Genomic DNA, 57,671 nt, shown 5'->3' on the forward strand with positions numbered 1-57,671 from the left:
ACAAATCCCCTTTAAATTTGGAATTTAAAAGGAAAAATCGTGAAAAATCTTTCAGAATTAAAAGACAGAGACTGTATCCATTGGAACCAGCCTCTGATAAAGGCATTATATCACTCACTTGAAATAAAGTCTTTAAAATCCCCAAAATGGTTATGCAGGAAATCAAAGGCAAGATTAGGAGCTAATCCAAATAGGATCGTGCCGCCTATACAAACCATTATAACGATGGACAAACCCGAACGCACCTTTATTAACTTACCGGAATGGTCCGGCCGGAAAAAGACTTGGACCAATAATCCAAAGTAATAGACATAGGACACGATTGTTGCCGCAATCATGATCCCTGCAAGGACATAATGTCCCGGTTCCGTAATGAAGGCGCCGAGAAAGATATTCAGTTTGCCAATAAAGCCTGCCGTTCCCGGGATGCCTGCCAACGAGAGGATAAACACGGTAAAGGCTATGGCCAGATATGGTGACTTCTTCCCTAGCCCCGCAAGGATACTGATGTCCTCTGAACCGCTTCGGATTGAGAGCACTTGAATAATTGCAAAAGCACCAATGTTCATCAGTGTATAAGCAAGTAAGTAAAACCAGACTGTATCCAACAAGAAGTACCCGCCGCCCAATGTGGTTACGGCTACAAGAAGGTATCCTGCATGGGCGATACTCGAATAAGCGAATAACCGTTTTAAATTTTGCTGTCTTAATGCAATCACATTCCCTACGATCATCGTCACCGCTGACACTAAAGCGATATATCCACTGTTTTTCTCGAAAAAGTCGAATGCCCCGAGAGTATCCCCAGGTGCAGTCAGGAATAAGGAGAGAAAAATACGCAGAAGGATTACAAATCCAGCTGTTTTCGAGATGACGCTTAAAAAGGCAGTGACGGGCGTAGGTGCCCCTTCGTAAACATCCGGAGCCCACATGTGAAAGGGGGTAGCGGCAATTTTAAAAGATAAACCGATGAAAACCATGAAGAAAGCGAGCCCCGTAATGTAGAGCAGTTGACCATCTGTCATGCCTGCCATCGTTCGGCTCATTTCCCCCAGATTCACCGATCCCGTCACACCATACAAATAACTCATGCCAAACAGAGTGATGGCTGTAGAGATTCCTCCATTAATTACGTATTTCATGGCCGCTTCATTGGACTTCGTATTTTGTTTACGTATGCCCGATAATATATAGGAAGAAAGTGATAGCAACTCCAGCCCAATAAATAAGGTGATCAAGTCCCCACTTGATGTCATGATCATTGCTCCAAGCAACGCCGCCAGGAACAGATAATAAAATTCCCCGCGATGCTCCTTCAACCCTTCCTTGGGCTCATAGCTCTCTGCAAGCAGGATGATTAACCCCGCTCCTAACAGTAAGATTAGCTTAAACGCTTTTGCAAAAGAATCTAACCGAAAAGTATCGGATAAGATACTTACCGTTTCAAAAGAAAACAAACTTATCAAGGAAAAAAAGGCCAGTATGATACCGGTAAGGGCCAACCAGGCCAGCTTTCTCCGATTAAAATGCTTTGGCCAGAATAAGTCCAATATGGAAAGGGCCATCGCCGTTCCAAGGATGACGAATTCCGGCATCATCGCTCCCCAATGATATGAAAGCATCGTATTCCAATCCATCTTCATCGCCCCCCTACGGCTAGCATGATTGCGTCAATCGTTCCTTGAAGAGGCCTGCCGAGTAGATTCGGATATACACCGATCGCTATAATTAAGCCGAGAAGCACTGCCGTCGGTACCATTTCCTTACCCTTAAGATCATATATCTCTTTCTCTATTAAGCTATTATCCTTGCCGAATGTCATCGTCAGGACAGCCCTCAAGACGTAGATAGCTGTTAAGATGAGACCGATGGCGCCAATTGCAGCAAGCACCGGCTGGCTCTTAAATAGGCCAAGGAAGACCATGAATTCACTGATGAACCCTGACATGCCCGGCAAACCAAGAGAAGCCATCCCCCCGGCCAGCAGAAATCCGGAAAAGAGCGGCATCGACTTGGCTAGGCCTCCAAGCCGGTTAAGCAACGTCGTACCTGTCCGTTCATACAACACAGCAACCAAAAAGAATAGGAAAGCGGCAATCAACCCGTGTGATACCACTTGAAAAATAGCCCCCTGCAAACCCGCTTCATTCAAGGCACCAAGCCCCATCATCACGATTCCCATATGTGAAACGGACGAATAGGCTAAAACAAGCTTGAAATCTGTCTGCACTAACGCTAAGAAGGCACCATACAACAAGCTGATGACCCCAAAGAGAACAATGATGGAGGCAAGCGTTTGATATTGGTCTGGAAAGATTCCCATTCCAAACCGGATGATTCCGTAAGCGCCTATCTTCAAGAGAATCCCTGCATGGATCATGACAATCGATGGTGGCGCCTCGGCATGAACCCGCACCATCCATGTATGGAAGGGAAACATGGGCAGTTTAATGGCAAAAGCAATCAGGAGGGCCAAGCATAGTCCATATTTCATCGAGCCGGAAACCGGTGCAAATAGAGATACACCACCCATTGTCATCATCTGTGTCAAAGCCGCGATATTCGTCGTACCTGTCCGGGCGAACAATATCAGAATCACCACCAATAAAATGGCCGATCCTATTCCGTTATAGATCAAAAACTGATAAGAAGCTTTTTCTTTCTCAAGATATCCCCACTTGCCAATCAAGAAGAACGTCGGGACCAAGGTCATTTCAAAGAAGATGAAAAACAAGATGAGGTTTTCCGCCGTAAAGACGCCAAGCATCCCAATCTCTAAAAGTAAAAATAATAGGTAATACCCTTTCCACTCCCTCTTTATGTAAAAGGATGCCAGGGCCGCCAAAGAGGAAATGATTGTCGTCAACAATAGAAAGACAAGGGTTAAACCATCCAGACCCAATTCAAAATTCACCGCGAATAAATTTGGGTCATACATCGAAAGATTCCCAAATCGAATCCAGTTCACCTTGATGTCAAGAGAAGAGAGTGCTATCCCCGAATAGTACTGTACAAGTAAAAATAACGTCAGTATAAGGGGCGGCAGTGTCCCAAAGAAACCAAATTGCTTAATGGTCCTTTCCTCGGTTCTAGGCATGAGGGCCACCATCACCATACCAAGCAGCGGGGAAAACACCAACAATGTGAGTAAGTATACGTTCATCTTAAATACCCCCCAGTGAACGCAAAGATGACCATCAGAACCGCAAGTCCGAGAAAGGCTATAACGCCATATTGCTGTACCTGTCCCGTTTGAAGTTTAGCCCCCATTTTCCCTAAACCTTCTATGGAGTTACTCACTGTGGACACCAATCCTCCGATAATGAACTTTTCCATATAAGATAGAAACAAGCTAAGGCCTCTGGTAAGATAGCCTACGGTAAAGTAGTACATCTCATCTATGAAGTACTTATTATCTAAAACTCTATATATCATGGAGTCCTCTCCCACCAGCCAACTCCGTGATAGCGCCCTTTTTACGTAGATGAGATACGCCAGGAATATACCAGCAAGTGAAAAGAGAATGGCTAACAACATGATCCAAACCGGTCCCTCATGATGACTGACGCCTAACAGCGATTCATTTCCATCGATGAGCCAGTCTCCAAGAAAGGCCCCAAACCATGGAGTTTGTATATATCCGCTGAGCACGGCAAGCACCGCAAGGACCATCATTGGAACCAACATGAAAGAAGAAGGATCTTCGACTTGATTGGCAGGACCTCTTGATTCTCCGGCGAAAATCATGAAAAACAAACGGAACATATAAAAGGCCGTCAAAAAGGAGGTAATCAAAGCGAGCGTGAATAGTAAGTAGCTCCCATTCCCCCAGGCCGACATCAAGATTTCATCCTTACTGAAAAATCCTGATAAAAGGGGAAACCCCGATATCGAGAGCGTGCCAATTAGGAACAACGGACCCGTCAGCTTCAACTTCTTCCATATCCCACCCATTTTTTCTGCATCCTGTGTATGTAAAGCATGAATAACACTACCTGCTGCCAAGAACAGCAAAGCTTTAAAGAAAGCATGGGTCATTAAATGAAACACCCCTGCGACATACCCCGCCGTGCCCAACGCCAGCATCATGAATCCAAGCTGGCTGATGGTTGAGTAGGCCAGCACTCGCTTCACGTCTTTTTGGACGAGAGCAATGCTAGCGGCGAAGATCGCGGTAAAGCCACCCGTCACGGCTACGACCTGCATAGCTGCCGAACTTGCAAGAAACAGAGGAAACATCGTGGCTACCAAGTAAACGCCTGCCGCTACCATAGTTGCCGCGTGGATCAAAGCGGAGACCGGTGTGGGCCCTTCCATCGCGTCAGGAAGCCATGTGTGAAGTGGAAACTGTCCGGATTTTCCGACAGCCCCGATGAAAATCAGAATGGCGATTAGCGTCAACCTTCCCATCGAGATATCCCCCGTTTGAACAGCTGAGAAAATATCCCCATATTCGAAGCTTCCAGTTTCCCAGAATAATAGAATAATTCCAATGAGAAGTCCCACATCGCCAATCCTGGTCATGATAAATGCCTTTTTCGCAGCGAGCTTCGCTTCCTGTTTATGAAAATAAAAACCGATTAATAGGAATGAGCCAACTCCAACAAGCTCCCAGAAGATATATAGCTGAAGTAAATTCGGTGCTATGACAAGCCCAAGCATGGAAAAGGTAAAGAAACCAAGGTAAGCATAGAAAGTGGAAAACCGCTCTTCCCCTTTCATGTATTCCACCGAATAAATTTGAACAAGCAGACTCACCAGAGATACGACCACAAGCATCAAGGCATTCAGCTGATTGATTTCAAATCCTGCCGTGAGTTGCGTCCCACTGATAGAAAGCCAATCCATCGCCATCTTATAAGTAGGTCCCTGCAGCCGTTCCACCAAAACGATTACAGATAAAATGAACGATGTGAGTGTGAACAGTATTCCAATATAGGCGCCTTTTTCCCGCCACCGTCTACCGTATAAAAGCAGTAACACGAACGAGACGAGTGGAAGGATCGGTATGACCCAAGCATTCTCCATCATCGTATCAAATCCCCTTCTTCATACCTTCATTTGTATGAACCGTCAATGCTTCATCGTATCCATTTCATCCACATTGACTGTTTTTCGATTTCGGTACAGAGCCATTAAAATGGCTAGCCCCACAGCCGCTTCGGCTGCAGCGATTGTAATCGTAAATAATGAAAACACCTGACCCGTAATAGACGGAGTTACCCCAAATTTACTGAAGGCAACCAGATTGACATTCGCGGCATTCAGCATCAGTTCAATCGATATCAAAACAATAACTGCATTTCTTTTCGTCAAGGCACCGTATAGCCCGATGCAAAATAAAACGAGTGCCAAGACGAGGTAAGCAGACAAGGGAACACCTGTCATAACTTTCCTCCCCCCTCTTCCTCATCATCTTTTTTTGCCAAGACTATGGCACCGACCAAAGCGACGAGCAGGAGCACGGAAAGCACTTCAAATGGAATCACATACTTTGAGAACAGCTCGATTCCGATTTGTTTCGTATTTTCCTCATGCAGGGTCGATGGCTGAACCGGTATATCCAGGTTGTAAATGCCTAGATAAACCACTAAGGCAAAGCCGGCAACCCCTAAGATCAAAAAGAACTTTCGCCAACCGTCCTTTGCCGGTTCCTCCTTTTCATGATGGCGCGTCAGCATGATTCCAAACAGCATCACGATCGTAATCGCCCCGGAATAGATGAGGATTTGTACGACAGCGACAAATTCCGCCGATAAAAGCAAGTAAATGCCTGCAATGCTTAGGAATGTAAAGACCAGTGCAACCACCATGTGCACCACTTTCGTTAACGTAATCAGCAGTACCCCGCCCACTATCGCGACGGTTGCCAAGCCGATAAAAGCAAGTAATTCACCAGACACACTCATACCTTATTCACCTTTCGAATATTCTCATCATTCTCATCCAACCACTCCAGATTTTTAAATAACTGATCCCGGCTATACTCAGCCAGTTCAAATTCGTTCGTCATCACGATTGCTTCGGTGGGACAAACCTCCGTGCATAAATCGCATAAAATGCATATTTCAAAATTGATGTCATAGGTATCGATGATTTTTCCTTTTTTCGTAGGATCTGGATGTCTTTTTCCCGTTAACTGAATGCAATCCGTCGGACAAATCGTCACGCACTGATTACAAACAATACACTTTTCAGGATAGAATTTTTGAATTCCCCGGAACCGATCAGGGAGTGGCAGTGGCTCATTCGGATAGTCATACGTCACCTTTTTCCGGGTCAGGTTCTTCAGCGTGTACGTTAGACCTTTTGCTAACCCCAGCATATGGATCCCCCACTTTCTGAAAATCTTTAACGTCTAAAATAGTTTGAATAGTTCTTTGAAAAGCGCAGTCAAAAATATATTGGCTAACGCTACGGGCAACAAGACCTTCCAACCAAACTCCATCAATTGGTCCACTCTTATACGTGGAAACGTAACGCGAATCCAAACCAATACGTAAAAGACTAAACTAAACTTCAAGCCAAACCAGATGGCTCCCGGAATAAAATCCAGAAACGGCATAGAATTCCATCCACCTAAAAATAATACAGTGGTTAACGTAGCCATTGCAAACATATAGACATATTCCGATAACATAAAGAAGGCCCAACGAAAGCCGGAATACTCGACATGGTAGCCTGAAACGAGCTCTGATTCCGCTTCTGGAAGATCGAAAGGTACCCGATTCAACTCGGCCACCGATGCGATAAAGAATACGAAGAATGCAATGGGCTGAAGGAAAATGAACCAAACTTTATCCTGAGCAGCAACTATTTCGTTCAGGTTCAGGCTCCCCGTCAAAAGGACGATTCCCACTACTGACATGACAAGCGGGATTTCATATGAAATCATTTGTGCCGCCGCACGCATCCCGCCAATCAAAGAATACTTATTGTTGGATGCCCATCCAGCGGTCACGATGCCAATCGTCGTTATGCCCGATACCGCCACATAATAAAGGAGGCCGACACCTATATCCGCAAATTGAAAAGCTTCTGTGAAAGGCAAGGTGGCCAGGACCATGAAAGCCGGAGCAAAGGCGATCACGGGAGCTAATATATACAGCGGTTTATCCGCTTTTTTCGGTATGGTGTCTTCCTTAATCAAAAGCTTTAAAACATCGGCAACGGTCTGTAAAAGCCCCCATTTACCCCCAAGTTGATTCGGACCCACCCGCATCTGCATGAACCCCATGATCTTCCGTTCCGAGAGGATGCCATAGGTGACAAACCCTAACACTACGAATAGGAGCAGGACCGCCAAGCCAAAGAAGATGCCAAAGTTGAGAAGGCTAGGAGCTGATTGAAGTAGATTGTGGATCATCTAGCCATCCACCTCCCCTAAAACGATGTCAATCGCCCCAAGTATCGTTATCAGATTCGCCATATTTTCCCCTTCAAGCAATTTGGGCAGGATTTGCAGATTATAAAAGGATGGTCGCCGGAATTTCAAACGGTACGGCTCCTTTTTCCCTTCACTCGCAATATAGCAGCCTATTTCCCCTCTTGGCGATTCGATTCGGACGAACGCCTCCCCTTTTGGGACCTTGATGATTTTCGGGACCTTGGCAAGGATCGGCCCCTCAGCAGGAAATTGCTTTACGGCCTGTTCCAGGATTTTCAAGGACTCTTCTATTTCTTCCATCCTGCAATGATAACGGGAAAAGGCATCACCTTCTTCACGGGTGGGTACATCGAATTGGAACCGGTCATAAATGGAGTAAGGCTCATCTTTTCTTAAATCAAATTTCACACCCGTACACCTTAAATTAGCGCCGCTCAATGAATAGGAAAGTGCATCTTCCTTTGAATAAACGCCCACACCCCTGACCCGGTTCATAAAAATCTCATTGCCTGTAACCAGTTGGTGGTACCCAGCCAGTTGCTCCCTCATGTAGGGGACAAACTCTGCCACCTTTTCTATCCAATCCTCCGGAGCGTCCCACTTCACGCCTCCAACCCTCATGTAATTAAACGTCAGCCGTGCCCCCGACAATTCGGTCAATAAATTGATGATCATTTCCCGTTCACGAAAGGCGTATAAAAAGGGACTTGTCGCTCCAATATCAAGTAAGTACGTTCCCCACCACACAAGGTGGCTGGCCACACGGCCCAACTCCATCGCGATAACACGCAAATATTCCGCGCGGTCAGGTACCTCCACCCCCATCATGGTTTCAACTGCATGGCAAAGTACATAATTATTAGTCATCGCCGCTAAGTAATCCAACCGATCGGTATAGGGGATGATCTGTGTATAGTGCAGATTTTCAGCCAGCTTTTCCGTTCCCCGATGAAGGTACCCAATGACTGGGGTGGCCTCTTTAATGATTTCACCGTCGATTTTGATGATAAGCCGGAACACGCCATGCGTACTGGGATGCTGTGGCCCGACATTAAGCAACATCTCTTCCGTCCGTAACATTGAGCTACACCTCCACGTCATAGGGCTGATAATCTTTACGAAGCGGATATCCAATCCAATCTTCTCCAAGCAAGATCCGCTTTAAATCCGGATGCCCTTGGAATACGATGCCGAGTAAGTCGTATGCCTCACACTCCGGCCAATTTGCTCCCGGCCATAAGGGCACCAACGACGGGACAGAAGGAGTATTCCTATCAAGTTTCACCTTCAGTGCAACTGAATGATTTATTAGAAAGGAGTACAGCTGTACATACATTTCCATATGGGTCTCAAAGTCGGTGCCATGCAACTCTGATAAGTACTGAAAACTTAACGTTTTATCATGGCGTAGAAAGTCTGCAATTTGGAAATATGTATCAGGTTTAGCTACCAAGGTGGGAATATCTTTGGAAAGGGTATTAATATAGTAATCTACTAGGACATCTTCTCCCAAATGCCGTTCAATGGCCTGAATAAGTTGATCGAGGATAGGTTGGTTGGGTGAAGGTGCTTCTGGGGTCGCTTCGGGACTTTCTTTTACAGTATTCTTTGCCTTTGCGGCCGCCGCTGCCTTTGCTTTTGCTGCAGCGATGGCTTTAGCCTTCGCCTTTTCGGGATCTTCTTCTTTATTGGTCGCTCCTTTCTTTTTGGCTAGTGCAGCAGCCTTGGCCTTCGCTACGGCGGCTGCCTTCTGCTTCGCTATATCTAAGTTGTCTCCTCCCCCTTCTGTTCCGCTCCCTTTTGCCTGTTTTCGTGCCAGGGCTGCTGCTTTTGCCTTTGCTGCGGCAGCTGCCTTCTGTTTCGCTATATCTAGGTTGTCTTCTTCTCTTCCTTCTGTTCCGCTCTCTTTTGCCTGTTTTCGTGCCAGGGCTGCTGCTCTCGCTTTTGCCGCGGCGGCTGCCTTCTGCTTCGCTATATCTAGGTTGTCCTCTTCTGCTTCTGATTTACTCTCTTTTGCCTGCTTTCGGGCCAGGGCTGCTGCTTTTGCTTTTGCTGCGGCCTCCTTTTTCTGCTGAGCTAAGTCTTGCTCATCACTCATTTAAATCACCCGCTTTCCGGTTTTGGCTTCATATCTGATTTTTTCTTTCAATTTATTGATTCCGTAAATCAGTGCTGCCGGATTAGGAGGGCACCCAGGAATATAAACATCAACAGGCACAATCTGGTCTACCCCTTTAACCACTGAATAGGAATGGACATACGGGCCTCCAGCCGTTGCACAGGATCCCATTGCAATCACCCATTTCGGTTCTGGCATTTGGTCATATAGGCGCCTTAAAATAGGGGCCATTTTTTTCGTCACTGTGCCAGAAACGATCATGACATCCGATTGTCTCGGTGAAGTACGAAAAAAGGAACCAAATCGATCCAAATCATAATGGGAGGATCCCACCCCCATCATTTCAATAGCACAACATGCGAGCCCGAAAGTCATTGGCCATAATGAATTGCTTCTAGCCCACGCCTTTACTTGCTCAAGCGTGGATAAAAAGACACTTTGACGCATTTCTTCCATTTCTTCACGGGTGAGGTTATCTAATTTCAATTCCACTTTAACACCTTCTTTTTCCAAGCATAAATTAGGCCTAACAATAGGATAAGGACAAAAAATAGCATCTCAATCAGAGCAAACAATCCCAATTCATCATATGCAACCGCCCAAGGATAAAGAAAAACGGTTTCTACATCAAAGATGACGAACATCAATCCAAATAAATAATACCTGACATTGAACTGAACCCTGGAGTCCTGAAAAGGTTCCACTCCACTTTCGTAGGTCGTATATTTCATCTCATTCGGTTTATTTGGTCTAAGAAGCTTTCCAAGAAATAGTGCCACTAGTGGAAGTAAGATTCCTAAGCTGAGGAAAACGAATACAATTAAATAATTATTTTGGTAAATATGCAGCTGTCCCATGTCCATCACCCTTTATAGAAGAATCATGTTTAAATGGTACACTTGTCTTCATTTTAGGTAAGTAACCCCGTTTTAAAAAAGTATGCGGGTACACCTTTTTTTAGAAGCAATCTGATATTCCGAGACTACATCCAATAAATGTAAGCGTAAACATTATAACATTCCGTAAAACGCAGTGTCATGGCTCAGCGAATCAAATAGGGAAATACTTTTCCTCCAAATCCGATAATTTTTTATAATTGTCAACATCGTACTACATGATGTGACAACCGATTAATTCAATGTGGCCTTTTGCTAAAATATAAAAAAGCACCCCACTTTCCAAGTGGAAAGTGAGGTGCTTTTTCTTTGAAATTTATCGCATTTCTGCAATTTGAATCCGGTTTACAGCCCGTTTAAGTGCTAAATTAGCTCTTTTCGAGTCATTAGATCCATCATTGTTCTGCAATCTTTGTTCTGCACGTGTTTTTGCTGCTTGAGCACGTGCAAGATCGATAGTTTCAGCTCTTTCAGCAGATTGAGCTAAAATGGTTACCACATCAGGGCGAACTTCTAGGAAGCCACCATTTACAGCTACATAGTCTGTGTTGTTTCCATTTTTAAGACGAACAGCACCGATAGTAAGGGGAGCTACGGTTGGAACGTGTCCAGCCATAATTCCCAGCTCACCACTTTTAGCTTTCGTGCTTACCATTTCAACTTCTGCTTCATATACTGGGCCATCGGGAGTAACAACATTGACTTTAATGGTCTTCATTTCATTACCTCCTAGTTCCCTTAATTAAGCCATTTCTTTTGCTTTAGCAATAACTTCTTCGATACGGCCAACTAAACGGAATGCATCTTCAGGAAGCTCATCATATTTTCCAGCTAGGATATCTTTGAATCCTTGAACTGTTTCTTTTACTGGTACGTAAGAACCTTTTTGACCAGTAAATTGTTCAGCCACGTGGAAGTTTTGTGACAAGAAGTTTTGGATTCTACGAGCACGAGCAACGATTACTTTCTCGTCTTCGCTTAATTCATCCATACCCAAGATTGCGATGATATCTTGAAGTTCTTTATATTTCTGTAATGTTGATTGTACTTGACGAGCAACATTATAGTGCTCTGCTCCAACAACCTCTGGGCTAAGCGCACGAGAAGAAGAAGCCAATGGATCAACCGCAGGGTAGATACCCATTTCAGAAAGTTTACGTTCAAGGTTAGTCGTTGCATCTAAGTGAGCGAAAGTTGTAGCTGGAGCCGGATCCGTATAGTCATCGGCAGGTACATAAATTGCTTGGATAGATGTAACAGAACCTTTATTAGTTGAAGTGATACGCTCTTGTAATTGACCCATTTCTGTAGCAAGGGTAGGTTGGTAACCAACCGCTGAAGGCATACGTCCTAGTAGGGCAGAAACCTCAGAACCTGCTTGAGTGAAACGGAAGATGTTATCGATGAAGAAAAGAACGTCTTGTCCTTGTTCGTCACGGAAATATTCAGCCATTGTCAAACCACTAAGAGCTACACGCATACGTGCACCTGGTGGCTCGTTCATTTGTCCGAATACCATCGCTGTTTTCTTAATAACACCAGAGTCAGTCATCTCGTAGAAAAGGTCATTCCCTTCACGAGTACGCTCACCTACACCAGCGAATACGGAAATACCACCGTGTTCTTGGGCGATGTTGTTAATAAGTTCTTGGATAAGTACAGTTTTACCAACACCGGCTCCACCGAAGAGACCGATTTTACCACCTTTGATGTAAGGTGCAAGTAAATCTACTACTTTGATACCAGTTTCAAGAATTTCAACTTGTGTTGAAAGTTCCTCAAAAGTTGGTGCTTGTCTGTGAATTGGATCACGACGTACATCTGCTGTAAGTGGATCAAATAGATCGATATTTTCCCCTAATACGTTGAAAACGCGACCTAGAGTTACATCACCTACAGGAACGGAAATCGGTGCTCCTGTATCAAGTGCTTCTGCACCACGAGTTAAACCGTCCGTGGAAGACATTGCAACAGTACGAACTGTATTATCACCTAGTTGAAGGGCTACTTCGAGAGTTAGTCCTGTACCAGACGCTTTATTTTCGATTCTTAACGCGTTATAGATCTTAGGAAGTTGTCCGTCTTCGAATTTCACGTCAACAACCGGACCCATAACTTGAGTAACGCGTCCTATATTCATCGTTTTCCCTCCTTACGTTGCTTATAACGACTATCATATTTATGGAACGGCCAAGCATCGTCCGCCGGACCGCCCCCATCATTACATCTATTCTAAAGCAGCTGCGCCACCGACAATTTCGGTAATTTCTTGAGTGATTGCGGCTTGACGTGCACGGTTATATTGCAATGAAAGTGAATCGATCAATTCTTTCGCATTGTCGGTTGCATTTTTCATTGCTGTCATACGTGCAGAGTGCTCACTTGCTTTACCATCTAACAATGCACCATAAATTAAACTTTCAGCGTACTGAGGAAGTAAAACCTCAAGAATTTCTTCCGCATTCGGTTCAAATTCATAGGATGTCAATTGAGCATTGGAAGTATCAAAGTCCGATAACGGAAGGACTTGCTTTTCCGTTACGTCCTGTTGGATTGGGCTGACATAATGGTTATAGTACATATAAAGCTCATCACACAGTTCATTTAGATACAAATTCACTGTCGATTTAGCAAGTGTGTTGATGTCAGCGAAAGACGGCTGATCAGGAACACCGATTACTTCAAGCTCTACATGCATGCCACGGCTGACAAAGAAATCACGGCCAACCCTTCCGATTGCGATAATGACAAACTCATCATTGGATTTATGGCGTTCAAGAATTGTTTTATGAACTTGACGAAGGACGCTACTGTTGTATGCCCCTGCCAAACCACGGTCCGATGTGATCACCAGGTAACCGGTTTTCTTCACTGGACGCTTGGCAAGCATTGGATGAGATGCATCCGCGCTTCCGTTCGCAATACTAGATACTACTTCTTGAATTTTTTCCATATATGGAACATATGCTTTAGCATTAGCTTCCGCACGGTTCATTTTTGAAGCGGATACCATTTGCATCGCTTTTGTAATTTGACTCGTCTTTTTCGTTGAAGTTATCCGAGACTTAATATCGCGTAAAGAGGCCATTCATTCTCACCACCCTTTAAAAATTATTTAGACCTTATTATTCAGAAATAACGAAGTTCTTTTTGAATTCGTTAATAGCAGCAACCATAGCAGCGTCTTCAGGAAGACCTTTTGTTGTGCGAATGTGATCTAATAATTCTGGATGAGAACGATCTAGGAACACATAGTATTCTTCTTCGAAACGAAGGATATCCGAAACCGGAATATCATCTAGGAAGCCTTTTGTTAATGCGTAGAAAATCATAACTTGTTTTTCTACTTTAATTGGTTTATTCAAATCTTGTTTAAGAACTTCAACTGTACGAGCACCACGGTTAAGTTTAGCTTGAGTAGCAGCATCAAGGTCAGATCCGAATTGAGAGAATGCTTCTAATTCGCGATAAGAAGCCAAGTCAAGACGTAATGTACCGGCAACTTTTTTCATCGCTTTAATTTGCGCAGATCCACCAACACGTGATACGGAAAGACCAGCGTTAATCGCAGGACGTACACCTGAGAAGAACAAATCAGATTGTAAGAAGATTTGTCCATCAGTGATGGAAATAACGTTTGTTGGAATGTATGCAGAAATGTCGCCTGCTTGTGTTTCAACAAATGGTAGTGCAGTGATTGAACCAGCACCTAAAGTGTCGTTCAATTTAGCAGCACGCTCAAGTAAACGTGAATGCAAGTAGAATACATCCCCTGGGAATGCTTCACGACCTGGAGGACGGCGAAGCAGCAAGGAAAGTTCGCGGTATGCAGATGCTTGTTTAGAAAGATCATCGTAAACCACTAGAACGTGCTTGCCTGAGAACATGAATTCTTCAGCCATAGTTACACCAGCATAAGGAGCTAGGTATAATAGTGGAGCTGGTTGAGAAGCTGATGCAGATACAACGATTGTGTAATCTAGAGCACCATTCTTACGTAGTGTTTCAACTGTTCCACGAACTGTTGATTCTTTTTGACCGATAGCTACGTAGATACAGATCATATCTTGGTCAGCTTGGTTCAATATTGTATCGATTGCAACTGATGTTTTACCAGTTTGACGGTCACCGATGATTAACTCACGTTGTCCACGTCCGATTGGAACAAGAGCATCGATTGCTTTAATACCTGTTTGTAGTGGTTCATGAACGGATTTACGGTCCATAACACCTGTAGCAGGACTTTCGATTGGGCGAGTTTTTGTAGTAGCGATTGGACCAAGACCATCAATAGGTTGTCCAAGCGGGTTTACAACACGTCCGATTAATTCTTCTCCAACTGGTACTTCCATGATTCTGCCCGTACGGCGTACTTCACTGCCTTCTTGAATATCTCTGAAAGGTCCAAGAATAACAACACCTACGTTATTTTGCTCAAGGTTTTGTGCTAATCCCATTGAACCATTAGAAAATTCTAAGAGCTCCCCAGCCATTGCATTATCTAAACCATGAACGCGAGCGATACCATCACCAACAGTGATAACTGTACCTACATCGCTTACTTTAATTTCCGACTGATAGTTTTCAATCTGCTTTTTAATCAGCGCACTGATTTCTTCAGCTTTGATGCTCATGAATTTCACCCCTATCTGTGAATATTAACCTAATAGTTGTTTGCTTAGGCGATCAAGCTTACCGCTAATCGTTCCGTCATAAATACGGTTACCGATTTGAAGTTTGATGCCGCCAAGAATATTGCTATCCGTAACATTAGTGATGCGTAAATGTTTTTTGCCGATTTTTGCAGCAAAAGATGAAGACACAGCTTCCATTTCGTTTTCAGTTAATGGACGTACTGTATAGACTGTAGCGTCTGCCACTGAATTTTCTTCATTCGCAAGTTCTATAAACTCTTGTGCCATGGCAGGTACTTCATCTGTACGATGACGTTCTACCATTAACAGTACAGTGTTTAGAATGGAAGGAGAAATGCTTGTAAAAGCATTGATAAGTACAGTACGCTTAGCATCTTTAGTCATTTTAGGATGAGCTAAAAAGCTTAATAGCTCATTATCGTTTGTAAAAACTTCATTCACTACGCGAAGTTCAGCTTCAAGTTGGTTAATGAGATTTTGCTCTTTCGCAATTTGGAAAAGGGCAACGGCATAACGTTTTGCTACTGTTATATCGCTCATTTACCTTCTCCTGCCTCTTGAATGTATTCATTAATCAATTGCTCTTGATCAGCTTCAGATAGTTCTTTTTCAATTACTTTAGAAGCAATAAGAACGGATAAAGATGCCACTTGCTCGCGTAATGCATTGATGGCTTTTTCTTTTTCCTGTACGATTTCACGCTTCGCTGATTCTTTCACACGATCAGCCTCAAGACGTGCTTGTTTCACGATATCTTCACGCTGCGCTTCACCTTGAAGTTTTGCATTTTCGATAAGTTGTCCAGCTTCAGTGCGAGATTGCTTAACGATCTCACGTTGTTCTTCTAAATATTTAAGTGCTTCTTGTCTGCTAGCTTCAGCTGCTTGAATTTCATTTGCAACGTGTTCTTCACGTTGAGTCATGATGCCCATTAGAGGACCCCATGCAAATTTCTTCAGCAACGCTAACAAAATAATAAACATAACTAATTGGAAAATCATATCTCCGCCATTGAAGCCGGCAGTTGATGACCCAAGTACAAAGCTGCTTGTTAACACGCTTGGTTCACTCCCTTCACGAGTTTCACTTCTTAAGCGTTCATTTATAAATGAACTTTTAGAAAACTGTGCTCTTAAAATGTATTAAAACAGGATTGTGGACATAAAGGAAAGGCGAAGGTTCACATGGAACGAACTTCGCCATTTTTGAACTTTTTAAAGGTTCTATTAACTACCGTATACCATGAATGCGATAACTACTGCGATGATAGGCATCGCCTCAACTAAACCTACCCCGATGAACATTGTAGTTTGAAGCATACCGCGAGCTTCTGGTTGACGAGCGATACCTTCTACTGTTCTTGAAACGATAAGACCATTACCAATACCAGCACCTAGTGCTGCTAAACCAATTGCGATTGCTGCTGCAAGAAGACCTACTGAACCTGTCATTATAAATATCCTCCTTAAAATTGTATCAAAATTTTATTATTTCAGTTCAAAATGAACTTATAATTAATGGTCGTCACTGACTTTATGAGACAGATAAACCATTGTTAACGTAACAAAGATAAATGCTTGGATACTGCCGACGAAAATACTATAGCCTTGCCATACTAAAGTAGGAACGATCGCTCCGACAAAACCTAGAGCTCCACTCATAGCTAAAGAACCAGCTAATAGACTTAATAAAACCTCACCAGCATAAATATTACCATACAGACGCAGACCAAGTGTCAAGGAATTGGTAAATTCCTCTACGAAAGTCATTGGGTTTTTATAAGCTTTGAAATAACCCTTCGCGCCTTTCATTTTTATAGCATAATAATGCGTTAAACCTAGGACCATGACTGCAAGAGTCAATGTGATAACTGGGTCGGCTGTTGGTGATTTCCACCAAAGGACACCATCGTAACTAATTGCAAATGGAAGACCGAGCATATTGGACACAAAAATGTACATCAGCAAAGTCATACCAAGCAGTTGAAACTGACCACCTGTTCTCCAGTCCATGTTACTATTGATAATACCCTTAACGAAATCCATAATCCATTCCATGAAATTCTGCATGCCAGTTGGCTTCATCGCAAGTTTGCGTGTGCTAATTACTGCAAGGATAAATACAACCAGGCTTGCTATCGTTATCATTAGGACATTACTTAAGTTAAAGGTTAGACCCATAAATTCATGTAAGGGTGCTTCATGATTCAACTATATTCACCTCTCTTCCCCGCTATCGACGTATTAATTGGATGAAAAAATCTATAAAAATGACAATATAAGCTGTCATTAATCCCCATACAACACTAATCAGATGAAAATGCTCCGGATATTCCAATGCAACGAGTACCGCAAAACCTGCGGATGCCATTCGTGTCAATGTACCAAGAGATTTGACTTTTTTGCCCTCATCAAGCGCTCGACTGAATTTCTTGATTTTTTGATTGATCAGCCATAAATTATATAAACTCAAAATCGTACCCAGTATAAGCCCCGCAAACACGGCTTGGTAACTCGTAAGTCCCCATCCAACAACATAAACCGCCAGAAGATAAACTATATATTTACTCTGCCTGTTGAACATGATTTTTATTTCTGGCATTTTACATTTAATCTCCTGAGAAATATTTTCGTACTGAATGGAGCATTGCTTGTAAACTAACTGACGCAAGTTCACAAAGAAGGCCAATTATTATAATTGCAGCGGTTCGAATCATAGTTCGTCCATTCATTTCCCTTAGAAGGTGAAATGGATTGACAAAAGATCCGACTAGTTGAGAAAGAATCGCTGACATCAAAACAACAGCCCCTGCCATAAAGGAAGGCAATTCTTTTGATGCAAAGTTGCATCCTCGCGGTTGAATTTGGTGGAGGATAGAAAAAAAATCCATGCTGTAAAATTCTGCATGTCGGGCATTTGAAAACCCTCTCATTTTACATCCTTAGTTAGCATACAATAGGCTAGAATCAATGTCAATGTGTCGTTAGTGAAATTTGTCACAGGTTTGTAAATATTACTGAATTGTTCACAGAATATCTTTTTTTGACTATTGACATCAGTTTTATTTTACACATCTGTCATGTTCACTCAATAAGTAACGTCTTTTCTATCCGATCTTCCCTTCCACCCCTCCTCGCAAAGATAATCGCTTTATATACTCCATTGGGTGGTAAATCCTTTTTGAAAATGGTTTTTTTCGTCATACCGGATGAAGCTGGTCTGGACCAATCCATGAACCCCGCAAATCTCAGACTATCTGCCTCATAGAGTGCAATCCCGAATTCCTCTGCTCCACGAGGGAGATACATTTCATAACGGTACGTACTGGCTTGATCTCCTTTTCCGAATTCAAATCCCATCACCCTTGGGTAATCGGGCTCTTCTTTTACATATAAATAAGGGAGCGATATTTTCTTATTACCTTCCATTATCAAGAGATAGCCATCATACACACCCTTACTAAGTTTCTCTGGACTTACTTGAAGCCCCAATTGCACTTCCTTCTTTTCCCCAGGGTTTAAAGTAAGGGATTGTGGCAAATCCCAATTCAGCCCTTTTTCTTGTAAAGGAACGATCATCGTGTACCTTTTTTTATTCTTTCCTGTATTTTCAAGAATCAATGCTTGTTGGTGCTCCTCGATACCATCCCTTTTAGTGTACATTCCAAATGATAAGGAACTCGGGTATAAGAGTGTATCCGCTTTTATCGCTTCATCAATTTGGATTCGCCCTGCCCCTTGCTCATAGGTATGGTACAAATGCTGAACGGATTTACTTAATGGCTTGGACGTGCTCATCAATGCAGACTTCACTTGTTCGGGTGTCCAGTTCGGGTGCTTTTGCAAGATAAGTGCACATGCTCCGGCTACATGCGGAGCGGACATGCTCGTTCCCGCTAGAGCCATGTACCCTTTTGGAATTGTGCTCGTGATTTCCACTCCTGGGGCAAGCACATCTGGTTTAATATCCCATGAAACCGTCACAGGACCTCTTGAGCTAAAATCAGCCAGCCTATCTTGTTCCTTCTTGTTTACAAAGTGAACTTTTCCATGTGCTTGACCTTCCAAATCCTTTTTAAGGCGTAACCCATGTTTTCTTTTAATAGAAGCAACTGGTATTCTCATCTCTTTCTCCAGGCTACCTGTGAACATACCATTTGTATTATTAAAGATGATGACGCCCTTGGCCCCAGCCTTCTCAGCATTGGTCGCTTTTTCTTGAAAAGTGAGTACTCCGCGCTCCATTAAAACAATCTTATCCTTCGCCCTCTTTAGGTCACTTTCCTCCCCAATACCCCCATACATGATATCTTCCGAAAAGGTCAGATTCCATTTTTTCGACCCTTGCAACAAGGTTAAATCTGATTGATAGTGGTTTGAACCAAGCCCGTATTCCATAACAGGCACTTTCAAAGGAGGAGTCGAGGCCCCGACGGATATCGCTTTCTCCGCCGTTCCGGGTGATCCGACCGTCCATACGGCCGGACCTGAATTACCATTGGATGTGACAGCAACAATTCCGGATTCCACCGCCTTATTTAGTGCAAGTGAAATCGGTAAATCAGGTCCGTTAATATCATTCCCAAGAGAAAGATTCAAAACATCGACTTTATCCTTGATGGCCGACTCGACGGCCGCCAAAACTTGCTCAGTATCTCCTGCCCCGCCAGGTCCTAATGCACGGTAAGCATAGATTTCAGCTTCCGGAGCCACTCCCCTCATCTTGCCATTTGCGGCAATGATGCCAGCCACATGAGTTCCATGAATCGTGTTCATTTCCCCCTGATTCGTTGTCTCCATCGGGTCAGAATCGTCATCCACTAAGTCCTTTCCGCCTCTGTACGCATGCTGTAAATCCGGATGGGTATAATCCATTCCCGTATCGATAATACCGACCTTCACTCCTTTTCCAGTTATACGACGATGTTTCTGATCGAAAAAGCTCCTTACCCGATCGCCGCCAATATATGGGACGCTTTCATCAAGCGCCGGATGATATTTTGACACTTCCGAAACAGCTTGAATATGATCCTCCTTCCAAAGCCGCTTAACCTCCTCCCTGTTCCCCTGTACGGAAAATCCGTCAAGGGCGACCGTAAAAACATTGCGCAGATTCAATGATGGATATTTAGAAAGTACCTTTATAATCTCCCTATTGCTTAGCGGTCGATCCGTCGTGACAACAGCCCTAACTTTTTTGGATTCAGCCGTTTTGGGTAGGGGGGGCAGTATGACAGACGCCACTCCCCTTTCAATCGGAAGGGGGAATGTGGATAAAAAAATAAATATACCTATAATGATTGCTCTCATTTTTGTGCACCCTCCTTCCCCATTATCTTCTTCTCAACGATTGAGGAGTATACAATAAAAAAAGGAAAAGCCCTTGGATATTGGCTTTTCCTTTTTTATTATTCAAATCTTGTTGGTGGTTCACTTATTTGCTTGAAATAGTATCGGACCGCTTCAGCAATCCGGGCTGATGCGTTGCCGTCACCATATGGATTTGAGGCCTTTGACATTCTTTCGTGCTCTTCGGGATCGTTCAGCAATTCATGCGCCATTTGTACAATTGTCCGCTCGTCCGTTCCTGCCAGCTTCAAGGTACCCGCGTTGATTCCTTCAGGACGTTCAGTCGTATCCCGCAATACAAGGACAGGGACCCCTAGTGAAGGGGCCTCTTCTTGAATCCCCCCGGAATCCGTCAGAATCAAATACGCTCTGGAAGCAAAGTTATGAAAATCCAAAACATCCAGCGGTTCAATTAAATGGACACGGGGATGATCGCCGAGAATCTCATTGGCAAGTTCTTGTACAGCAGGATTCAAGTGTACTGGATAAACCACTTGAACATCTTCATGGTCCGCCACGATTCTTTTAACGGCCCTGAAGATATTGCGCATCGGCTCTCCTAGATTTTCCCTACGATGGGCCGTCAGTAAAACGAGCCTGTCTTTGCCCAACCCAGTTAAAACCGGATGGGAATACGTGGAGCGAACCGTCGTTTTCAAAGCATCCGTTGCCGTATTACCGGTCACGAAGATATTGCCTCTCTTGTTTTCATTCAACAAGTTCTCTTCCGCTTTGGCAGTCGGTGCGAAATGAAGGTCAGCCATCGTGCCCGTTAATTGGCGGTTCATCTCTTCAGGGTAAGGGGAATATTTATTCCACGTACGCAACCCCGCTTCCACATGTCCAATGACGATTTGATTATAAAAGGCGGCTAAGCTCGCAACAAAAGTTGTGGTGGTATCACCGTGTACCAGAACAATATCGGGTTTGGCTTCTTTCATTACGGAATCAAGCCCACTTAAAGCCCTGGTTGTAATATCCGCTAACGTTTGCCTTTCCTTCATTATATTCAAGTCATAATCGGGAACGATGGAAAACAAGTCCAAAACTTGATCTAGCATTTGTCGATGCTGTGCCGTTACAGCAACTATAGGTTCGAAAAATTCTGGGTGCTTTTGAAATTCGAGTACTAAGGGAGCCATTTTGACAGCTTCCGGCCTCGTTCCGAAAATCGTCATGACCTTGATCGGTTGTTTCATTCGTGACACCTCAGTTTCTTTCTATTTTGTGCCGAATAAACGATCTCCTGCGTCACCTAGACCTGGAACGATATATCCGTGTTCATCCAACTTCTCATCAAGTCCTGCAATGTAAATATCAACATCCGGATGTGCTTCTTTTAATGCTTCCACTCCCTCTGGAGCTGCAATGAGACACATGAACTTGATATTGATTGCCCCACGGTTCTTAATCGAATTGATCGCTTCAATAGCAGAACCGCCCGTAGCTAACATTGGGTCAACAACAATACATTCTCTTTCAGCCAAATCGCTTGGCATTTTCACATAGTATTCAACAGGTTTTAATGTTTCAGGGTCACGGTATAGACCCACATGTCCTACTTTTGCAGCTGGGATCAACTTAATGATTCCGTCAACCATCCCTATTCCCGCACGTAGGATCGGAACGATGCCCACTTTCTTACCGGCAAGCATTTTCACCTTCGCCTTGCTTACAGGTGTTTGGATTTCAACTTCTTCAAGTTGCATGTCTCTAGTGATTTCAAATGCCATCAATGATGCCACTTCATCCACTAGTTCACGGAATTCCTTTGTTCCTGTATTTATATCGCGTATATAAGCTAATTTGTGTTGAATTAACGGGTGGTCAAAAACAAAAACTTTTCCCATTTTTCATCTCTCCCATTCCAGTGCCTGATTTTGTTTATATTTCATACTTGCCATAGTCATCTAAAGTCTTTTTATGCCCTTTAAATTTCACTTCTACTCATTTTACAGAAAAAAGATTCAATCTTCAATAAGCCTTTAGATGTCAGACCTATTTTTAGTATTTAGATTTTTCGGAACACGATGACTTATATATCTTTTTTCCATCACGTGCACTACGTAAAAAAACCACTTCCCCAGAAAGGAAGCGGCTCTACATATTAGAATGAAGGATACAAATCAAATTTACTTGTCAAAGCTTCAACGCGTTGTTTCGCTTCTTCAAGTTTCGCTTCATCTTCATTATTTTTCAAAACAAGACCAATGAGTGACGCAATTTCATCCATGTCTTCTAACCCGAAGCCACGAGAAGTCACGGCCGCCGTTCCGATACGGATACCACTTGTAACGAATGGTTTTTCCGGATCATAAGGAATTGCGTTTTTATTGACGGTGATTCCGATTTCATCCAATGCTTTTTCTGCAATCTTTCCTGTAAGTCCTGTTGAACGAACATCAAGTAAGATTAAATGATTATCCGTACCGTCAGATACAAGTGTGAATCCTTCTTTCTTAAGACCTTCACCCAAGCGTTTAGCATTATCGATGATTTGTTGAGCATATCCTTTAAAATCATCTTGAAGCGCTTCACCGAATGCCACTGCCTTAGCCGCAATAACATGCATTAACGGGCCGCCTTGAATACCAGGGAAGATAGATTTATCGATTTTCTTGCCGAACTCTTCTTTACAAATAATCATTCCGCCACGTGGTCCGCGAAGTGTTTTATGGGTTGTTGTCGTTACGAAATCAGCATATGGAACTGGGCTTGGATGCAAACCTGCAGCCACTAAACCGGCGATATGTGCCATGTCCACCATTAAATATGCTCCAACTTCATCGGCAATTTCACGGAAGCGTTTAAAGTCAATTTCACGTGGATATGCGCTAGCACCCGCTACGATCAATTTCGGTTTATGCTGACGGGCTTTTTCCAATACATCATTATAATCGATACGGTGATCTTTTTCGTCCACACCATATTCAACGAAGTTATAGTTCACTCCACTGAAGTTAACAGGACTGCCGTGCGTTAAGTGGCCACCATGGGAAAGGTTCATCCCAAGCACTGTGTCACCTGTTTGAAGAACAGTAAAGTAAACGGCCATATTCGCTTGGGCACCAGAGTGAGGTTGTACATTTACATACTCGCCACCAAATATTTCCTTTGCGCGATCGCGTGCCAAGTCTTCTACGATGTCGACATATTCACATCCACCATAGTAACGTTTCCCAGGATACCCTTCAGCATATTTATTCGTTAGAACAGATCCTTGAGCCTCCATGACAGCTTCACTAACGAAGTTCTCAGATGCAATAAGCTCAATCTTGCTTCTTTGTCGCCCTAATTCCAGTTGGATTGCGTTAAATACTTGTTCATCTTGTTTTGCCAAACGATTCATTCCGTAACTCCTCCTCAAATTGTGCGGGATTATTCGCTTTTTCCATTATGTACAACATGCCCTCAAAAGGACATGAAAAAGCCTCAGCTATAATTGTTTGAAAATTCTACTCTATTTTAACATGTCTATTTTAGAAGTGGTAGTTTATTTTTATCGAATATTCCTTCTATAATATTAAAATATTGTTCGTATTTTATAGAGTTTTCCCGAAAAAACCCTTAGTGTACTTAGATTTAATCAGCAAAAAAAACATTTTCCATACAATCAATTTGCGATTATTTAAGATTGTTCCTCTGTTATTTGAAAACAGCATCCCCTCATTAAAGGAATGCTGTTTGCCTTTTTAATTATCATGTACAACTCTTATTTATAGAAGCAGCTTGATAAACGGCCCGTTCCCCACCAATTAGTTTAGGACGGGTTCTAGCCATTGTCACATGGGCATGGCCTATTTCCTTAATGGATGTTCTAACTGGAACAGCTACATGTTTCAAATGCATGCCGATAAACGTATCGCCAATATCAATCCCTGCATCCGCCTTGATGTGCTCGACAACTACAGCATCATCCCATTGCTGATAAGCGTGGGTGGCCATTGACCCTCCAGCTGTGCGCACGGGTACAACCGCAACTTCTTCATAGCCTCGTGAATCCGCCGACTCCCTTGGGAGGACGAGCGCCCTATTCAAGTGTTCACAACACTGATAGGCAACCTGCACTCCGGTTTCTTCTTGAAATTCCTTCACTACAGAAAAAAGCATGCCCGCCACATCAACCGATCCTTCGGTACCAATCCGTTTCCCGGCCACTTCACTTGTAGAGCAACCAATTACAAGTAGCTGGCGCTTCCCTAAAGCGGCGGTTTCCTGGAACTCCTGTAACAGTTTTTGAAACTGGTTTTTCCATATCTCAAGCTCTTCTGATAATAAAGCATCACTTGTCATGAAAAACGCATCCTTTCATTGTGGATACCTCGCATTAGCATTACGGATGATGAATGACTTAGTTACTTTTGTCCTCATACTCTGCAATCTTGCCAATCCGATTTTGGTGACGACCGCCCTCAAATTCATAAGTCAACCATGTTTGGGCTATCTCCCTTGCAAGACCAGGCCCAATGACACGTTCCCCCATCGCTAACACATTGCTGTCATTATGCTGACGGGTCAATTTTGCACTATACACATCATGAACCAGCGCACAACGTATCCCTTTGACTTTATTGGCAGCAATGCTCATTCCGATGCCTGTACCACAGATTAGGATGCCTCGATCAAATTCGCCTTTCGCCACTTTTTCAGCAACCGGCAGGGCAAAGTCGGGATAATCCACGGATGTACTGCATTCACAGCCGAAATCCTCATATGGAATATTCAACTCATTCATCAAGTTCTTTATTTCTTCACGGATTTGAATTCCTCCATGGTCTGAAGCAATTGCAACTTTCATAATAAAGTCCTCCTAGATGTTCTCATTTATTTTTATTGTGTCACAAAGTTATGAAAAGATAAAGGGAAGCAGGTCCCCTCTATACAAAAGCAGGAAATCAGCGACTGATTTCCTGCAAGGAAGCGGTTTACGTATGAAAACGGGTGATGGTCTGCTTAAGTTTGTCGGCTTGATCCTTAAGTTCCATGGCCAACTTATCTACATTTTCCATAACGGAAGCCTGTTCATGGGTTGCAGCCGTGACTTCTTCTGCACCAGCGGATGTCTCTTCAGCAATGGCAGCGACTTCCTGTGACTGCCTGGATGTTTCCTCCACACTTTCCATCTGACGATCAACAAGCTCGGTAATATCCTTGACCGCTACGACAACGTTATGTACCGTTTTTGTCATGCCTTCGATCGCTATGTCTGTATCGGTTCCTTTTTGCGCTTCTTTATTCGCCGATACCACCTGCTCACTGATTTGTTTGACGACCGCCTGAACTTCAACTTGAATGTTTTGGATAAGACTTGAAATGCCCTGAACAGCTTTCGCGCTCTCATCCGCCAAGAGACGGACTTCCTCTGCTACAACGGCAAATCCTTTACCGTGTTCTCCGGCTCGGGCTGCTTCAATCGAGGCATTCAAGGCCAAAAGATTGGTCTGAGCTGCGATATCACCGACGAGTTCAATGATTTGTTCTACCTTTTTCGCATTTTCCTCCAAGCGCTTCACCGTTTTGAGTGACTCTTGGTTTTCTTGAGCCAATTGTTTAATACCGGAAACCAAGGAATTGACGACTTCCTTACTCTGAAACAGTTCTTCCGCCATTTCACTTGACAGTCCAACTGATGCCTTCGCCTTGCTTTGAACCTGCTGCGCAATCATGATGACATCATCGATGGATTCAGCCGTATTCATGATGGAGACTGCCGAGTTGTCGGCACCTTTGGATATTTCCTCAATGGTCCTTGCTATGTTCTCAGCCTGGTCCGAAGCTCTCGAAGACTCTTGGGAGATATGAATGACTTTATTATTGGTCTCTTGAAAGTTCTCTTCAATGCTCTGTACCATTTCCCGGAGGTTAAACAGCATCAAGTTAAAAGCCATGCCGAGTGAACGTATCTCATCATCCGCCTTCGATAGGACCACTTCTTCGTTAATGCTTCCTTGTGCTGCACTTAGAGCAACTTTTTCTAACCTTTGTAGTGGTTTAGTAATGACACCGGCTGCAAAAAAGGCGAGAAGGCCCGACCACATTATGCCTAGTAACAACGTAGCAATGCTAAAACTTATCGAACTGATATTTTCAAAAAACATTGGGTGTACAACGAAAATGAAAAATGCCGAGGTTGAATACGTGATTAAAGCAAGGACTGTAATGAAGACAACCAATTTCTTTCGTAAACCAAACTTATAATGTGCTCTTTCTGCCATTCTCTTTCCCCCTGTAGACTTACTCTTTGAGCCTTTTAACCAATTCTACAATTAAACCATGAAGCTCCTTGAACGTTTCCCGATACAGGTTTTCCGAACCGCCAAACGGATCTAGTATGTCTTTATCATATTTATCGTCCTGAATGAATTCTTTTAAAGTGAAAGTTTTGTGATCTATGGTTGGGAATGTATTCAGAATGACCGATTTATGTCCTTCCGTCATCGTAAAAATATGTGTGGCCCAGTCTAAATCCTGCTGGGATAATAGTGTGGAGCGATGGTGATTCCACATATCATTTTCGTCCAATACTCTTTTGGCATATTCTGATGCGTCCTGACCAGGTGTAGCATATACGCCTGCGGACCTCACTTCGATGCCCGATATGTTCTTACTTTTTAAAATTGCTTCAGCCATGGGGCTCCTGCACGTGTTACCGGTGCATACAAACAATACTCGGATCATATGTAACGCCTCCTTTTTTATTCATTATAAGGCATAGATCCGATTTGAATAGTCCATCTAAAAGCCTACTCTTAATTAAAATAACATAAAAAACATCGATAATTTGAATAAAATAAGGCGATTTCATAAACCTTTTTACCTAGTCCTAATAAAAATAAAAACCGCTCCGGCATTCGGAACAGTTTGATGATGAAAAGATAGGATATGAATATGTCTAAAAAGAGAATAATAGCTTTAAGCCGAATGCACATAGAATACTTCCACCAAGGATCTCACTGTATACTCCCAAGAGTCCCTGCATCTTTCTCCCAAGCAGAAGTCCCGCCCACGTTAAAAGAGTGGCGGCAAGGCCAAAGCATAAAATGGTCACGAGCGTTTTCGCCCCATAGATTCCGAGAGTCAAACCCACTGAAAAACTATCCAGGCTCACCCCAAGCGCAAATATGAGCAACCCTTTTCCCACCGGGGCAAGTAGTTTTTGATCTCTGCTCCCTGATTCATTCACCTTCCCGGGTAGGAACATCTGGATGCCAAGAAAAATCAACAAGAGGCCGCCCGCATATGTTGCAAAAGTTCCGAATTTATCAGAGATAAAACGCCCCGCCCCCATTCCAAGCAACGGCATCCATACATGAAAAAAACCGACTGTCAGCCCGATGAAGAAAATCTGCCTGAGCCTTAGCTTGAACATGCCCATTCCCAATCCCACAGAAAAGGCGTCCATGCCTAACGCAAAAGCCATGATCAATAAGGTGATGATTTCCCCAGAAACCGTATTCATTCCAACCCCCCTCGGACGTGCCTACTACATGTTATGCATGTCCGAAAAGAAATAGAAGGAAAAATCCTGTGTTTTAGCTGTGATTATCTATCCCTCGATAGTTTGGTGACCGGCAGCTTTAACGAGCCTGTTCATGATGGCAACGCCAATTCCGGACTCCGGAAACATTTCGCTAAAGATGATATCCGTATCAAGGGCATCAAATTGTCTTAACGTATCGTACAACCCGGCTGCAACCGTATGCAAGTCTGCCAATGATCCAGGCGCTATGACATAATCCGCTTTATATTCAGGTTGATGCTCAGTAGAACATATGACGCCAACTTTCAACCCATCTTTTCTTTTTTCATCCACAAGTCTTTGAAGAAAAGCTTGATTGCCCTTCACTAAAAAAAGTGGCGCTTTCGGTGCATAATGTGTATATTTCATTCCCGGTGCTTTTGGGGCCGCATCTTTACTTTTCAAAGCGACATCATGCCTTACCGTACCGATGACCGCTTCGATTTGTTCGAGTGTAATCCCACCGGGTCTTAATATAACCGGGGTTTCTACGGTACAATCAAGCACTGTGGACTCAACGCCTACCCCTGTTGCCCCGCCATCGACGATACCTGCAATTCGACCTACCAAATCATCTTCGACATGCTTAGCGGTAGTCGGGCTCGGTTTCCCCGAAGTATTTGCACTCGGTGCCGCTATCGGCAAGCCACTCGCCTTAATAAGGGCCAAGGCAATCGGATGATTCGGCATCCTGATTGCAACGGACTCCAAGCCAGCTGTCACTATGTCCGACAACTTTCCAGGTTTTCGTTTCATAATGAGAGTCAATGGCCCCGGCCAAAACTCATCCATCAGTTTCCTTGCTTGTTCTGGGACCTCTTCAACTATCTCGTTTAATTGCTTCTCAGAAGCGATGTGGACAATTAATGGATTGTCACTTGGTCGCCCCTTTGCTTCGAACACTTTTTTTACCGCTTCATCACTTTTTGCATTAGCTCCCAAGCCGTAAACGGTTTCAGTAGGAAAGGCTACCACCTGATTGGCCTCTAATAATTCGGCCGATTGTATGATCTGGGGATAACTTTGTAAATTATCCACATCTTTATCCACTAACCAGACTTTCGTTTCCATTATTAACACCTTCACTTTTTTACTTATCTTATTTTTGATAATTGCTTATATATGAACGGTTTTTCAGCCGTTTTAGATGGTTTTTGCTTAAAAGATACTTTGAAAGTATAAAAGAAGTATACACAATATTCAAGTGTTATCCACAAATTGTGGGTAACTACAAGTAAACTGTGGATAATATTGTGGATATTGGCCATTAAAGACTGACTTTTTCGATATTTTGTTAATATGCCTGTGGATATGTACAGTTTTCCCTTTCTAAACCTGAAAATTGGGGACAGTTGCCCCCATTTCAAAAAATCTCATGGAAAATTTCCGCAAAAAGTGACTTCACTTCAACTTCGAATTCATCTTCTCCGTCGTACACTTGTTGTCCCTTATCGGCAGAGGCCGTATATTCGGCATTCTCTACTTCTTCATCCTCTTCTCTAGCCTCCTCCTTCACCCCTTCTACTATCTTATCCTTCGCTTTTGCTTTCGTGTCCTTTACAGCCGCGGACACTTTTGCCTTTTCCACCGTCACCGTTTCCTTTTCTTCATCCTCTACAATAGGACTTTGGCTTACTGCCGTACCGTTTGAAAAATCAAGGAAGCATAATGGAGGAAACAACACACACCACCAGTTAGCCCCTTCCCCTTCACCAAGCGTAATGATCACCGCTTCGTACTCACCTGCAGGGTATAAATACTGGCCATAAAGCTTTGTGGGAAACTCCGCTTGTCCAAAATCCACGGAAACGGACTGCTCCAAACCATTCTCCTTTACCACTTCCATGGCCGTGGCCTCAATATCACCCAAATGGGATTGAATTACTTTTCTCGCTTCATCTAATGAGGTAAGATCTTTTACCCACTCGGTAATATCGGCATTCACTTCGTCACGGATCAGGCGTTTAACGGATTGGTCCGCTTCCTTATCGCTGTTAGCCAAAATCCTAAGTCGAATCGCCTCATCCGGTATGACCATGGTCGCCTCGGTTCCGACCGCTTCCGCTTTCGGCATGTATATACTTATAATCGTTCCTATTGTTAAGATTAATAGATAAATAATGGCTAAATGTTTAGTTTTCATTACTCTCGCCCCCCTCATACAAACTAGTCTCGCCAATACCCGGCTATCTTAAACTAGTAAATATGATTTAAGGTTCACGATTTTCCAAAAGGAAAAAATCCGTCCCCAACGGAGACGAATCAACTCAATATAGCAAAGACCATCCGATCTTTCCCATTAATATCATGTTCAACGGAAACATCCGCGTGCACAAACGTTTCTTTCAGTAATCCAGCCACAGCTTTCCCTTGTCCTGCCCCCACTTCAAAACCGATGAAACCAGGCACTTGCATGACTTGCGGCAATTGTTCCATAAACCGGCGGTAAAAATCGAGTCCATCGACACCTGCAAATAAAGCACGATGGGGCTCATGATCCGTTACGACCGTAGACATCGTCTTTTCATCTTCATCCGGGATATATGGAGGATTCGATAAAAGGATGTCCACCTTCTTATTTTGCTGGATGAAGGGCTGAAGTAAATCACCTTGGATAAATTGCACATCCGCATCCAGTAATCCAGCATTCCTTCGCGCCACCTCAAGTGAAGGTGCTGCAATATCCGTAGCCGTCACGTGCAGTCTTGGTTCCTCCAGTTTCATCGTTATGGCAATTGCTCCACTACCCGTCCCGATATCTGCCATATTCAGCTTCTGGGCCCCTTTAAAAATGCCGGGAAGTTTTCGAAGCGTATAGTATATCAATTCTTCCGTTTCCGGTCTGGGAATCAATACTTCTTCATTCACAAGGAAGGTACGGCCATAAAACTCCTCGCTTCCGATTATATACTGGACCGGTTCTCCTTTTACGTGTTGCGCCACTCCCGACTTGAATTGTTCAAGCTGTTCTGGACTGAGTTCTGTATGCAGATTGGCCAAAAGTTGCGATCTCGTCTGTTTTAAATAATGTTGCAGCAAAATCTCTCCCGCATTGGCATCGCGACCATTCTCCATTAAAAAAGAAGAAGCCCACTTCAGGGCTTCATATACTTTCACAACCGGATTATTCATCTGCATTTTCCAGCCTTGATGATTGATCTTCCATGATCAAGGCATCCACGACATCATCCAGCTTTCCTTCCATGATTTGATCCAGCTTTTGAATCGTTAAGCCAATCCGATGGTCGGTAACACGGTTTTGCGGGAAATTATACGTGCGGATTCGTTCTGAACGGTCCCCTGTACCAACCGCAAGCTTCCGGTTCTGGTCATATTCTGCCTGTACTTCGCGATTGATTTTGTCATATACCCGAGCCCGTAATACTTTCATCGCTTTGTCTTTATTTTTGATTTGTGATTTTTCGTCCTGACAAGACACTACCGTATTCGTTGGTATATGTGTTAAACGTACGGCCGACATGGTCGTGTTAACACTTTGCCCTCCAGGTCCGCTGGATGCAAAAGTATCTACACGTACATCCTTATCATGGATTTGTATTTCCACTTCTTCGGCTTCTGGTAAAACGGCGACCGTTGCCGTTGATGTATGAATTCGTCCACCCGACTCCGTTTCAGGGACACGTTGAACACGATGGGCTCCATTTTCAAACTTCAACTTGGAATAAGCACCATTCCCATTGATCATGAAAATGATTTCCTTATAACCGCCAAGCCCGGTAGGACTCGCTTCAATGACCTCAGTCTTCCAACCTTGCACCTCAGCAAAACGGCTGTACATGCGGTAAAGACTTCCTGCAAATAGCGCCGCTTCATCTCCGCCTGCCGCTCCACGTATCTCCATGATAACGTTTTTGTCATCATTAGGATCTTTCGGAATCAGCAAGATCTTCAGCTTTTCCTCGAGTCGTTGTATTGTGGATTCGAGTTCACTGATTTCTTCCTTAACCATATCGCGCATATCCGCATCCAATTTATCCTCAAGCATTGCTTTAGCTTCCTTGTGTTGATCCCGGACCTCTTTGTATTCCTTATAAGTGGAAGCCGTTTCCTGAATACTAGCTTGTTCCTTCGAATATTCCCTTAGCTTATTCGTATCATTGATGATTTCAGGGTCACTCAATAGTTCATTCAATCTCTCATATCTATCTTCTACTGCTTGCAGTCGATCAAACAAGTTATTCACCTCTTAAGTTATCCAACACCTACTTGGCATGATGTTGAAAGGATCTTTTTATTTCTACATATAATTAATTCAGTGCCCCATTCGAGTTCACTTCTAAGGTTAATTATAGTATAGGTGAATAATCAACGTCAAAGCTGATTCAAATATGTGGTTATTTCTTTACTTTCACATCTATATTATATTGGGGAACGGCCCGTAAGATAAGATCCTCGATCCGTCTCTTTTCCTTTTCTCTTTCCTGATCCGTCTTTATTTTGCCTTTGGCAAGGACGGTCACATGAATCGTATTGCCATTATGCCACACCATCCCAGTATCATAATCGGTTTCCGATTTAATGACCGCTCGGATTTTATCTACTTCTTGTCCCATTGAGGGTGAATTATTACTTGTATGATGAGGTGTATTCAGCAGCTGATCAGACGGGCGTTCCGTTTCATTGTCCCAATCAGGAGTGACATTTTTCATATGATTACCAACAAATTCTTGACCATTTCTAGTTTGATCTCTGTATTCTGAATCATTATCAATTGCATTGTCATTTTGACCGCAAGCTGTCAATATACTAAGAAAAACAGCCGCCAAAAAAGGCAAAGTGATTTTCATGTTTTTACCTCCATTAGGTTATGTCTTATTAGAGTGCTTCCTCTTCAGCATTCCCAAAATGAAGGTAAAAGTTTCTTTAATTCTCTTCCATGTATTGGGATGACCTTTCTTCTATATGTTCCCTTTACCTAATAAAAAATGCCCTAGGATCGGAATCCTAGGACATCGTTTTACATTCATATTTGTTCTTTTACTTCCACCGCTTGTTTACCTGGAACTTCGTGATGATGACGGCAACGGGGCTCATATGACTCCGATGCACCAACAAGAATGATGGGTTCATCATAGGAAGCAGGCGAACCATCAATCAAACGCTGAGTCCTACTCGCAGGTGACCCACATACTTCACATACAGCTTGCAGCTTCGTAACGGATTCAGCAAGTGATAATAAAGTAGGCATGGGGCCGAATGGTTCACCTCTGAAATCTTGGTCCAGTCCAGCCATAATCACTCGATAACCGCTGTCCGCAAGATGCTGGGCAACCCCGATAATTTCAGGATCAAAGAATTGAACTTCATCTATCGCAATAATATCCAAGGGCTGATCCAGATACTTAAATATATCTGTTGAATGGGCAATCGGCTTTGCCATCACGGAGGAACCGTTGTGTGATACGACAGCCTCTTCCGCATAGCGGTTATCTATAGCTGGTTTAAAAACCGCTATACTCTCTTTTGCAAATTGAGCACGGCTGACCCGTTTTATCAATTCCTCAGATTTACCTGAAAACATGCTTCCGCAAATAACCTCGATCCAGCCTGTTTGTTTCATTACATACATGGAAACAGCTACTCCTTCCACCTGTCGATCCCTTGGCCATAATTTTTTTGGACCCGGTTTTATATAAAATCTCATTAATTTTCAGAAAAGAAAAAAACAGGCAAGAAGAATACTTGCCTGTTTTTTGAAAGTCCGGCTTATTTAATACCGTATTTTTTGTTGAAGCGATCAACACGTCCGCCAGCTTCAGCGAATTTTTGACGACCAGTGTAGAATGGATGGCATTCTGAACAAGTCTCAACTTTGATTTCTTCTTTAACTGAACCAGTTTCAAAAGTATTCCCGCAAGAGCAAATTACTTTTGATAGTTTATAATTTGGATGAATTCCAGTTTTCATTCTTTTCAGCTCCTTCTGCCCTGAATCATTCGAAACAGAGTTATATACTTCAAGATGAGGAAAATGCATCCTCACATTTATTGTAAAAACACATGACCTCATTATAGCAATTTAAAACTCGTTGTGCAACATTTTGTTTTCAACCTGTTTAAGAGCGCTTTAAACTCGATGATCCTTTTTTCATTTCAAGCATCTCTTCGTCCAACTTACTGAAAAATTCCTCATTGCTTTTTGTCTGTTTTAGACGGCGAAGGAATTTCTCTGCAAAATCTGGGGAATCGGACATCGTTTTACGAATGGCCCAAAGCTTATCCAAACGGTCTTTCGGAATTAATAATTCTTCTTTACGGGTGCCTGAACGGCGAATGTCAATCGCAGGGAAAATGCGTCTTTCAGCAAGTGAGCGGTCTAAGTGAAGCTCCATATTCCCCGTACCTTTAAATTCTTCATAAATAACATCATCCATACGTGATCCAGTATCTACCAAAGCTGTAGCAAGAATCGTTAAGCTACCGCCTTCTTCGATGTTCCTGGCTGCTCCAAAGAAGCGTTTCGGCCGATGGAATGCAGCTGGATCAATCCCACCCGATAACGTTCTACCGCTTGGGGGAATCACTAGGTTATAAGCACGTGCCAAACGAGTAATACTATCCATTAGAATGATGACATCGCGTTTATGCTCAACTAGGCGCATTGCCCGTTCCAATACCAGTTCAGCCACTTTGATATGGTTCTCCGGCACTTCATCGAATGTCGAACTAACGACGTCACCAGCCACTGAACGTTCAATATCCGTTACTTCTTCGGGGCGTTCGTCAATGAGTAAGACAATTAATTCCGCCTCGGGATGATTCGTTGTAATGGCATTGGCCATTTCTTTAATCAACATCGTTTTACCCGCCTTAGGGGGAGCCACGATTAACCCACGTTGGCCAAACCCGACAGGAGCAAGGACATCCATAATTCTTGTTGATAAATTCTTCGTCGTTGTTTCTAATGTAATCTGTCTATTTGGATACAACGGAGTCAACCCAGGGAAATGGACACGTTCCTTAGCAGACTCAGGATTGTCGCCATTAACGGCTTCTACATGTAATAATCCATAATAGCGTTCGTTTTCTTTCGGCGGCCTAACCTTTCCGGATACCTTATCACCATTACGCAAATCAAACCTGCGGATTTGGGAAGCTGAAATATAGATATCCTCCGAGCTTGGAGAGTAATTAATCGGACGCAGGAAACCAAATCCCTCTGAAGGGATAATCTCTAAAACACCTTCCATGAATAGAAGGCCATCTTGTTCGGCTTGAGCTTTTAGGATCGCAAATATAAGTTCTTTTTTCGACAGCTTGCTGTAATAAGAAACTTTATATTCCCGTGCATGCTCATAGAGATCTTTTAATTTCATGTTTTCTAAATTGGAAATCGTTAAATTCATCATGACACCACACTTTTATTAATTAAACGTTTTCACCCATACTGAAAAAGGATTGGTTTGTTAAATGGAAGAGAATCCACAATCCATGTACCTGACCAGAGTTTTCGTAGAAAGGATGATACATTTTACATGTAAAGAAGAAAATTATTTGAAGGCTTCTTGAAGTTTGGAGTGAAAGGGCAGAATTAAATCAATTAGTAGAACAAGCTTTATTTTACTTTTTTTAATTAAATTATTCAACTTAATTTTTTAAAAGAGAAAGCGTGCATGAAACACGCGCGCTTTCCCTCATAACTATTCAAGAGTAAATGGTCTTATCTAATCAAGCCGTTTGGCTTCATTTTCAGAATATGGCGTCCATCGATGAAACGGACCGTTCCTGATTTGGCACGCATGACCACGGATTGTGTCTCGCCATGATGAGCCTTAAATTGTACACCACGAAGAAGTTCACCATCCGTAACGCCAGTCGCAGCAAAAATCGCGTCATCACCACGGACAAGGTCTTCCATTCTCAAGACTTTACCAAGATCAAGTCCCATTTTCCCACAGCGTTTCACTTCTTCTTCATTTTGAGGAAGAAGCTTACCTTGGATTTCTCCTCCAAGACATTTTAATGCTACAGCTGAAATGACTCCCTCAGGAGCTCCACCAGATCCGAATAGAATATCAACACCTGTATGATCGAAAGCCGTATTAATGGCACCGGCTACATCTCCATCGTTGATCAACTTGATACGGGCACCCGCATCGCGAAGTTCTTCGATGATTTTAGAATGGCGTTTACGGTTCAAGACCGTAGCTACCACGTCTTGAATATCCTTATTTTTCGCTTTGGCAACTGCCTTAAGGTTATCTAATACGGATGCATTGATATCGATCAGACCTACCGCTTCAGGACCGACGGCAATTTTATCCATATACATATCAGGAGCATGCAGCAAGTTCCCTTGATCGGCAACAGCCAAAACTGCTAGTGCATTCCATCCGCCTGATGCAACGATATTCGTTCCTTCTAAAGGATCGACTGCAACATCCACTAGTGGTCCAAGGCCTGTACCAAGTTTCTCACCGATATAAAGCATGGGTGCTTCGTCCATTTCCCCTTCACCGATAACGACCGTACCTTGCATGGGTATGCTATTAAAAACATCCCTCATCGCCGTTGTTGCCGCATCATCTGCTTCTTCTTTCTTTCCTCTACCCATCCAACGCGCAGATGCAAGAGCAGCCGCTTCCGTTACACGGACAAGCTCCATCGACAAACTTCTTTCCATTTTTCGTTCCCCCTCAATGTGCAAACATGTTTTATTTATATAATAGTATAGCACATTAAAGCATATAACGTAACACAATAAGGCAATAAGAAAGGGATCAGCTTTTCAGCTGCTCCACTTCTTCTTCTGTCATTTTTTCACGCCAGATCGTTGCACCTAAGCCAGAAAGTTTCTCTACAAGATGACTATATCCACGGTCTATATGTTCAAGACCCGTCACTTCCGTTATTCCTTCTGCCATTAAACCTGCAATTACCAAAGCTGCTCCTGCACGCAAATCGCTCGCTTTGACCTTTGCCCCATGAAGTTGGACCGGGCCGCTAATGATACCCGTCCTGCCTTCCGCTTTAATCTTTGCATTCATGCGGCGTAATTCGTCTATATGCTTAAAGCGTGCTCCGTAAATCGTGTCAGTCACCATGCTTGAACCGCTTGCTTTTGTTAATAACGACGTAAAAGGCTGCTGTAGGTCAGTCGGGAACCCCGGATAAACCAAGGTCTTTATATCAACAGACTTCAGGACCTGACCAGGAGCCACAAATACTTGATCGTCCCCCGCTTCAATTCCGACGCCCATTTCCCGCATTTTGGACGTGAGTGACTCTAAATGTTGGGGAATGACATTATCGATCAATATGCCCTCACCAACAGCAGCAGCTAGAATCATGAAAGTTCCCGCTTCTATCCGATCGGGGATAATCGTATGTTTGCACCCATGAAGGTTATCCACACCATCAATCCGAATGATATCCGTTCCGGCTCCCTTGATTTTCGCTCCCATATTGGTCAACAAGGTAGCCACATCAATAATTTCTGGCTCTTTTGCGGCATTTTCAATTACGGTCCGCCCTTTAGCCAAGACAGCAGCCAACATGATATTGATCGTTGCCCCGACACTGACTACATCCAAATAGATACGGGCACCACGTAGCTCGTCCGCCCTTAAATAAATGGCGCCTTGTTCATTCGTCACTTGTGCTCCTAGTGCTTCGAACCCTTTAATATGCTGATCGATTGGACGAGGTCCTAAATGACATCCTCCAGGCAGTCCAATTACAGCTTTTTTAAATTTCCCTAGCATCGCACCCATCAAATAATAAGAGGCACGCAATTTTTTCACCTTTCCGTTAGGTAGAGGCATAGAAATCATTTTGCTGGGATCTACAGTCATTTCACCATCGTTAAAAACAACAGTACCGCCAATTTCCTCCATTAATTCTTTTAGCATCTGTACATCAGAGATATCCGGCAGGCCTTCTATCGTGACTGGGGAATCTGCCAAAATCGTTGCAGGAATTAAAGCGACAGCACTGTTTTTCGCACCACTGACCCGAATGGTCCCCTTAAGAGGATAACCACCGGCAATTTTAAGTTTTTCCATAATGAACTCCCTTCCACGCTAAGCACTCAAGAAGCTGTATTTTAAATAAAAGTAATATTTTACCACAAGAAAATTGCGTAATCCGACATCATTCACTATCTAGTTTCTTAGTTTACACAAAAATAGAAAAGTCATGTAGAAAAATGAGAAAAATTTCTAATTTTTTTCTTTTTCATCCAATACTCAGCATTCTTTTGCAACTTAGCGGTAGGATTCATTATGCTTCTGTACGAGAGTTCCAGTCTTTCAAGAATGCTTCGATCCCTTTATCCGTTAAAGGATGGTGGAATAATTGCATTAACACTTTATAAGGAATTGTTGCGATATGAGCTCCGTTTAACGCAGCTTGTGTGATATGCATCGGATGGCGAATTGAAGCCGCGATGATTTCTGATTGGATGCCATGGATTGTAAAGATGTCTGCGATATCGGAGATTAAGTCCAATCCATTTTGACCGATATCATCTAAACGTCCTAAGAATGGAGACACATATGTCGCTCCTGCCCTAGCAGCAAGTAACGCTTGGTTGGCACTGAAAATAAGGGTAACATTCGTTTTAACTCCTTGTTTTGTTAAAGCTGCAACAGCCTTCAAGCCATCCGGTGTCATTGGTACTTTGATTGTGATATTTGGTGCAATGGCAACTAGTTCTTTTGCCTCTGCCATCATTCCTTCAAAATCAAGGGAGATAACTTCTGCAGAGACAGATTCCTTTACAAGGCTTGTAATCTCTTTTAGACGATCATGAAAAGAAACGCCTTTTTCTCTTGCTACAAGAGATGGGTTAGTCGTAACCCCTCCTAAGACACCAAGTTCGTAAGCTTGTTTAATTTCTTCCATATTAGCTGTATCAATAAAGAATTTCATGAAAAGTTCCTCCATATGTAAATGAATTTTACGTGCTTGTACACTGCATTTTAATGGTTTGATGAACGAAGGGCAATACCGCCTTGTTCCTATGTGGCCATCAGAGAACAAAAAAATCTCTGATGGACAAACTTCCTTTTAAAAAAATTAAGCTTTGTTATTGGAACCGAATTCGCGAATTTTACCAATGACCGTTTGTTTGATTGCTTCCCGACCAGGTCCTAAGAATTTGCGTGGATCATATACATCCGCATTACTATTTAAGACTTCTCGAACAGCTTTAGTGAAAACGATTTGGTTTTCCGTATTCACATTTATTTTTGATGTTCCCAGTGAAATGGCTTTTTGGATATCTTTTGTCGGAATACCAGTGCCACCATGAAGAACAAGCGGTTTTTTAGTTAGATCACGAACCTCTTCCATTTCCTTATACCCAAGGTTCGGTTCTCCTTTATATGGACCATGGACAGAACCCAATGCCGGAGCAAAGCAGTCTACATCCGTTTCCTTAACAAGAAGTTCACATTCCTTAGGATCAGCATAAACGACACCATCTGCGATGACGTCATCTTCTTGTCCACCTACTGTTCCTACTTCAGCCTCAACGGACACATTGCGGGCGTGAGCGAATTCCACAACCTTCTTAGTCGTTTCAATGTTCTCTTCAATCGGGTGATGGGAAGCATCGATCATTACTGAAGTGAAACCAGCCTCGATAGCTTCTTTACACTTATCAAAGCTAGAACCATGGTCAAGATGAATGGCCACAGGTACGGTGATTTTCATATCTTCCATTAAACCTTGAACCATCATCACAGTTGTTTTGAATCCACCCATGTGACGGGCAGCCCCTTCAGAAACACCAAGAATGACCGGCGATTTTTCTTCTTCTGAAGCAGCCAGAATAGCTTGCGTCCACTCCAGGTTATTAATGTTAAATTGACCTACTGCATACTTTTCATCAAGAGCTTTATTCAGCATATCTTTCATGGAAACTAAAGGCATTTGATTTCCTCCTAATAATGAATGTATTGTTGAAAGTTGTTTCTATCTAGATATTCCCGAAAACTAAAGCATCATACACATAATAACCAGAATATCTCTACTCGTTTAGCATATCAATACATGAAAAAAACAGCAACAAATTGACCATATCACTTAAGCTTCACCCTAAAAAAACACGGCTATCTTAAAGAAGATGCCGTGACGCTTCTTTATTGAGATAAAGATCCATAAACCTAGTTAACTAGATTGGATGGGTAAATATTCACGGACAGCATTTCTAATATCATCGATGTCAAAAGGCTTTGCAAAATGAGTCATCGCCCCTAAGTCCTTTGCTTCTTGTATCATGTCAAGTTCTCCATACGCCGTCATGATGATGACCCGAATATCGGGATCGACCGCTTTCATCCGCTTCAAGATTTCTATTCCATCCATACCGGGTATCTTCATATCCAACAATACAAGATCAGGTGAATCATTGTTAAGAACTTCTAAAGCCTGAATGCCATTCGCAGCTTGAAACGTTTCATACCCTGCTTTATGTAAGACCTCGTTCAATAAAATCCGAATCCCAAACTGGTCATCGACAATTAATATTTTCCCTGACATTTAGCCACCTCTGTTCTCTATTTGTAATGTGAAAATGAATCAGATAATAGATCCCCCTTATGGGTAATTAATTTGGCTTGCTGCAAAACTTCTTTGGAGTTCTATGTCTCTATGTTCATATTCAATAATTGTAACAAAATTCCTGCAATAAGAGTAAATTGATTTTAATTTTTCGGATGACCTTTCTGACAGATAATGACTCGAATGACTGGAAATCTGTTAAAGAAACAAAAAGTCCTTTATAATAGGGGTACTATTTTTTAAAGGAGTTCCTAAATATGTTGAAGATATTTTCTACACAGTTAAGTGGTGTATTTAAGAAGATCATGGAAAAGGATTCTTTCGAAATGGAGGATGCCGGACGCCTATTAGCTCAGGCCGTGGTCGGAGATGGGTCCGTTTTCATTCATGGATTCGGGGAAATGCAAGGAGTTGTTGCGGAAAGCCTTGAGGGGGAGGAACCTTTTCCAAAAGCTAAAAGATACACAGATGATAGTAGGATTTCCCACGAGGATCGGCTTCTGTTATTCAGTCGTCACTCAGATGATCCAGAAGCCATCAAATTTGCTGAACGACTTCATCAGGAAGGCATACCTTTCGTTGCCGTTTCAACCGCGGTTCCATCCGAAGGAACCACACTGGTGGAGCTTGCGGATGTCCACATTGATTTACGCATCCAACGTGGATTAATCCCGGATGAAACGGGAAATCGTTACGGTTACCCGACTCTCATCGCTGCCCTTTTTGCTTATCATGGGATTAAGTTCACGGTCGAGGAAATCATACAAGAATATGAAGATGAATCCGAAGTTTGACCCGACTTCTAGACCAAAACAAAAAAAACAGCCAAACGGCTGTTTTTTTGTTTTTATTATTTTTCGTTATGTTTCAAAGACATACCCACAAAGTCACGGAAAAGTGGTTGTGGACGGTTTGGACGTGATATGAATTCCGGATGGAATTGTGATGCCACGAACCAAGGGTGATCTTGCAATTCTACGATTTCCACTAAACGGCCATCTGGGCTTGTACCAGAGAAGATGAATCCTGCCTCTTCCATGGCTTGGCGATAATGGTTGTTGAATTCATAGCGATGGCGGTGACGTTCATATACGACTTCATCGTTATATGCCTCATATGCTTTTGTACCTTCGATAAGCTTACATGGATATAGACCAAGACGTAAAGTACCACCCAAGTCTTCCACATCTTTCTGTTCTGGTAGAAGGTCAATGATTGGGTCTGGTGTATCTGCATTGATTTCTGCTGAATGCGCTTCAGACAAACCTAGAACATTGCGTGCAAATTCGATGGATGCCAATTGCATACCCAAGCAAATACCGAAGAACGGCGTTTTTGTTGTACGTGCATATTCGATTGCTGCGATTTTCCCTTCGATACCACGATCTCCAAATCCACCAGGGACAAGGATTCCATCTGCATCTTTAAGCAATTCAGCAACATTTTCTTTCGATACATCTTCGGAATTGATCCAATCTACTTCAACGTCCGCATCAAATGCGTAACCTGCATGTTTAAGTGCTTCGACAACAGAAAGGTATGCATCTTGCAATTCAACATATTTACCGACAAGGGCAATTTTCGTTTTCTTCGTCAAAGAAGTAACTTTTTTAACAAGTTCTTTCCAATCTTCCATTTCTGCCACTCCACAATCTAGTTGTAGGTGGTCACACACAATCTGATCCATATTTTGCGCTTGAAGGGCAAGCGGGATTGAATAAAGTGTATCCGCATCAAGACACTCGATTACTGAATCTTTATCGATATCGCAGAATAAAGCGATCTTATCCTTCATATCTTGTGATATCGGTCTTTCAGTACGTGCTACGATGATATTCGGTTGAATACCAAGACTGCGTAATTCCTTAACACTATGCTGTGTTGGTTTTGTTTTCATTTCACCGGCAGCTTTAATGTAAGGAACAAGAGTACAGTGAATATACATGACGTTATTGATTCCAATGTCACTTTTGATTTGACGAATGGCTTCAAGGAATGGAAGAGATTCGATATCGCCGACTGTTCCACCGATTTCAGTGATTACGATATCCGCATTCGTTTCGTTTCCTGAACGGAAAACCCGTTCTTTGATTTCATTGGTAATATGAGGGATAACTTGAACAGTTCCGCCTAAGTAGTCTCCGCGACGTTCTTTTCGTAAAACGGTTGAATAAATTTTACCTGTTGTCACATTGCTGTGTTTACCAAGATTGATGTCGATAAAACGCTCATAGTGACCTAAGTCCAAATCCGTTTCGGCGCCATCATCCGTTACGAACACTTCACCATGTTGGTATGGGCTCATTGTTCCTGGATCCAAGTTGATATATGGGTCGAATTTTTGAATTGTTACATTTAACCCTCTATTTTTTAAAAGCCTTCCTAGAGAAGCTGCTGTTATCCCTTTTCCCAAAGAGGAAACTACTCCACCCGTTACAAAAATATATTTAGTCATCTCATATCCTCCTATGAATGTTTTCATCAACTGCCGTTCTCTTGATTCCATTGAACCTTCTGCCTTTGTTTATTCCGGCAGATATAGACGAACAAACCAGGTCTTACAATCTTATCTCTTAGAAGTAACCAAGAATTCGGACGGTAAGATGGGGTATGCCTGGCATGCCAATTAGATAAGTTCCCTGTGTTTAACATGAACTTTTTACTGATATCTATAGTTTTTACCACTTTACGCGTATTCATTGTAAAAATAAAAAAATGATGTCATTTTAACATTCCATCATCAAAAACAAAAACGCTCCTCTTACAAAAAAGTAAGGGAGCGATATAATTTTAAGATTGTGTCCTTTTTTAAGGAGCCCAAAAATGATTCTACAAATTTCGCCTTAAAAAGTCAAGGGGCGATTATTTATTTCTCTTTTTCGTCGTCTTCTTCATCTTCGTCTTCATCTTCGTCGATTTCGAAAACTTCATCTTCAATAATTTCCTCTTCTAAATCGTCGTCATCATCCACGTCGTCTTCTAAAAGTACTTCGTCGATAACTGCGCCGCCTAAGATTTCATCATCGTCGTCATCGTCATCATCTTCATCCAAGTCATCAATATCTTCCTCGAAATCAAGATCTTCGTCTTCAATATCATCGAAGTCTTCAACGACCACTGCAGCTTTCTTCGCTTTCTTTTTCTTCTTCACTTTTACAACGTGCACGACTTCTTCTTCAATTTGGTCAACCGGGTACCAAGTTTTCAATCCCCAACGGTTTTCCCCAAGTGAAGTAAATCGGCCATCTACATTCAAATCCGTATAGAACTGGGCAATTCTCTTTGCCACTTCCGCTTTTGATAAATGCTGAAGTGAAGCTATTTCACTCATTAAGTCTTTAAATAGAATGGGTTCGTTTTTTTCAACCAACACTTCATATGCGATTTCTATCAAGGACATTTCCATAATTTGCTCTTTCGAGTATTTTTTCAAACTCAAGTTCCGCACTTCCCTTCTCTATTCGAACACGACTAGTCATGTTTTTTCACATAAAAAAATAATCTAAAACAGTATTTCGGTAAAATAACGACAATTCCTGCTAGACATATTATCCATTATAAACAATCTAAATGGGTTTATGCTAGTTCTATCTGATACTTTCACAGATTTTCCCTACTGGCTTATAAAAACTAAATCTATTTCAAGGAAGGTATAAGGGAAAAAGCACCCACAAATAAAGTTAAAAAAGATTTGAGATTGATGTGCGAAATAATCCTTATTTTTTAACATCAGTATCCTCGTTTTGATTCTACCAATCACAAATAGGGGTGAATCATCATCTTTGCCCCTTTTCAAGGAATTTATAAGGTGAATGTTTCATTTTCCGAAAAATGATGAAAATTGGTTCTGAAAAAGGAGCATCCCTTAAGGATACCCCTTCCCTTTTACATATTTCTTCTGTATTGTCCGCCAACCTCATATAATGCACTTGTTATCTGACCCAAGCTCGCGACTTGCACGCAAGTCATCAGTTCGGCAAAAATATTTCCCCCGTTCATTGCCGTGTCCTTTAATCGGTTCAAGGCTTCCTCAACACTTTCCTTGTTTTCTTCCTGGAATGCACGAAGATTCGCGATTTGCCCTTCTTTTTCCTCTTTTGTAGCTCGGGCAACCTCCATGCTGTTCACAGCTTCTTCTGTTGGGGGATTCGGATTCAAATACGTATTCACCCCAATGATTGGGAGTTCCCCTGTATGTTTTTTCATTTCATAATGCATGGATTCATCCTGAATCTTCCCTCGTTGATACTGGGTTTCCATGGCGCCCAACACACCGCCTCTATCATTAATGCTATCGAACTCCCTCAAGACGGCTTCCTCGACTAGTTCAGTCAACTCTTCAATAATGAAGGCACCTTGCATCGGATTTTCATTCTTGGATAGTCCATGTTCTTTCGTAATGATCATCTGAATGGCCATGGCACGGCGTACAGACTCTTCTGTAGGCGTAGTGATGGCTTCGTCGTATGCATTGGTATGAAGCGAGTTGCAATTATCTTGCAGGGCCATTAAGGCCTGTAGCGTTGTCCGTATATCATTGAAGTCGATTTCCTGTGCATGCAGGGAACGTCCCGATGTCTGGATGTGGTATTTTAGCTTCTGGCTGCGTTCATTGGCACCATATTTATCACGCATGACTGTCGCCCATATTCGTCTCGCGACCCTTCCGATAACGGTGTATTCCGGGTCAAGGCCGTTGGAAAAGAAAAATGACAGATTTGGAGCAAAGTCATTGATATCCATGCCGCGGCTTAAGTAATATTCGACATACGTAAAGCCATTCGCCAACGTGAAGGCCAATTGGGAAATAGGATTGGCTCCCGCTTCTGCGATATGATAGCCGGAAATCGAAACCGAGTAATAATTCCGGACCTTTTTATCTATGAAATATGCTTGGATGTCCCCCATCAGCCTTAAGGCAAATTCAGTAGAGAAGATGCAGGTATTTTGCCCTTGATCTTCTTTGAGAATATCAGCCTGAACTGTCCCACGGACCGTTTGAAGCGTATAATCCTGAACTTGTTCATATTCTTCCTTTGTGAGCGAACGGCCTAATTCCCCTTCTTTCAGGCGAACCTGCTGTTCGATTGCCGTATTCATGTACATGGCCAAGATAATGGGCGCAGGGCCATTGATCGTCATGGACACCGAGGTGGATGGGGCGCATAAATCAAAGCCGGCATACAATTTCCTCATATCATCCAACGTGCAGATGTTGACGCCACTCTCTCCTACCTTCCCGTAAATATCCGGCCGGTAATCAGGGTCTTCCCCATATAACGTAACCGAATCAAAGGCGGTACTCAGGCGTTTCGCATCATCATCTTTAGATAGGTAATGAAAACGGCGGTTCGTTCTATCCGGTGACCCTTCGCCGGCAAACTGGCGCTTGGGATCCTCCCCCTCGCGTTTGAATGGGAAAACTCCGGCCGTATACGGGAAATGGCCAGGTACATTTTCTCGATAGACCCACCCTAGTATCTCCCCATAGTCTTCGTATTTAGGAAGGGAAACCCTTGGGATCATTAACCCGGACAAACTTTTCGTCTTTAGGTTTGTGACGATTTCCTTATCCCTGATTTTCGTGACAAGCTGTGTGGCCGAATATTTATCTTTTAACTCGTTCCAGCCAGTCAGGATGGCTTTCGATTCGGCCGATAACTTGGAAACGGTTTCTTTTTTCGATGCCTCAAGTGACTCCACGACAGCTTCCTCACACCCATTTTCCTTGACCGCCACAATCGCCCCTTCCAGCTGGAACAATCTTCTTGCCAGTTTGACTTGTTCACGGGCCTGCTTATGATAATTCCGGACCGTCTCACTGATTTCACGTAAGTAGTACCGCCGGTCAGTTGGAATGATGACATTCTGCTTGTAGACATCCGCTTCTTTTGAAAAAGTCGTGCTCCAATTCGTCCCGGCCTTTTCATTTAACTTTTCGATAAGAACGGCGAATAAAGCATTCGTGCCTGGGTCATTGAATTGCGAGGCGATGGTGCCATATACAGGCATTTCGGAAGTGTCTCGATCAAATAAAGTGTGGCTTCGCTGATACTGTTTCTGAACCTGATTTTTAGCATCTTCAGACCCTTTACGCTCATATTTATTGATGACGATCAAATCGGCATAATCGATCATGTCAATTTTCTCAAGCTGTGAAGGGGCTCCGAATTCACTTGTCATGACATACATGGACACATCGCAAATCTCGGTTATGCCCGCATCTCCCTGGCCGATTCCACTCGTTTCTACGACGATTAAATCAAAGCCTGCCGCCTTGACCACTGAAATGGCATCTTGAATGGCGAGTGAGAGCTCACTTTTTGAATGGCGAGTCGCCAAGCTTCGCATATAGACTCGATTGGAAAAAATGGCGTTCATTCGGATCCGGTCACCAAGCAACGCCCCGCCAGTTTTTTGTTTTGTCGGATCGACAGAAAGGATCGCCACATTCTTCTCCGGAATTTCATTGAGGAAACGTCGGATCAACTCATCAGTCAGTGAGCTTTTCCCAGCTCCTCCCGTTCCTGTAATGCCGAGCACCGGCACCTGTTTTTCCGATGTCTTGACCTGTTCAAGGAGACTTTCTACTGTTGCGGCTGATTCCTGGGCGGCGTCGAGCCTATTTTCTGCACAGGTGATATATTGGGCAACCGCACTCGTTTCTCCTGCAATCAGTTCATCAAAACGGTCCTGCAAGGATGGCTTTACTGTCGAGAAGTCACACTCTGCCATCAAAACGTTGATCATTCCCTGTAGCCCGTACTCGCGGCCCTCATCAGGAGAGAAGATACGGGCAATCCCATATTCATGGAGTTCCTGAATCTCCCTTGGTAAGATGACACCGCCGCCACCAGCGAATATTCGAATGTGTTCGGCTCCCTTTTCTTTCAATAAGTCATACATATATTTAAAGTATTCCACGTGCCCACCTTGGTAGGATGACATCGCGATACCCTGGACATCCTCTTGAATCGCTGCATTCACGATTTCCTCGACCGAGCGGTTATGGCCTAGATGAATGACTTCCGCCCCGCTTGCCTGAAGAATCCTTCTCATAATGTTAATGGATGCATCATGGCCATCGAATAAACTCGAAGCCGTCACGAACCGAATATGGTTTTTAGGTTGATACACTTCAATTGTACTCATTTGACTCCTCCTTATTGAAATGAATTGATATCAGCATGTTTCTGAATCGATACACTATGGGTCAATAATTCTGTTTGGATTTCAACATACTCTTGAAGCGTAAATCTTTTGTGTAAAGCCCATCTTCTAAAACTCCACATCTGTCCCTGAACGAAAATGTTATGGGAGACGAGGCTGATCTGTTGCTTCGTCAAGTGAAGCTCCCCGTTCTTGACACAATTGGTGATGACCTTTTCGAACATGCCCACCATTTCGATTTCCTTGTTTAAAACGTATGGTAAGGCATCCTTGGTCAAGGCTTTCACCTCTTGATACATGACCAATACTTCATCCTGCATCTCATCCATTACCTGATAAAAATAGGCGATTGTCAGTTTCAGGCTGTCTAGCGTCCCATCACTCTGTTCGATTTCCCTCTGAAGTTTCTCCCGGACCTCATCATAAATAAAGTCACAGACGAGATATAGAATGTCTTCCTTCGTCCGGATATACTCGTATAACGTACCGATACTAAAACCGGATGCTTTAGCAATCTCCCTTGTTGTCGTCCGGTGAAACCCCTTCTCTTTAAATAGGTTAACGGCACCTTTAATCATCTGCTTACGCCTTTTCTCGATCAGCCTCTCATCCTTGACAGACGCTTGAACTTCTCTTTTTTCCATTTCTTAAACCCCTTTTAGAAAGCTCACCCTTCACCTTCAGGGAGCCTTTCAGAAAAATGAAAAGGGTATTCCGGGAGGCGGAAGGGCCTCTCCGGAAAACCTGGTTTCAACTCTATTTAGTTATCATCCTTGAGATGACCAGTTTTTGAATTTCCTGTGTTCCCTCATAAATTTGGGTGATCTTTGCATCGCGCATAAAGCGTTCAACCGGGTAATCTTTTGTATATCCATACCCGCCAAACACTTGAACAGCCTCCGTTGTTACTTTCATGGCTGTGTCCCCGGCAAAAAGTTTCGACATGGCGGATTCCTTTCCATAAGGAAGGCCCACAGACTCCAGCCAAGCCGCTTGATACGTTAAGAGTCGCGAAGCCTCGACACCTGTCGCCATATCCGCCAATTTAAAACCGATTCCCTGCTGTGCGGAGATAGGTTTTCCAAACTGGACGCGTTCTTTTGCATAACCAACCGCCGCATCCAAGGCTCCTTGGGCAATACCGACTGCCTGAGCGGCAATTCCGTTACGTCCGCCATCAAGAGTCATCATCGCGATTTTGAACCCTTCGCCTTCTTTTCCCAAAAGATTTTCTTTTGGTACACGGCATTCATCAAAAATGATTTCAGTTGTCGGTGAAGAACGAATTCCGAGTTTTTTCTCTTTTTTACCTACACTGAAGCCTGGAAAATCCTTCTCGACAATAAAGGCACTTGTTCCTTTTTGTTTAGACTCCGGATCTGTCAATGCAAATACTACATACGTATCGGCGATACCACCGTTCGTGATGAAAATCTTCGAACCATTGATGATGTATTCATCTCCTACAAGCTTTGCAGTCGTTCTCATGCCACCGGCATCAGACCCTGAGCTTGGTTCCGTCAAACCATATGCACCGATTTTTTCACCTTGAGCCATCGGGCGAAGGTATTTTTGTTTCTGTTCTTCCGAACCAAATTTATAGATTGGCCAACCAGCAAGGGATGTATGGGCCGAAAGCGTAACACCCGTAGAGGCACATACACGGGATAGTTCTTCGATTGCGATACAATACGCAAGATAATCGCTTCCGATGCCACCGTATTCTTCTGGCCATGGAATTCCGGTCAGTCCAAGTTCAGCCATTTTATCAAAAATCTCACGGTCAAACCGTTCTTCTTCATCTCTTTCGGCTGCTGTTGGAGCCACTTCATTTTCAGCAAAATCACGCACCATTTTCCTGATCATTTCATGTTCTTCCGTTAATTTAAATTGCATATCCATGTCCCCCATCTTCTTGGTTTTAGAGATGTTTATTAATGACGATCCTTTGTATCTCACTGGTTCCTTCATAAATTTCCGTCACCTTGGCATCCCGGAAGTAACGTTCGACCGGGTATTCCGTTGTATACCCGTACCCTCCGTATACCTGAATGGCCTCAGTTGTCACTTCTACAGCCGTCTTCGATGAAAACAACTTTGCCATCGATGCCTCCTTGCCGCAAGGTAACCCAAGCGACTGAAGATAGGTCGCTTGATAGACTAATAACCTGGAAGCCTCGATGTTCGTGGCCATTTCGGCCAATTTGAAACCGATGCCTTGCTGCATGGCAATCGGTCTGCCGAATTGCACCCTGCTCTTTGCATACTCGACAGCATGTTTCATGGCGCCTTCTGCAATACCGAGGGCTTGAGAAGCAATGCCTATTCTTCCAACGTTCAGGTTGGCCATTGCAATTTTGAACCCTTCACCCTCGTTACCAAGGAGATTCTCAGCTGGTATTCTCATATCTTCAAAGGTTACCTGTACCGTACTGGAACCATGAAGTCCCATTTTCCGCTCATTTTTCCCGAAAATAAGGCCAGGTGTTCCTCTTTCTACGATAAAGGCAGAAATGCCCTTGCTTTTCTTACTCGGATCACTGGAAGCGAATACAATGTAAACATCTGCCTCCGCTCCATTTGTGATGAATACCTTTGAACCGTTCAGCCGGTAGGTGTCGCCTTCCTTTACGGCTTTTGTTTTCAAACTCGCAGCATCGGATCCTGAACTTTGTTCCGTCAAACAGAAGGCACCTAAGTATTCACCTGCAGCAAGCTTCGGGACAAACCTCTCTTTCTGTTCTTCCGTTCCGAAGTAAACGATTGGATTCGTGCCAACGGAAGTATGGACCGAAAGTATGACACCCAGAGTCGGGCTCACTTTAGAAATTTCATTGATGGCAATGATATAAGACATGAAATCCATCCCTGCTCCACCATATTGCTCTGGGATCGGGATACCCATCAGTCCAAGTTCACCCATTTTACGGAGGATCTTTTTGGGAAACTCCCCTCTTTCCATCGATTCTATATGGGGCTCTATCTCCTTTTCGGCAAAATCACGGACCATCTTGCGCATCATTTCCTGCTCTTCTGTGAATTGGAAATCCATCCCTACATTCCTCCCCTGATGCCCTTGCTCTACCTGAAGACTAACTGTATTCATAAAAACCACGTCCTGACTTCTTACCAAGCCAACCTGCTTTTACATATTTCCTCAATAACGGACATGGACGGTATTTGTCGTCCCCTAACCCATCATGGAGGGTTTCCATTATGTATAAACATGTATCCAGGCCAATGAAGTCCGCGAGTGTAAGTGGTCCCATGGGATGATTCATGCCTAACTTCATGACGTCATCGATCGCCTCTTTGGTTGCTACACCCTCGTATAGGGTATAAACCGCCTCATTGATCATTGGCATCAGTATCCGGTTCGCAACGAATCCAGGAAAATCATTCACTTCGACCGGGACCTTACTTAAGGACTTTGCCATTTCCTCAATTTCTTCATATACGTCGTCTGCTGTAGCAAGGCCACGGATGATCTCGACCAGCTTCATGACCGGAACCGGATTCATGAAATGCATGCCGATCACCTTCTCCGGCCTTTTTGTCGCAGCAGCTATTTCCGTAATGGGAAGCGATGACGTATTGGTCGCCAGTATGACATGCTTCGGGGCGATTTCATCCAATTGGGCAAAAAGCTTCGTTTTGATTTCCATATTTTCAATGGCTGCTTCAATGACCAAATCCACATCTTTCGCTTGATTCAAATCCGTTGATGCTGTCAACCGGGATAACGTTGCCTCTTTATCTTCAGCAGGCAGTTTTCCTTTTTCTACTTGTCGTGAAAGGTTCTTGGTAATCGTACCTAATCCCTTTTCTACATATTCTTCTTTCAAGTCATGCAATAGAACATCATAGCCGCTCATTGCGCATACCTGGGCAATACCAGAACCCATTTGCCCTGCACCAATGACCATCACCTTTTGAATGCCCATCCAAAATCCCTCCTTAGTTATCTAGCAATCTATTTTCCCTGCGTTGGCACTTCTATTAAAATGGCATCTCCCTGACCGCCGCCACTGCAAATGGCTGCAATGCCCAATCCGCCGCCGCGACGTTTCAATTCATGCATAAGCGTGATGATGATGCGGGCTCCACTAGCCCCAATCGGATGTCCTAATGCTACGGCACCACCGTTTACATTTACTTTTTCAGGATTGACATTCGCAATCTTCCCACTGGCTAGGGCGACAGCGGCAAAGGCTTCATTGATTTCAAATAAATCTATGTCCTCGATGGATTTACCGGACTTTTTCAAGAGTTCATTGATGACCAAACCAGGTGTTTTGGGAAAGTCTTTGGCTTCCACAGCCACTTCTGCATGGCTCAAAATATAGGCAAAAGGCGTTACCCCTTCTTTTTCTGCACGTTCTTCACTCATTAAGACAAGGGCTCCCGCTCCGTCATTGACCCCTGGGGCATTTCCAGCCGTGATGGTCCCTTCGTTATTAAAGGCCGGACCTAATTTGGCCAGCTTCTCGGCTGATGTATCTTTTCTTGGGCCTTCATCATGCTCAATCGTCATAGGCGTTCCTTTTCTTACCGGAACCTCTACGGCAATGATCTCTTCAGCCAAAATTCCGGCATCGATTGCCTTAATGGCCTTTTGGTGACTTTCATAAGCCCAGCTATCCTGCTGCTCACGCGTAAGTTCCAGTTCTGCAGCTGTACTGTTTCCATACGTCCCCATATGTACGCCTGTAAAGCTACAGCTAAGGCCATCCGAGATCATCGTATCCTTCAGCTGACCATCGCCCATCCGTAGTCCCCATCTCGCTTTCGGGAGAATGTATGGTGCGTTGCTCATCGATTCCATTCCACCAGCAACGATGATTTCTTCCTCCCCTAAGCGAATAATCTGATCTGCCAATGTCACGCTTCGAAGACCTGAGGCGCAAACTTTGTTTATCGTTTCCGTTTTCACTTCCCAAGGTAACCCTGCATTACGTACTGCTTGCCGAGAAGGGATCTGCCCTTGCCCCGCTTGGAGCACATTCCCCATAATGACCTCGCCTACCTTGCTTCCATCAATCCCTGCCCGTTCAACCGCTTCTTTGATTGCTATTCCACCAAGCTGTGAGGCTGTCAAACTGCTGAGGCCCCCGCCGAACTTACCAAAAGGTGTTCTCACACCGCTAATGATCACTGTTTTCGTCATTATTCATTTCCTCCTCAGGTAAATTGATTGAACGCTCGCTCGATGTCCGTATAAAAAAATTTGAAAGCGCTTAATTCCATTTTACATATTTTTTACAAAAATTAAAATATTTAGTTTATATAAAAGAGAAATTGCCTGCTTCTAGTGAATGTATTCATTTAAAAGAAGCAGGCAATTCTATTTAACTTAAGACGCTACTGGCTTACTATCTCCCAGGATTGCCTTTTCGAGTAATTCGGCAACATCATACGTTTTCACATTCTCTTCAACTTCTTTTGCCTTCGTCCCGTCCGACAACATCGTCAAACAGTATGGGCAACCTGAGCTAATAACAGTTGGGTTTACTGCAAGAGCTTGTTCGGTACGGGAAACGTTAATTCGGTTACCCGTTTCCTCTTCCATCCACATCAAGCCGCCCCCAGCTCCACAGCACATTCCTTTCTCACGGTTACGTTCCATCTCGACAAGTTTGACGCCTTCAATGGATTGCAAGATTTCACGTGGTGGGCTGTATACATCGTTATATCTTCCCAAGTAACAGGAGTCATGGAAGGTAATCGTTTCATTGACCGGGAATTGCGGTACCAGTCTTCCTTCCTTAACAAGCTGAGCAAGTAATTCCGTGTGATGGTACACTTCCGCTTCCAGTCCAAAGTCCGGATATTCATTCTTGAAGATATTATATGCATGCGGATCGATGGTCACGATTTTTTGGATATCGTTTTTCTGGAATTCTTCGATATTTTTCATGGCCAGTTCTTGGAAAACAAACTCATTTCCTAGACGGCGAGGAGTATCGCCCGAATTTTTCTCCTTATTTCCTAAGATGGCAAATTTGACGCCAGCTTCATTCATTAATTTAGCAAAAGAAAGGGCGATTTTTTGGCTTCGGTTATCATACGACCCCATCGAGCCTACCCAGAATAAATATTCAAATTCCTCATCCGCTTTTTTCATTTCCTTGACGGTTGGGATGACAACGTCGTCACGTAAACCTATCCAGTCTTCTCTTTCTTTACGGTTCAATCCCCAAGGATTCCCTTGGCGTTCGATGTTTGTCATCGCACGTTGGGCATCGGGATCCAAACGACCTTCCGTCAGCACCAAGTAACGGCGCATATCAATGATTTTATCAACATGTTCATTCATGACCGGACATTGATCTTCACAGTTCCGGCACGTTGTACATGCCCATAGTTCCTCTTCCGTGATGACTTCCCCAATAAGGCTAGCGCTATAGGCCTCGGTTGCTGCTGCAGACTCCTGCGCCCCCTGCCCCGCACTCGCTAAAGCGATTTGGTTGCCCTTTGTATTTCCAAATACGAAAGACGGAACCCAAGGTTGCTTAGTCGTAACGGCTGCCCCTGTATTCGTTAAGTGATCACGCATTTTGATAATGATATCCATCGGCGATAGCATTTTTCCCGTACCTGTGGCCGGACACATATTCGTACAGCGACCACACTCTACGCAGGCATATAGGTCAATCATTTGATATTGCGTTAAGTCTTCGATATATTTGGCACCATAATATTGATTTCCTTCTTTATCCAAAATCTCTTCCTCTAAATCCACCGGCTTCAGCTTACCCGGGTTATCCAAACGATTCAGGAATACATTAACGGGTCCAGCAATTAAATGAGCGTGCTTGGACTGCGGGATATAGACAAGGAAAGATAATATGATGATCAAATGCAACCACCAAGCTACGTAAAACACGACAGTCGCTGCGGTCGGTCCCATCCAGTTGAATAAAAACGCAATGCTGGATGCTACGGGTTCTGACCACGTTGCATCATGACCGTGCCAGATCATTCCCATTCCATTACCTGTTAATACGGTAACCATGATTCCGGTAATGAAAATGACGACCAACCCTGCTTTAAAATCTCTTTTCAATCGAACAAGCTTCTCTACATAACGGCGGTATGCTGCCCATAAGATTGCAACAAGAACCGTGAGCGTCACGACTTCCTGAAAGAAAGTGAACGCCGGGTATACCGGACCAAATGGTAAATGCCATCCTGGCTTTAATCCTTTAATAAAAAAGTCAATGGCTCCAAATTGTACTAAGATGAAACCATAAAATAACATGGAGTGTATGATTCCACTCTTCTTGTCTTTAAAGAGCTTCTTTTGTCCGAATACATAAACCCCAATTTTAACCAGCCGTTCTTTGACGCGATTATCGAATTCCACCTTTTTGCCAAGCTTTATATAGGCCATTCGAGTCCTGATTAAATAGACAAATAATCCAGCAGCGTAAGCGGTTACAAGTAAAAATGAAATTAAGTTAATCCACAGCAGGCCATTCATTTCCATTGCATGCGTTCCCCCTTTTATATATTCGTGAATCGTGTAAAAATGCCAGATCACCACTTTAAAATTATAGAAAAAATGGCATTTTCCTGAAATTTGATTATCTCCATTATATAATGAATGAGCATTCAGTCAACTTTTTTCTTTGTAAATATTGTTATTTTTCTACACCCACTAGTAAAGTTCGACAATTCCGTCAATTACCCTTCTTATTTTTTAAAAAAATCCACTTTCTCTTGTACTTAATTAATGGTTACAAATAGGTTGTTTGAGTCAAACTAACTTAAACCATTAAGGGGGGATCGTGTTGAAGGTGTTCGTTACGTTTTTTTCTATATTAATGTTGATCCTCACTTGGTGCTGGGTTGATTTCAAATTAGGCTATAAGCAGCAGGTAAAGCGGGCAACGAACATCACTTTCCCGCCCCGTAAAAGTGAAATGACCGTCTTTACATCAGGGAAAATCCTATTCGAAGATTTCCTGAAAGAAATTGAACGGGCCCAGGAGTCCATACATATTCTTTTTTATATCGTGAAAGAGGATCAATTTAGCAATGACTTTTTGAAGTTGCTTCAAAAAAAGGCAGAATCGGGTGTGGAGGTAAGGCTGTTGGTAGATAGGGTCGGAGGTAAAAAAATGTCCCGGCAGTCCATTCAAGAATTAAAGAAAAGCAATGTTCACTTTTCATATAGCTTTAAACCGAAGACCCCTTTCCTTTTCTATTCCACGCAAAGAAGAAATCACCGGAAAATCACCGTAATTGACGGAAGGATTGGGTATCTGGGCGGTTTTAATATTGGGAAGGAATATATTAATCAAGGAGAAAAGCTAAACCCTTGGCGTGATTACCACCTGAAAATCACGGGGGAAGGAGTGAAGGATTTACAGGAAGTTTTCCTTTCTGATTGGTTTTATGATACAAAAGAAGATTTCAGGGGGACTCCCGCCTATTTTCCTGAATTAGTTCCTGGCTCACAAGCTCAACAGTTCATCGTGACTAATGGAAGCGACCTTGAACAAACTCTGATAAACCTGATTCAAAAAGCTGATACGGAAATTATTATTGGGACACCCTACTTCATCCCAAGCCATAAATTGTTTGAAGCATTAAGGGAAGCCCTTTCCAGAAAGGTAGCGGTCACCGTCATCGTTCCGGACGTTTCGGACCATGCCCTAGTTAAAGAGGCATCATTCCGCTACTTTAGAATTTTATTAAGAGAAGGCGCCTCCATCATGCAATTTCAGAGAGGGTTCTACCATTCTAAAGTGATATTGATCGATGATATTATGTGTGATATCGGTACGGCAAATTTTGATAAACGGAGTTTATTCCTGAATAGCGAAATCAATTGTTTAATATATGACCGCCGCTGCATAGAAGATGTGAAGGATGAATTGGCGATCGACATTGCTGAATCTAACCCAATAGCGGAAAAGACACTCTCCTCCCCTAATATCTTACGTTCAGTAAAAGAATCACTAGCTGCCATCCTTTCCCCTTTTCTTTAAAAATCGGGTAATGGGAGTGAAGAAAATGAAAATACGATTCGGATTTGTATCCAATGCAACCTGTCTTTGGGAGGCCTCCCCTGCAAAGACCCTGACCTTCAAACGATATAACGAGCTTGGTCAGGAAGAAGGAAGGCAAAAGCTATTAGAGGTGACCAAACAAAATATCGAGAACACATTGCGGGTCCTTCAGTATAATACGGCCCATCAGGTCGAGCTTTACCGACTTTCCAGTTCCATCGTTCCCTTGGCGACTCACCCGGATGTAAAATGGGATTTTGTCACCCCTTTTGCAAAAGAATGGAAACAACTTGGGGATTGGGTATTGGCGAACAACATGCGGGTCAGCTTTCATCCGAACCAATTTACGCTTTTCACTAGCCCGAAACCAAGCATTACAGAAAATGCCGTGAAGGATATGGAATTTCACTATAAAATGCTTCAAGCGATGGGCATTGCAGACCAATCCTTCATCAATATCCATATTGGCGGCGCCTACGGTGTTAAAGATTCAGCAATCATTCGCTTTCACGACAACCTCAGGTCGCTCCCTGAACATGTAAAAGCAAGGATGACCCTGGAGAATGATGATAAGACCTATACAGCTTCCGAAACGTTACGTGTATGTAAGCGGGAAGGCATTCCTTTCGTCTTTGATTATCATCACCATCTTGCCAATCTATCCGTGGAGCCGCTTAACGAGCTACTCACCGATGTCTACACTACATGGGAAGACAGCAATTCGGTCCCTACAATCCATATTTCTTCCCCAAAGTCAGCCAGTGCGTTTCGTTCACATGCCGATTATATTGATATAGCCTTCATTATGCCCCTCCTAAAAGCACTCACGGAGTTGGGGAAGGATGTTGATTTCATGATTGAAGCAAAAATGAAGGATCAGGCGATGCTGAAATTGATTGAAGAGATGTCTAGAATCCGTGGAGTGAAAAGAGTAAGCGGGGGATCTGTTTTCATTAAATAAAAAAGCGGCCGTTTCACGGGAAACGACCGCTTTTTCTTATTACATTTTTTCCGGTGCAGAAACGCCGATTAG

Annotated in this window: 55 protein-coding genes (1 of these 55 only partly in view); 3 read left to right on the plus strand and 52 right to left on the minus strand. The window is 43.2% G+C overall.

The annotated features are described in order from the left end of the window. Positions 1-110 precede the first annotated feature (110 nt). The 42 genes from nuoN to ACIQXU_RS15055 all read right to left on the minus strand — a co-directional run bounded on the left by nuoN (position 111) and on the right by ACIQXU_RS15055 (position 40,430). Positions 111-1,637: an NADH-quinone oxidoreductase subunit NuoN gene (gene nuoN / locus ACIQXU_RS14850; RefSeq protein ID WP_402990466.1), complete on the minus strand. Its 1,527-nt coding sequence runs from the start codon at positions 1,635-1,637 to the stop codon at positions 111-113. A gap of 2 nt (positions 1,638-1,639) precedes the next feature. Next, positions 1,640-3,163, minus strand: a complete 1,524-nt coding sequence (locus tag ACIQXU_RS14855; RefSeq protein WP_402990469.1) for an NADH-quinone oxidoreductase subunit M — start codon at positions 3,161-3,163, stop codon at positions 1,640-1,642. Next, the gene (nuoL, locus tag ACIQXU_RS14860) at positions 3,160-5,031 is read right to left on the minus strand and encodes an NADH-quinone oxidoreductase subunit L (RefSeq protein WP_402990472.1); all 1,872 of its coding nucleotides are present in this window, start codon (positions 5,029-5,031) and stop codon (positions 3,160-3,162) included. Before nuoL ends, ACIQXU_RS14855 begins: the two co-directional genes overlap by 4 nt. Before the next feature lie 42 nt (positions 5,032-5,073). Further along, positions 5,074-5,388 (minus strand): NADH-quinone oxidoreductase subunit NuoK, encoded by a 315-nt coding sequence (gene nuoK / locus ACIQXU_RS14865; protein WP_402870369.1) that lies wholly within the window; start codon positions 5,386-5,388, stop codon positions 5,074-5,076. Beyond that, positions 5,385-5,909 carry an NADH-quinone oxidoreductase subunit J gene (locus ACIQXU_RS14870; RefSeq protein WP_402990474.1) on the minus strand — a complete coding sequence of 175 codons (525 nt, stop codon included), beginning with the start codon at positions 5,907-5,909 and terminating at the stop codon, positions 5,385-5,387. The genes nuoK and ACIQXU_RS14870 overlap by 4 nt, the downstream gene beginning before the upstream one ends. After that, positions 5,906-6,325: an NADH-quinone oxidoreductase subunit NuoI gene (gene nuoI, locus ACIQXU_RS14875; protein WP_402870364.1), complete on the minus strand. Its 420-nt coding sequence runs from the start codon at positions 6,323-6,325 to the stop codon at positions 5,906-5,908. The genes ACIQXU_RS14870 and nuoI overlap by 4 nt, the downstream gene beginning before the upstream one ends. A gap of 33 nt (positions 6,326-6,358) precedes the next feature. Beyond that, complete coding sequence (gene nuoH, locus ACIQXU_RS14880; protein ID WP_402990477.1) at positions 6,359-7,366, minus strand: NADH-quinone oxidoreductase subunit NuoH; 1,008 nt, start codon at positions 7,364-7,366, stop codon at positions 6,359-6,361. Further along, on the minus strand, positions 7,367-8,467 hold the full coding sequence (locus ACIQXU_RS14885) for an NADH-quinone oxidoreductase subunit D (RefSeq protein ID WP_402990480.1): 1,101 nt from the start codon (positions 8,465-8,467) through the stop codon (positions 7,367-7,369). A gap of 4 nt (positions 8,468-8,471) precedes the next feature. Next, on the minus strand, positions 8,472-9,485 hold the full coding sequence (locus ACIQXU_RS14890; RefSeq protein ID WP_402990483.1) for an NADH-quinone oxidoreductase subunit C: 1,014 nt from the start codon (positions 9,483-9,485) through the stop codon (positions 8,472-8,474). Next, positions 9,486-9,962 carry a NuoB/complex I 20 kDa subunit family protein gene (locus ACIQXU_RS14895; RefSeq protein WP_402871312.1) on the minus strand — a complete coding sequence of 159 codons (477 nt, stop codon included), beginning with the start codon at positions 9,960-9,962 and terminating at the stop codon, positions 9,486-9,488. It abuts the gene before it with no gap. A gap of 26 nt (positions 9,963-9,988) precedes the next feature. Continuing rightward, complete coding sequence (locus tag ACIQXU_RS14900) at positions 9,989-10,363, minus strand: NADH-quinone oxidoreductase subunit A (RefSeq protein WP_402870349.1); 375 nt, start codon at positions 10,361-10,363, stop codon at positions 9,989-9,991. A 355-nt stretch (positions 10,364-10,718) separates the two neighbouring features. Further along, a complete protein-coding gene (locus ACIQXU_RS14905) occupies positions 10,719-11,120 on the minus strand; it encodes a F0F1 ATP synthase subunit epsilon (RefSeq protein WP_402870346.1) in 402 nt (133 codons plus the stop codon). 24 nt (positions 11,121-11,144) lie between these two features. Continuing rightward, positions 11,145-12,542: a F0F1 ATP synthase subunit beta gene (atpD, locus tag ACIQXU_RS14910; protein WP_402870343.1), complete on the minus strand. Its 1,398-nt coding sequence runs from the start codon at positions 12,540-12,542 to the stop codon at positions 11,145-11,147. 87 nt (positions 12,543-12,629) lie between these two features. Then, entirely contained in the window at positions 12,630-13,490 is an 861-nt protein-coding gene (locus ACIQXU_RS14915; RefSeq protein WP_402870340.1) for a F0F1 ATP synthase subunit gamma, read from the minus strand. A gap of 37 nt (positions 13,491-13,527) precedes the next feature. After that, entirely contained in the window at positions 13,528-15,036 is a 1,509-nt protein-coding gene (atpA, locus tag ACIQXU_RS14920) for a F0F1 ATP synthase subunit alpha (RefSeq protein ID WP_402870337.1), read from the minus strand. 24 nt (positions 15,037-15,060) lie between these two features. Then, entirely contained in the window at positions 15,061-15,597 is a 537-nt protein-coding gene (locus ACIQXU_RS14925; RefSeq protein ID WP_402954879.1) for a F0F1 ATP synthase subunit delta, read from the minus strand. After that, the gene (gene atpF, locus ACIQXU_RS14930) at positions 15,594-16,115 is read right to left on the minus strand and encodes a F0F1 ATP synthase subunit B (RefSeq protein WP_402870335.1); all 522 of its coding nucleotides are present in this window, start codon (positions 16,113-16,115) and stop codon (positions 15,594-15,596) included. The genes ACIQXU_RS14925 and atpF overlap by 4 nt, the downstream gene beginning before the upstream one ends. A 168-nt stretch (positions 16,116-16,283) precedes the next feature. Continuing rightward, positions 16,284-16,508, minus strand: coding sequence for a F0F1 ATP synthase subunit C (atpE, locus tag ACIQXU_RS14935; RefSeq protein WP_402870332.1), 225 nt, complete (start codon positions 16,506-16,508; stop codon positions 16,284-16,286). Positions 16,509-16,571: 63 nt separating this feature from the next. After that, positions 16,572-17,267 (minus strand): F0F1 ATP synthase subunit A, encoded by a 696-nt coding sequence (gene atpB, locus ACIQXU_RS14940; protein ID WP_402870331.1) that lies wholly within the window; start codon positions 17,265-17,267, stop codon positions 16,572-16,574. 22 nt (positions 17,268-17,289) lie between these two features. Further along, positions 17,290-17,658 carry an ATP synthase subunit I gene (locus ACIQXU_RS14945; protein ID WP_402870330.1) on the minus strand — a complete coding sequence of 123 codons (369 nt, stop codon included), beginning with the start codon at positions 17,656-17,658 and terminating at the stop codon, positions 17,290-17,292. Between the two features lie 482 nt (positions 17,659-18,140). Next, a complete protein-coding gene (locus tag ACIQXU_RS14950; RefSeq protein WP_402990486.1) occupies positions 18,141-20,366 on the minus strand; it encodes a S8 family serine peptidase in 2,226 nt (741 codons plus the stop codon). 98 nt (positions 20,367-20,464) lie between these two features. Beyond that, complete coding sequence (gene wecB / locus ACIQXU_RS14955; RefSeq protein ID WP_402870325.1) at positions 20,465-21,604, minus strand: non-hydrolyzing UDP-N-acetylglucosamine 2-epimerase; 1,140 nt, start codon at positions 21,602-21,604, stop codon at positions 20,465-20,467. Between the two features lie 21 nt (positions 21,605-21,625). Then, positions 21,626-22,255 (minus strand): uracil phosphoribosyltransferase, encoded by a 630-nt coding sequence (gene upp, locus ACIQXU_RS14960; protein ID WP_402870323.1) that lies wholly within the window; start codon positions 22,253-22,255, stop codon positions 21,626-21,628. 257 nt (positions 22,256-22,512) lie between these two features. Beyond that, complete coding sequence (locus ACIQXU_RS14965) at positions 22,513-23,754, minus strand: serine hydroxymethyltransferase (protein ID WP_402870321.1); 1,242 nt, start codon at positions 23,752-23,754, stop codon at positions 22,513-22,515. 350 nt (positions 23,755-24,104) lie between these two features. After that, on the minus strand, positions 24,105-24,698 hold the full coding sequence (locus ACIQXU_RS14970) for a TIGR01440 family protein (protein WP_402990490.1): 594 nt from the start codon (positions 24,696-24,698) through the stop codon (positions 24,105-24,107). A gap of 58 nt (positions 24,699-24,756) precedes the next feature. Next, the gene (gene rpiB, locus ACIQXU_RS14975; protein ID WP_402870315.1) at positions 24,757-25,203 is read right to left on the minus strand and encodes a ribose 5-phosphate isomerase B; all 447 of its coding nucleotides are present in this window, start codon (positions 25,201-25,203) and stop codon (positions 24,757-24,759) included. A gap of 127 nt (positions 25,204-25,330) precedes the next feature. Further along, on the minus strand, positions 25,331-26,620 hold the full coding sequence (locus ACIQXU_RS14980; protein WP_402870312.1) for a methyl-accepting chemotaxis protein: 1,290 nt from the start codon (positions 26,618-26,620) through the stop codon (positions 25,331-25,333). 19 nt (positions 26,621-26,639) lie between these two features. Continuing rightward, positions 26,640-27,083 (minus strand): low molecular weight protein arginine phosphatase, encoded by a 444-nt coding sequence (locus ACIQXU_RS14985; RefSeq protein ID WP_402870310.1) that lies wholly within the window; start codon positions 27,081-27,083, stop codon positions 26,640-26,642. A gap of 214 nt (positions 27,084-27,297) precedes the next feature. Beyond that, a complete protein-coding gene (locus tag ACIQXU_RS14990) occupies positions 27,298-27,864 on the minus strand; it encodes a manganese efflux pump MntP (protein ID WP_402870307.1) in 567 nt (188 codons plus the stop codon). An 87-nt stretch (positions 27,865-27,951) separates the two neighbouring features. Further along, on the minus strand, positions 27,952-28,995 hold the full coding sequence (locus tag ACIQXU_RS14995; RefSeq protein WP_402870304.1) for an L-threonylcarbamoyladenylate synthase: 1,044 nt from the start codon (positions 28,993-28,995) through the stop codon (positions 27,952-27,954). Between the two features lie 292 nt (positions 28,996-29,287). After that, positions 29,288-30,067, minus strand: a complete 780-nt coding sequence (gene spoIIR, locus ACIQXU_RS15000; RefSeq protein WP_402990493.1) for a stage II sporulation protein R — start codon at positions 30,065-30,067, stop codon at positions 29,288-29,290. 119 nt (positions 30,068-30,186) lie between these two features. Continuing rightward, positions 30,187-31,056: a peptide chain release factor N(5)-glutamine methyltransferase gene (gene prmC / locus ACIQXU_RS15005; RefSeq protein ID WP_402870297.1), complete on the minus strand. Its 870-nt coding sequence runs from the start codon at positions 31,054-31,056 to the stop codon at positions 30,187-30,189. Next, positions 31,049-32,119 (minus strand): peptide chain release factor 1, encoded by a 1,071-nt coding sequence (prfA, locus tag ACIQXU_RS15010; protein WP_402870294.1) that lies wholly within the window; start codon positions 32,117-32,119, stop codon positions 31,049-31,051. Before prfA ends, prmC begins: the two co-directional genes overlap by 8 nt. A 160-nt stretch (positions 32,120-32,279) precedes the next feature. Then, positions 32,280-32,732 (minus strand): hypothetical protein, encoded by a 453-nt coding sequence (locus tag ACIQXU_RS15015; protein ID WP_402870292.1) that lies wholly within the window; start codon positions 32,730-32,732, stop codon positions 32,280-32,282. 176 nt (positions 32,733-32,908) lie between these two features. Continuing rightward, positions 32,909-33,514: a thymidine kinase gene (locus ACIQXU_RS15020; RefSeq protein ID WP_402870289.1), complete on the minus strand. Its 606-nt coding sequence runs from the start codon at positions 33,512-33,514 to the stop codon at positions 32,909-32,911. 137 nt (positions 33,515-33,651) lie between these two features. Continuing rightward, positions 33,652-33,852, minus strand: coding sequence for a 50S ribosomal protein L31 (rpmE, locus tag ACIQXU_RS15025; protein ID WP_034315847.1), 201 nt, complete (start codon positions 33,850-33,852; stop codon positions 33,652-33,654). Positions 33,853-34,000: 148 nt separating this feature from the next. After that, positions 34,001-35,290, minus strand: a complete 1,290-nt coding sequence (gene rho / locus ACIQXU_RS15030; RefSeq protein ID WP_402870287.1) for a transcription termination factor Rho — start codon at positions 35,288-35,290, stop codon at positions 34,001-34,003. 314 nt (positions 35,291-35,604) lie between these two features. Beyond that, positions 35,605-36,567, minus strand: a complete 963-nt coding sequence (gene glpX, locus ACIQXU_RS15035) for a class II fructose-bisphosphatase (protein WP_402870284.1) — start codon at positions 36,565-36,567, stop codon at positions 35,605-35,607. Between the two features lie 97 nt (positions 36,568-36,664). Then, the gene (locus ACIQXU_RS15040; RefSeq protein WP_402990497.1) at positions 36,665-37,948 is read right to left on the minus strand and encodes a UDP-N-acetylglucosamine 1-carboxyvinyltransferase; all 1,284 of its coding nucleotides are present in this window, start codon (positions 37,946-37,948) and stop codon (positions 36,665-36,667) included. Positions 37,949-38,165: 217 nt separating this feature from the next. Further along, the gene (gene fsa / locus ACIQXU_RS15045) at positions 38,166-38,816 is read right to left on the minus strand and encodes a fructose-6-phosphate aldolase (protein ID WP_402870279.1); all 651 of its coding nucleotides are present in this window, start codon (positions 38,814-38,816) and stop codon (positions 38,166-38,168) included. A 147-nt stretch (positions 38,817-38,963) separates the two neighbouring features. Further along, the gene (locus tag ACIQXU_RS15050; protein ID WP_402870278.1) at positions 38,964-39,821 is read right to left on the minus strand and encodes a class II fructose-bisphosphate aldolase; all 858 of its coding nucleotides are present in this window, start codon (positions 39,819-39,821) and stop codon (positions 38,964-38,966) included. Between the two features lie 237 nt (positions 39,822-40,058). Then, complete coding sequence (locus ACIQXU_RS15055; RefSeq protein WP_402870275.1) at positions 40,059-40,430, minus strand: response regulator; 372 nt, start codon at positions 40,428-40,430, stop codon at positions 40,059-40,061. A 278-nt stretch (positions 40,431-40,708) separates the two neighbouring features. Here ACIQXU_RS15055 and ACIQXU_RS15060 point away from each other — a divergent pair, with 278 nt between their 5' ends. Next, complete coding sequence (locus ACIQXU_RS15060; protein WP_402954905.1) at positions 40,709-41,245, plus strand: DUF2529 domain-containing protein; 537 nt, start codon at positions 40,709-40,711, stop codon at positions 41,243-41,245. 56 nt (positions 41,246-41,301) lie between these two features. Here the strand turns inward: ACIQXU_RS15060 and ACIQXU_RS15065 are convergent, their stop codons facing one another. The 9 genes from ACIQXU_RS15065 to ACIQXU_RS15105 form a co-directional block, all read right to left on the minus strand. Beyond that, entirely contained in the window at positions 41,302-42,906 is a 1,605-nt protein-coding gene (locus ACIQXU_RS15065) for a CTP synthase (protein WP_402954908.1), read from the minus strand. A gap of 411 nt (positions 42,907-43,317) precedes the next feature. After that, positions 43,318-43,890 carry a DNA-directed RNA polymerase subunit delta gene (rpoE, locus tag ACIQXU_RS15070; RefSeq protein WP_402870265.1) on the minus strand — a complete coding sequence of 191 codons (573 nt, stop codon included), beginning with the start codon at positions 43,888-43,890 and terminating at the stop codon, positions 43,318-43,320. Between the two features lie 446 nt (positions 43,891-44,336). Further along, complete coding sequence (icmF, locus tag ACIQXU_RS15075; RefSeq protein ID WP_402990500.1) at positions 44,337-47,603, minus strand: fused isobutyryl-CoA mutase/GTPase IcmF; 3,267 nt, start codon at positions 47,601-47,603, stop codon at positions 44,337-44,339. A gap of 11 nt (positions 47,604-47,614) precedes the next feature. Continuing rightward, entirely contained in the window at positions 47,615-48,265 is a 651-nt protein-coding gene (locus tag ACIQXU_RS15080) for a TetR/AcrR family transcriptional regulator (protein WP_402990503.1), read from the minus strand. Positions 48,266-48,377: 112 nt separating this feature from the next. After that, the gene (locus ACIQXU_RS15085) at positions 48,378-49,517 is read right to left on the minus strand and encodes an acyl-CoA dehydrogenase (protein WP_402954918.1); all 1,140 of its coding nucleotides are present in this window, start codon (positions 49,515-49,517) and stop codon (positions 48,378-48,380) included. Positions 49,518-49,542: 25 nt separating this feature from the next. After that, the gene (locus ACIQXU_RS15090) at positions 49,543-50,673 is read right to left on the minus strand and encodes an acyl-CoA dehydrogenase (RefSeq protein ID WP_402871309.1); all 1,131 of its coding nucleotides are present in this window, start codon (positions 50,671-50,673) and stop codon (positions 49,543-49,545) included. Between the two features lie 40 nt (positions 50,674-50,713). Then, entirely contained in the window at positions 50,714-51,565 is an 852-nt protein-coding gene (locus tag ACIQXU_RS15095; protein ID WP_402870256.1) for a 3-hydroxybutyryl-CoA dehydrogenase, read from the minus strand. Positions 51,566-51,594: 29 nt separating this feature from the next. Continuing rightward, complete coding sequence (locus ACIQXU_RS15100) at positions 51,595-52,788, minus strand: acetyl-CoA C-acetyltransferase (protein WP_402990506.1); 1,194 nt, start codon at positions 52,786-52,788, stop codon at positions 51,595-51,597. A 186-nt stretch (positions 52,789-52,974) separates the two neighbouring features. After that, positions 52,975-55,104: a heterodisulfide reductase-related iron-sulfur binding cluster gene (locus tag ACIQXU_RS15105; protein ID WP_402990587.1), complete on the minus strand. Its 2,130-nt coding sequence runs from the start codon at positions 55,102-55,104 to the stop codon at positions 52,975-52,977. A gap of 307 nt (positions 55,105-55,411) precedes the next feature. Here ACIQXU_RS15105 and cls point away from each other — a divergent pair, with 307 nt between their 5' ends. Together cls and uvsE are read left to right on the plus strand one after the other, a co-directional pair. After that, positions 55,412-56,617, plus strand: coding sequence for a cardiolipin synthase (gene cls, locus ACIQXU_RS15110; protein ID WP_402990509.1), 1,206 nt, complete (start codon positions 55,412-55,414; stop codon positions 56,615-56,617). 25 nt (positions 56,618-56,642) lie between these two features. Next, complete coding sequence (gene uvsE / locus ACIQXU_RS15115; RefSeq protein WP_402990512.1) at positions 56,643-57,599, plus strand: UV DNA damage repair endonuclease UvsE; 957 nt, start codon at positions 56,643-56,645, stop codon at positions 57,597-57,599. Positions 57,600-57,638: 39 nt separating this feature from the next. Here uvsE and argS read toward each other — a convergent pair whose 3' ends face one another. Next, on the minus strand, positions 57,639-57,671 hold the final stretch of the coding sequence (argS, locus tag ACIQXU_RS15120; protein WP_402870249.1) for an arginine--tRNA ligase. The gene runs 1,638 nt beyond the window's last position; only the last 33 of its 1,671 coding nucleotides appear in the window; its start codon lies off the right edge, out of view; the stop codon is at positions 57,639-57,641.

It is taken from the genome of Peribacillus sp. NPDC097284, assembly GCF_044761765.1.
Taxonomy (GTDB): domain Bacteria; phylum Bacillota; class Bacilli; order Bacillales; family DSM-1321; genus Peribacillus.

What these genes read in the sequence shown, in the direction of transcription:
- nuoN (WP_402990466.1), bottom strand. Translation starts at nt 1,637, where the DNA reads ATGGATTGGAATACGATGCTTTCATATCATTGGGGAGCGATGATGCCG.
- ACIQXU_RS14855 (WP_402990469.1), bottom strand. Translation starts at nt 3,163, where the DNA reads ATGAACGTATACTTACTCACATTGTTGGTGTTTTCCCCGCTGCTTGGT.
- nuoL (WP_402990472.1), bottom strand. Translation starts at nt 5,031, where the DNA reads ATGATGGAGAATGCTTGGGTCATACCGATCCTTCCACTCGTCTCGTTC.
- nuoK (WP_402870369.1), bottom strand. Translation starts at nt 5,388, where the DNA reads ATGACAGGTGTTCCCTTGTCTGCTTACCTCGTCTTGGCACTCGTTTTA.
- ACIQXU_RS14870 (WP_402990474.1), bottom strand. Translation starts at nt 5,909, where the DNA reads ATGAGTGTGTCTGGTGAATTACTTGCTTTTATCGGCTTGGCAACCGTC.
- nuoI (WP_402870364.1), bottom strand. Translation starts at nt 6,325, where the DNA reads ATGCTGGGGTTAGCAAAAGGTCTAACGTACACGCTGAAGAACCTGACC.
- nuoH (WP_402990477.1), bottom strand. Translation starts at nt 7,366, where the DNA reads ATGATCCACAATCTACTTCAATCAGCTCCTAGCCTTCTCAACTTTGGC.
- ACIQXU_RS14885 (WP_402990480.1), bottom strand. Translation starts at nt 8,467, where the DNA reads ATGTTACGGACGGAAGAGATGTTGCTTAATGTCGGGCCACAGCATCCC.
- ACIQXU_RS14890 (WP_402990483.1), bottom strand. Translation starts at nt 9,485, where the DNA reads ATGAGTGATGAGCAAGACTTAGCTCAGCAGAAAAAGGAGGCCGCAGCA.
- ACIQXU_RS14895 (WP_402871312.1), bottom strand. Translation starts at nt 9,962, where the DNA reads ATGGAAGAAATGCGTCAAAGTGTCTTTTTATCCACGCTTGAGCAAGTA.
- ACIQXU_RS14900 (WP_402870349.1), bottom strand. Translation starts at nt 10,363, where the DNA reads ATGGGACAGCTGCATATTTACCAAAATAATTATTTAATTGTATTCGTT.
- ACIQXU_RS14905 (WP_402870346.1), bottom strand. Translation starts at nt 11,120, where the DNA reads ATGAAGACCATTAAAGTCAATGTTGTTACTCCCGATGGCCCAGTATAT.
- atpD (WP_402870343.1), bottom strand. Translation starts at nt 12,542, where the DNA reads ATGAATATAGGACGCGTTACTCAAGTTATGGGTCCGGTTGTTGACGTG.
- ACIQXU_RS14915 (WP_402870340.1), bottom strand. Translation starts at nt 13,490, where the DNA reads ATGGCCTCTTTACGCGATATTAAGTCTCGGATAACTTCAACGAAAAAG.
- atpA (WP_402870337.1), bottom strand. Translation starts at nt 15,036, where the DNA reads ATGAGCATCAAAGCTGAAGAAATCAGTGCGCTGATTAAAAAGCAGATT.
- ACIQXU_RS14925 (WP_402954879.1), bottom strand. Translation starts at nt 15,597, where the DNA reads ATGAGCGATATAACAGTAGCAAAACGTTATGCCGTTGCCCTTTTCCAA.
- atpE (WP_402870332.1), bottom strand. Translation starts at nt 16,508, where the DNA reads ATGACAGGTTCAGTAGGTCTTCTTGCAGCAGCAATCGCAATTGGTTTA.
- ACIQXU_RS14945 (WP_402870330.1), bottom strand. Translation starts at nt 17,658, where the DNA reads ATGCCAGAAATAAAAATCATGTTCAACAGGCAGAGTAAATATATAGTT.
- ACIQXU_RS14950 (WP_402990486.1), bottom strand. Translation starts at nt 20,366, where the DNA reads ATGAGAGCAATCATTATAGGTATATTTATTTTTTTATCCACATTCCCC.
- wecB (WP_402870325.1), bottom strand. Translation starts at nt 21,604, where the DNA reads ATGAAACAACCGATCAAGGTCATGACGATTTTCGGAACGAGGCCGGAA.
- upp (WP_402870323.1), bottom strand. Translation starts at nt 22,255, where the DNA reads ATGGGAAAAGTTTTTGTTTTTGACCACCCGTTAATTCAACACAAATTA.
- ACIQXU_RS14965 (WP_402870321.1), bottom strand. Translation starts at nt 23,754, where the DNA reads ATGAATCGTTTGGCAAAACAAGATGAACAAGTATTTAACGCAATCCAA.
- ACIQXU_RS14970 (WP_402990490.1), bottom strand. Translation starts at nt 24,698, where the DNA reads ATGACAAGTGATGCTTTATTATCAGAAGAGCTTGAGATATGGAAAAAC.
- rpiB (WP_402870315.1), bottom strand. Translation starts at nt 25,203, where the DNA reads ATGAAAGTTGCAATTGCTTCAGACCATGGAGGAATTCAAATCCGTGAA.
- ACIQXU_RS14980 (WP_402870312.1), bottom strand. Translation starts at nt 26,620, where the DNA reads ATGGCAGAAAGAGCACATTATAAGTTTGGTTTACGAAAGAAATTGGTT.
- ACIQXU_RS14985 (WP_402870310.1), bottom strand. Translation starts at nt 27,083, where the DNA reads ATGATCCGAGTATTGTTTGTATGCACCGGTAACACGTGCAGGAGCCCC.
- ACIQXU_RS14990 (WP_402870307.1), bottom strand. Translation starts at nt 27,864, where the DNA reads ATGAATACGGTTTCTGGGGAAATCATCACCTTATTGATCATGGCTTTT.
- ACIQXU_RS14995 (WP_402870304.1), bottom strand. Translation starts at nt 28,995, where the DNA reads ATGGAAACGAAAGTCTGGTTAGTGGATAAAGATGTGGATAATTTACAA.
- spoIIR (WP_402990493.1), bottom strand. Translation starts at nt 30,067, where the DNA reads ATGAAAACTAAACATTTAGCCATTATTTATCTATTAATCTTAACAATA.
- prmC (WP_402870297.1), bottom strand. Translation starts at nt 31,056, where the DNA reads ATGAATAATCCGGTTGTGAAAGTATATGAAGCCCTGAAGTGGGCTTCT.
- ACIQXU_RS15015 (WP_402870292.1), bottom strand. Translation starts at nt 32,732, where the DNA reads ATGAAAATCACTTTGCCTTTTTTGGCGGCTGTTTTTCTTAGTATATTG.
- ACIQXU_RS15020 (WP_402870289.1), bottom strand. Translation starts at nt 33,514, where the DNA reads ATGTATGTAATGAAACAAACAGGCTGGATCGAGGTTATTTGCGGAAGC.
- rpmE (WP_034315847.1), bottom strand. Translation starts at nt 33,852, where the DNA reads ATGAAAACTGGAATTCATCCAAATTATAAACTATCAAAAGTAATTTGC.
- rho (WP_402870287.1), bottom strand. Translation starts at nt 35,290, where the DNA reads ATGAATTTAACGATTTCCAATTTAGAAAACATGAAATTAAAAGATCTC.
- glpX (WP_402870284.1), bottom strand. Translation starts at nt 36,567, where the DNA reads ATGGAAAGAAGTTTGTCGATGGAGCTTGTCCGTGTAACGGAAGCGGCT.
- ACIQXU_RS15040 (WP_402990497.1), bottom strand. Translation starts at nt 37,948, where the DNA reads ATGGAAAAACTTAAAATTGCCGGTGGTTATCCTCTTAAGGGGACCATT.
- fsa (WP_402870279.1), bottom strand. Translation starts at nt 38,816, where the DNA reads ATGAAATTCTTTATTGATACAGCTAATATGGAAGAAATTAAACAAGCT.
- ACIQXU_RS15050 (WP_402870278.1), bottom strand. Translation starts at nt 39,821, where the DNA reads ATGCCTTTAGTTTCCATGAAAGATATGCTGAATAAAGCTCTTGATGAA.
- ACIQXU_RS15055 (WP_402870275.1), bottom strand. Translation starts at nt 40,430, where the DNA reads ATGTCAGGGAAAATATTAATTGTCGATGACCAGTTTGGGATTCGGATT.
- ACIQXU_RS15060 (WP_402954905.1), top strand. Translation starts at nt 40,709, where the DNA reads ATGTTGAAGATATTTTCTACACAGTTAAGTGGTGTATTTAAGAAGATC.
- ACIQXU_RS15065 (WP_402954908.1), bottom strand. Translation starts at nt 42,906, where the DNA reads ATGACTAAATATATTTTTGTAACGGGTGGAGTAGTTTCCTCTTTGGGA.
- icmF (WP_402990500.1), bottom strand. Translation starts at nt 47,603, where the DNA reads ATGAGTACAATTGAAGTGTATCAACCTAAAAACCATATTCGGTTCGTG.
- ACIQXU_RS15080 (WP_402990503.1), bottom strand. Translation starts at nt 48,265, where the DNA reads ATGGAAAAAAGAGAAGTTCAAGCGTCTGTCAAGGATGAGAGGCTGATC.
- ACIQXU_RS15085 (WP_402954918.1), bottom strand. Translation starts at nt 49,517, where the DNA reads ATGCAATTTAAATTAACGGAAGAACATGAAATGATCAGGAAAATGGTG.
- ACIQXU_RS15090 (WP_402871309.1), bottom strand. Translation starts at nt 50,673, where the DNA reads ATGGATTTCCAATTCACAGAAGAGCAGGAAATGATGCGCAAGATGGTC.
- ACIQXU_RS15095 (WP_402870256.1), bottom strand. Translation starts at nt 51,565, where the DNA reads ATGGGCATTCAAAAGGTGATGGTCATTGGTGCAGGGCAAATGGGTTCT.
- ACIQXU_RS15100 (WP_402990506.1), bottom strand. Translation starts at nt 52,788, where the DNA reads ATGACGAAAACAGTGATCATTAGCGGTGTGAGAACACCTTTTGGTAAG.
- ACIQXU_RS15105 (WP_402990587.1), bottom strand. Translation starts at nt 55,104, where the DNA reads ATGAATGGCCTGCTGTGGATTAACTTAATTTCATTTTTACTTGTAACC.
- uvsE (WP_402990512.1), top strand. Translation starts at nt 56,643, where the DNA reads ATGAAAATACGATTCGGATTTGTATCCAATGCAACCTGTCTTTGGGAG.